Raw genomic sequence first — 44,558 nt, 5'->3', positions numbered from 1 at the left:
GTTTGACCTACTTAGTTTTCAATGATCTCAAACTCAAACTTAACCCTTCTTTTCGAAGCGTCTCATCGTTTGTGGACGGGAATTATAGGGGATTTAGACTTAGATGTCAAGAGGTTTTCGAAAGAATTTCAATAAAAATAGAAAAAGTATTTCTATTAGAATCAAACCCTTTCTATATATAAGAAGATTTCGCCTTTTTTACTCCCGAGAAACATCCACCATTACCCCTAACTGACTCGAACCGCTTCCAAGTACGACGCCCTGCATCGGAGAGATATCTCCATAATCGCGTCCGTACCCTAACACTATATGCTGATCCAGAGGCACCATGTTATTGGTCGGATCAAAATCGAACCACCCGTATCCGGGTATAAATACTGACACCCATGCATGGGATGCATCGGAACCGAATAATTTTTTTGCCCCTTCCGGAGGTTTAGTCTCAATATATCCGCTCATGTAGCGGGCACAAAGTCCGATTCCCCGTAATGCGGTCAATGCAAAATGGGCGAAATCCTGACACACCCCTTTTTTTTCGGCAAATACCGTTTCCACCGGTGTGCTTAAATCACTAAAGCCGCTTACGAATGCAAAATCATGAAATATTCTTCCCATAAACTCCAATATCCCTTCATACAAGGAGCGTTCCGGTTTAATGGAAAGCAACGCGTAATTTAAGATATCCGCCGAAGCAATCGACAATAAAGGGCTTTTTAACCCGAACTGTTTTGCTTCAATAATCTCAGGAGTCAAAAACATCATCCGCTGTTGAGTCTGAGCATACGTCAGCCCCAAAACATTTTGACGGCTTTCCCGAACTCTTTCAACGGAGTCATAATCAATCTTTACCCGTGATTGCGCAACTACATGGAGAACGGTATGCGGTTCACGAACCAAAAGATGGTGCAGATGGTTTCCGAAAAAATCATCATAGGGTTCAATCTCTGCCGCAGCCGGTTCGATCGTCAGATCAAAATTAAGAACATTCTGCATCGGCGTATTGCGTGGCTGAAGGCGAATGAGGTTGTGACTGAACCCGACCTCTTGCTGATAGATAAAGCGGGTGCTGTGGTAAATGGTATAAATCATCGGCTACTCATCATAATGGGCAAAATAGGTTTTTGAAAGCTCGCTGGATGCTAAGATCAGCAACCCTGAGAGTTTGGAAAGGAGCGTATCGAGTTCATTTCGAATGTACTCATCCTCAGGAAAAGAGGAGAGTGCATCGATTTTACTCAACCGTATCATCGAAAAAGCTTCAAAAATCGGCTCTTCGTATCGGCTCAAATAGATCGCATTTTTAAATTTCGGCAAGTGCGGAAGCGTTTTCATCAATCCATCCAGCTCGCTGATCAAGGATTTTGGAAAATTGATGTCCAGCAGCAAGAACTCGATGACATTCCGGATCTCAAACGAAGAGCGGTAACGGGCACGATAGGCATTTAGGCTCTCACAGGTACTCAAAAGTGTTTCGAGTATTTCATACTCGCTGACGACATCGTGTACGGGGATAAGCAATGCTCTGGCTTTGGAAATCAGCAACTGAGAACGTTCTATTCGTGCCCCGATCTCATACAATACCAATCCTTGTTCGGCGAACAGGCTCTCTTGGATCAACTCTTTATACGCCATCAACTGCATCAGCAATTTGTCGAGGTTGTGTATCATCAGCCGCGGAACCGGCTTTTCGACGCAACAAAATTGGTTCCATTCGCGGCTCATCTGCTCAAATATGCGAGAGGCTTCCAGAGGCAATAAGTTTTTGGCGTAGGTATTCGTATTGGAAAGGACCGTAATAATTTGGACCAGACTCCCGACTCTTGACGTATTAAAACTGACCGATGCAATCTCATCAAACGGTACGGAGGCAATTTTTTTTTCTAAAAACCCCGGATAGGTCATCGTAACATGGGTAAGCGCTTTAGTCAGCATATCCTGAGTTTGGCGGTTCGAGTCATGATCATAACGTGAAGCATTCGTCATGTATTTCAACGTTGTACGGATCATTCTGGCCGTAATAATCGAGCGCATCAAATAACGGCCCAGCCAAAAAAGATTTTCTGCCCGCAGACTCGGAATATTTTCGAGAGAATTTTCAACACCCGATTTGGGTTTAAACGTATGAATCAGCGGAGCACTTTGGGATTCTCCGAGTACCCATAAATCTTTACTGCTTCCGCCCAACTGATTCGAAACCATCAAGGAATCATTACTCATCCCGACTCGAACCAATGCTCCCGGCATTAGTGTATAGGTATCATTCTGGGCAATCGTATACGCACGGATAACCGACTTTCTGGCTTCAATCGAATCTTTTACCATCGTAGGACAGGTAGCGAATTCAACCTCTTCTTGCCCTACATAGCGATGGGGCTGATCAAGAATATCCTGCTGAAGGGTTTTGAGCTCTTCTCTGGTCAGTTTCTTCCCGACATAGGTATGTTTTTCTCCGACACGGTCAATCGTTTTGATAATAAGGCGATCAAGATTTTCCAACACGAATTCTTGCTCTTTGGCTTGACCGCACCACCAGGTAGCAATCTGAGGGAGGATTAATTCCTCATTGAGGAAATAGCGTGCCAAACGGGACATAAACGGGTTAAGTCCCAAATTTTCCAGTACACCGCTGCCTAAAGGGTTAATCATCCCTACCCCGCCGGACCGAATGGACTGAACAAGTCCGGAAACACCGAGCTGCGAATCAGAGCGCAGTTCCAGCGGATCACAATAGGTCTCATCCACACGGCGTAAAATCGTATCGATACGACGAAGCCCTTTCAGACTTTTGAGCCAGACAGCCCCGTTTTTGGCCAATAGGTCCTGTCCCTGAACCAGTGTCAGCCCTAAAAAAGAACTCAGATAAGCATGTTCGAAATAGGTCTCATTATGCGGACCCGGAGAGAGCAGTACATTCAGCGGTTCCATGTTCCGGCCTGTGCCGTCACCTTGAAAAAGCGATTTAAAGGTTTCAAAAAAGTCATACAGCCGTTGAACCGAAATCCCTTCATACAGATCTTGCATCGCTCCGTTCATCGTCAAACGGTTTTCAATGGCATATCCCAGACCTGAAGGAGCTTGGGTACGGTCATTGATCACCCATATCTTTCCGTCCGGTCCCCGTGCCATATCGGCGGCATAAAGGATCAGCGGATTTTTGATCCCGTGCATTTCACGCATAAATCCGCCGTGAGCATAGATCACTTCCATCGGAATGATCCCGTCTTGAATCGCTTTTTGTTCGCCATAGATGTCTTGCAATAACAAATTAAAAAGTTTGCACCGCTGCTTGAGCCCTTTTTCGACAATATCCCACTGCGCTTCTTCGATAATCAAAGGGATAGGATCGAGTTTCCACGGGCGGTTCAACCCTCCCGGATCATTATAGACGTTGTATGTTACACCGTTATCTTCCAATCGCCAATCAATCTCTTTTTGCTTGGCGTGCAATTGTTCTAAGCCGATCCGCTCAAGATTTGCTTTTAGCTTGACCCAATGGGGACGAACATTTTTTTTATCATCAAACATCTCATCATACGATGAACTGAGACGGTATCGTTCAAACATCGAATTCAATCCGCAAACCTTACCATGTTAAATAACCGTTTATTGCGCATTCGGGCTCCATTTACGGCGGAGATCAAGGGTATGAGGATATTCCAATGAACCCGGAAGTTCCTGATAGCTGAATACTTTTTTCTTCGGATGGGTCACCACGGCACGCGATGCAGCCTCTTCACCTGAAGGTTTTTGTTCTCGGATCATCGGTTCATGAACCTCTTCGATCTCGCCTTGGGTGTGACCGAATCCCCAGAACCTGCTGATTCGGCGGGATTGCGCTTCCAGGGTATTGATCGGGAAAGTATCATACGATCGTCCTCCCGGATGGGCGACATAATAGGTAAAGCCCCCCATAGAGCGCCGATTCCAGGTATCCACGACATCAAACACAAGCGGCGTATCGACTCCGATCGTAGGATGGAGCGCAGACCATGGCTGCCATGCCCGATAGCGGACACCGGAGACATATTCCCCCTCTACCCCGGTAGAGACGAGAGGAACGCGGACTCCGTTACAGGTAAGGACATACCGTTCGTCGACAAAATCAGTTACTTTTATCTGTACTCTCTCCAGTGATGAATCGACGTAACGGGCTGTCCCTTGAGAACTCGATTCTTCTCCCAGTACATTCCACGGTTCGATTCCTCCGCGCAGTTCACAATGGATCCCCTCAACCGTACTCATGCCGAATAACGGAAAACGGAACTCGAAAAACGGGTTAAACCAATCATTTTCAAAGGCGTACCCTTCCGAACGCAAAAATTCGACAATACCCCGGATGTCTTCACGTACATAATGTTCGAGCAGAAATTTGTCATGCAGCTGTGTTCCCCAGCGTACCAGCTTGTGTTTATACGGTTTGCGCCAGAACAGTGCGACAAGCGTACGGACCAGCAGCATCTGCATCAATGACATCTGCGCGTGCGGAGGCATTTCAAACCCGCGAAGCTCCAATATCCCCAACCGTCCCGTTGACGAATCCGGAGAGTAGAGTTTATCAATACAAAACTCGCTCCGATGGGTATTTCCCGTCAAATCGGTCAGCATATGGCGGAACAGCCGGTCGGTAAGCCAAAACGGAACCTCTTCTCCCTCAGGAATTTGATTGAACGCGATCTCCAGTTCATAGAGGTTTTCAAGCCGCCCTTCATCGACACGCGGAGCCTGCGAAGTCGGTCCGATGAACTGACCCGAGAACAGATAGGAAAGACTCGGATGATGCTGCCAAAAGGTTATAAGTGAGCGCAAAAGCTCCGGATTGCGCAGCAGCGGACTGTCACTCGGAGTTATCCCGCCGATCGTGACGTGATTTCCCCCGCCCGTTCCCGTCTGTTTTCCATCCTGCATAAATTTAAGGGTCCCCAGTCGGGATTGATGCGCTTCTTCATAGAGGGTATCGATGACATCTGTCAACTCTTCCCAGCTCGATGTCGGATGGATATTGACCTCAATGACCCCGGGATCGGGAGTAACGCGCATTTTCTCGATGCGTAAATCGTGCGGAGGCTCATACCCCTCGATCATCACCGCCATATTCAATGCCTCAGCCGTCTCTTCGATCGACGCGATCAAGTCCAAAAAGGCTTCAGTATCCAAAATCGGCGGCAGAAAAATAAAGAGTTTCGACTCGCGTATTTCGACACTGATCGCCGTACGGACAAACACATCGTAATCGGTTGTTTTTTTGGTCGTCTTGTTAACCTTTGCCGCACGTGCTTTGACGGCACTGTGGTATTCCCCCAGCGATGGAAATGCCGAAAACAGATCGGGTTCAAAGCTCTGTTCGAGCTCCACATGCGGTTTGTGCGTTAACGAGTCCAGCGGTAGCCGCAATCCTACCGGAGAAGTCCCCGGTGCGAGAAACAGCTGAGCTCGGCGGAACTCCCATCGGCAGGTGATCCATCGGGTTGTTCCCCATCCTAGGGGGAGGACAAATCCCGCAGGTTTGTCAATCCCGCTGGAGAGGCTATCCGCCAAGGCCCGACGTTCAAGCGAATCTTTCAGACTTGTCTTCATCGGATCGACATCGACCGGCAAAAGAGATTCTTGGAGCAATGCAACCAGAGGATCATTATAGGCATCGTGGATATTTTTATCGCTGATCCCTAAATTCAGACACAGTTTTGATAAAAATTTACGGGCATCTTCGGGTTTATAGTCAAACGTCTGATCCAAACTTGCCAATAAATCCGGATTATTCCAGATCGGCTGACCGTCTTTGCGCCAGATGATCGTAGACATCCATCGCGGCAGCGGCTCTCCGGGATACCATTTGCCTTGCGCATGATGGAGCATCCCACCGTGGCCAAAAGTCTTGAGCAATCGCCGAGAGAGGACATTGGCCAATTCGCGTTTGTGCGGACCGTCGGCTTCGGTATTCCATTCGGGTGATTCCATATCGTCGATGGAGACAAACGTCGGTTCTCCCCCCATCGTCAGACGGACATCATTCTCGATCAGCTCTTTATCGACCTGATAGCCCAGTTCATCAATCGCTTTCCATTGTTCTTCACGGTACGGCTTCGTGACGCGCGGCGATTCAAATACTCTCGTTACCGTATTCGAATAAGTAAATTCCACCTCGCATTTATCCATCGCCCCCTCAACCGGTGCAGCACTTTCAGGATTAGGGGTACACGCTAAGGGGATATGCCCTTCTGCGGCGAAAAGTCCGCTCGTCGCATCCAACCCGATCCACCCGGCACCCGGGATATAAACTTCCGTCCATGCGTGCAGATCGGTAAAATCTTCCGCCGGACCGCTGGGACCGTCGAGTGATTGTACATCTGCCGCAAGTTGGACAAGATAGCCCGATACGAAACGTGCGGCAAGCCCGAGATGGCGCAGTACCTGAACAAAAAGCCATGCAAAATCGCGGCACGATCCCGTTTTGCCTTTGAGGGTAACCGCACACGTCTGTACTCCCGGTTCCATTCTGAGGGTATAGCCTAGATGCTGATGGATTTTCATATTCAGTTCGACTAAGAAATCATTGATCGGACGCGGGGTCAAATCGATGGTATCGATGAATGCATCAAGCCGCTTCCCTTTTTCACTGATCTTTAGATAGGGTGAGAGCTCTTTTTTTAATGTCTTGCTGTAGCTGAAAGGGAACTTTTCGGCACTCTCTTCCACAAAAAAGTCAAACGGATTGATACTCACCAATTCGGCTAAGACCTCTACATCAATGGCAAGTTCCGTCGTTTTATCCGGAAAAACTATACGTGCAAGATAGTTGCCGAACGGATCTTGCTGCCAATTGATAAAATGGTTTTCAGGCTTAATATTGAGAGAATAGGCCTCAATCGGTGTTCGGCTGTGAGGAGCCGGTCGAAGTCGTATCACATGGGGAGAAAGATTGATCGGTTTATCAAAAGCATAATGGGTTTTATGGGAGAGAACGACTTTGAGCGACATCGGAGTCCTTTGCGCAGCAGTTAAATTATCAGTAAGGATAACACAACTTAGTCCAAAATAGCGAACGAGTGATGCTTATAAAACGTTCAAATACTTTTAAAACACAGATTCACATTATTTGTATTATAATTTAGTTTCTTATGGAAGGGTGGATTTATGGAATACATCGAATTTTTAGGAACCGGCGGCACTCGGACACCGACACAGGGGACTACATGTGTACGGGTAAGCAATCATTGTGTCATCGATGCCGGAAACCTTATCAATACATTCGGTGACGAGGTTTTTACGATAGAACATATTTTTTTAACCCATTCGCATCTTGATCATATTATCGACATCCCTTTTCTCGCCGACCTCTTCGTCACCAAAAAAAAAGTTTCCCTGAAAATTTATGGATTGAAAGCCACACTCGATGATCTGCGACAATTTATCTTTAACCACCGGGTCTGGCCCAATTTTGAAGAGATCACGCTGATCGGCAATACGGAAAAAACCATCGAACTGATCGAGCTGGAACTCGAAACCCCCTATCAAGTCGATGATGTGATCCTCACTCCCTTTAAAACAAACCATACGGAAGGAAGTTGCGGCTATATCATCGAAAAGAACGATTCTGGCGTTTTGTTTACCGCAGATACCTACAAATGTGACCGGATATGGGAACTGCTGGATGAACGCCCCCATATTCATACCCTCATCACGGAAGTATCCTTTCCTTCCAGCTTTGAAAAACTGGCCTATGACAGTAAGCACCTTACCCCTGCCATCCTTGCTGAAGAATTGAAAAAATGCCGAAGAGACGATTTTGTCCTCTCGGTGATGCACCTCAAAGCTCTTTTTATAACACCTATTCTCGAGGAACTCGAGATGTTGCAATTACTTCGTAACGGCGGAAAAGCCCTTATGGATGGGGATCGGATAAATTACGCTTTAGCCTAATACGCTATAATGCGCCTAATTAATCAAGCAAGGTGTCATTATGAGTATTGAACAAGCATTACAAGAACGAAGCGGAAATATTTGCGAATTATGCGGAGCGACAGAAGGGTTAAGCGTTTATGAAGTCGCCCCGAGTGACGCTTCTGCGGATCAATCGGTCTATATCTGCGAAACCTGCAAAAGCCAAATCAACAATCCGCAAAACCTCGATACCGATCACTGGCGTTGTTTAAGCGACAGTATGTGGAGCCAAGTTCCGGCCGTACAAGTGATGGCGTTTCGTCTCCTCTCCGCATTGGGAGACCAAGATCAGCTTGACATGATGTACCTTGAAGATGATGTCAAAGCTTGGGCACAATCAGGCATGCTCAACACTGCCGCTAATGACGACGGCGGTGCAGTGATTCAACGCGACAGCAACGGAACGATCCTCGCCGAGGGTGACACGGTAACGCTTATCAAAGATTTGGAAGTCAAAGGGGCGGGCTTTACCGCTAAACGCGGAACCATCGTCAAAAATATCCGTCTCACCGACGATGCTCGATACATCGAGGGAAAAATCAACGGCACCACGATTGTCCTCGTTGCCGCATTTATGAAAAAAGCATAATCTCTCCCGAGGCTTTGCGCCTCGAAAACTTTTCATCACGCGTCCGTAGCTCAGCTGGATAGAGCATTGGTTTCCGGTACCAAGGGTCAGGGGTTCAAATCCCTTCGGGCGTACCATCTCCTTACTGTACTTAACAATTCACACACGCGACTTGCAAACAATAATTTGTACTGCTTTATCTAATTAATCCACGGCTGTCCAAATACATAGCCCGGTACTTTAACCCGCTTGAAACGTATCGACACAGGTTGCTCCTGATCTTCATGAATGACATTCAAAATAACTTCACTTCCCGCTTCTCCGCGCAAAAGCAAGATCGCTTCTTGTGCCGTAGAGAGCGTTTTGACCTCGACGCCGTTGATGGACACTATCTTATCCTTCGCTCTAAGGCCGGCAGTGAATGCCGGAGAGTTTGGGTTGACATCGCTGACGCCCAAGTTTCCGGTCCATCCCAATTCAACGGCTGAAAATCCGCCGGGCCAATACCAGTTGATGCCCGAAAGAATGGCCATGATTCCGCCGTTTGGAAGAGGCCCTCGCAAGAGGGTTTCGCTGTTCTTTTTCTCTACAGGCTTTACTTCTTCACAATAATCATCGCCAAACAAAGAACCGCCGTTTTTGGCCATATATTTCATACGTGTATGCCGTACTATGATCGTTTTTTCCGAGTCTCTTATTTCGCCGCTAACCTCGCCGCTCTCCTCAGGAATAGTACATACGTAGGCTTTTAAAGGTGAATGTTTCCACGTCCCGGTCAAGCTGGTTCCGCTTGCTTGCAGATCGTATTTGACCTGTTCCTTACCCTTGATCCACATCTTGCCGACAAGCGGAACACTCCCCTCGGCCTCATTGTCCGTGATTGCGTGCTGATCCGTTTCCAATACGATGTGATTGCCGTCTGATGTGAGTCGATAAGGGGTTCCGTCTGCTGCAACCCATGTCCCGAGACGTGCAGTCGTTTTAGCAACGCGTTCCTGCAAAAACTCGATTTTTATGATCTCGTCTTGGATTTTTTGAGCATCCTCTGCATTCGGTGAGAGCTTAAGATAGCGCTGATAGCTTGTGATGGCTGCGCCGTACTGTCCCAGCTTTGTCTGGAGTGACCCCAGATTGAACCATGCATTCGCCAAGGAGGGATCGAGCTCGGTTGCACGACGAAATTCGTCGGCCGCTTCTTGCAATTCGCCGGGTGTTTTGGCGATCTCGATCGCGGCAATACCCCTTACCATATGTTTTCTTGCACCCTGTGCACCTTCGTCCGCCGAAACAAGAATCGAAACGCTCAAACAACCCAGCAATGCCAAAGTCAAGAAATTTTTATTCATGGAGTACTCCCTTTTGATTTGTTCTGTGCCTCTTTTTCCTGCTGTTCAAGTTTGGAAAGTTCCTGAGCCGTCCGTTCTCGGTCGGCTTTGGCTTTGGCGAGCGCTTCTTTCGCCCGTTTCATCGCATCGCTCTCGCCTTTTGGGGTTTTTACGTCAGGTTTTTTCATCTCTTTTTGGGAAATTTCTTTCTCCAATGCCTTGATTGCAGCGTCCTGTTTCGCCAGCGAATCGCGTGTGCTAGAGACACGCTGATGCAGCGATTTTATGAAGTTGCTCAGCATCTGATCATCGACGACGGTGGTCCCGGCGACTTCGACCGGCATTCCCGGTTCGGGAATATTTGATAGAATCGGAGTGCAATTCGGCGCCCGCTGTTCCCAGCTTCGGTTTGCTTCGTTGTTGCCGATGCAGTTAAGCTGCGACAGCGCGGGAGGGATCGGTTTGAGTATGATCTGATTGGAGGCAGATGAGGCACTCACCCCTTTCATACCGCCGAGCAATTTTTCTTTTTCCGCACTGAACGCTCTTTGTTCCGCAGCTTTTTTCAAAGCGGCCTGCTTGTATTGAGCCTCCTCTGCAGCCTTTTGAACTGCCGTGTCCATTATATTGTCTTTTTTTTGGGCTTTTGCCGCACCCGTTTTGGGATAAAGCCCGGGCTTGAAATAACACGATCCCGCACAGTCGTTTTTGTAGTTCGAATTCATGCAGCGCGAAAAATAATACGAGTTGCATTCGGATTCGCTGGGCCAGCAATGCCCTGACTGTCCGGTATAACTTTGAAGCCATGATTTCCAGTCGATACAATATTCGGCATGAACCGGCAAAATACTCAGCATAACCGTCAATGCAATCCGCAATGGTTTAATGGACATTGCCATCCCCTTGCTTTTCAATCATTTGTACCGGTTGTATACCGCCATCTTTTAAGACTGTACACCCCTCTCCTGAATGTATATCGACACTGCTTCCGCTTTTAGGCAGTCGAACCGAAACCGTCCCCTCAAAAACTTCGATACGGCTCCCCCCCTCAAAATTCCGAATCGAAAAATCGGTCCCGCGAACGGCACAAATCGCAGCAGGCGTTCGGACCTCAAACTTTTTTCCCATATAATATTTCAGTTTCGCTTTGACGTGTGCAAGCCCCTCACTGAGCATTGCTTCAAAACGCTCTCCCGTATCGTCGCGGGTAACCGTAAAGCTGCTGTTTTCATGAAGATCCACCTCCGCGTCTCCGCGTGCCACAAACAGCTTGGCTGAGCTGTTGGCCCCCACATCGACCTTTTCACCGACACGAAGCGGCAATACGGAATCCGAAGCGACTTCCGACCCTTTGAATGTACGGCGGACCTCTCCGTTTACGGGAATCACCATCGCTTTTTCGCCCCCGAAATCCGAAACTGCCGTTTGTATGGAGGCAAGAAGCTTTTCTTGTTTAGACAATAATTCTCTCGCCCGCTTGAGCAGCGTATCGGCTTCTTTCAGCCCCTGTTCGCTGACCGACACCGCTTCGCGAGCGACGGCCATAGCATCAGAATCTTTGGAGGTTCGGATATCCTGCTCAATACTGCGTGAAACCCTAAGATCGCTTTCCGCCGCTTCAACCCTTTTTTCGGCGGCGGCTACCGAACCTAATGCGCTGTTGCGTTCGCTCAATGCCCATTTGATAGCCTCATCTCCGGGTTTGGCTGTGCATACGGCTTGAAGAGAGAGAATAAACACACATGCAATCCATAAACGTTTCATTGTTTTTTACCTTGTGAATAGTGATACATCTTATGTATAATAGCTTAAGTAGCAGAAAAAAAGGATAGTTAATGCGCACTTTATTAAAAGCTGTTTGTCTCGCAAGTCTTCTCTCAACTCTCTCGATCGCCGATGATCGGATGGAAGAAGGACGCCGATACCTGATACGCGGGATCGCCGCGATCGAAATGGCCAAGTCGGATAAAGAGCTCTCCGGAGCCGCCGAGCAGTTTGCAAAAGCTACCCAAGTCGCCCCTGAGCTCTCAGCGGCGTGGTACAATCTGGGATCGGTGCAAACCAAACTCGGCCGATACAAAGAGGCGATGCACAGTTATCAGCGCTATCTGGAACTGAGCCCCAAAGCCGAAGACGCTCCGAAAATACGCGACGAAATTATCAAGCTCGAATACCGTATGGAACAGGCGGCTAAAGTTACCTCCCTTGCAGGAATATGGACCGGGCATAACGGGTGGACCTATACACTTGAAATGTCAGGCAATCATTTAAAACTTACTTCGGATCGCCGTCCTGACGATGATGATGTCATTTCAACCTATACACTCGTCGGAAAGGTCCCCGTCAGTGAACGACTCACCGATATATTTGATTTGGAAATGTCAGGGGTGGATTTAAGCGGAAAATGGAGCCGAAACGGCTTTCAAGCGGATAAATGCACAATTCCGCCGGACGGCGGCAGCGTAACAGGTGAAATATTCTATGATCAGAATAAAATCGTGTTACGCTACACACGCACAAAATACTCCGCAGCAACCCAAGTCAATGTCTTTGATGATTTTTGTATCAATGTCAAAGTCACCGATCGCAAAAGTGTCGAAGAAACCTTTGTCAAACAGGTCCAATAGCCCTACTTTGCTGAGGGGCTATCGATTTGCAATGCTAATTCCGAATAAATCCGTGCTTTTGCAATGTTGTAACGATGGGTTTGTCCACTCTTTTCCAACGACGCAATTTTTTGATTGAGCTGGATCATGCGGGCATTGATCGAGTTGCGGTTTTGCACTACCGTACTCTTGTCATCCCGTTCCGGTTGGGATAGCCCTGCGTATATTTTTGCCTGGTTGACATAGCCGCCGGTTGTATCCAGCGCATCGGCAATACTTTGCGTCGTTGCCGCCATCATGGCCGTAGACGAAGATATTTCTTTGAGAGCATTTTCAAGATCCTTGGCATCCGCTAATAATTTAGTATCGGCATATATCGCTAATTTGGATATATCCGCGGCACTCGCATTATTCGGGCTTAGTTTGTCAAAATTCTCCAGAAATGCATCCGAACTCTTTTTATATCGGTTCAGCGCACTTGCCGCTCCACCGAGATTCAAGACCGTTTTGGAAATCAGTTTGGTCGTATTCGATACTTCTCCCGCATAGGGAATCGGTAAAAAACGGACAACATTACTGATATAGACACTCGATTTCACCATATTGGCATAACTGTCTACCGTCCCTTTCATTGCATTGATGAATCCTTCAAACGATTCAATATTTTTTTTGTCTTCTCGCAGCAATTTGGCTACCCTGGATAGGTAATTGTATCCGTAGGTATTGAGCGATGCCGCAGTCATACACGGTTTTTGAGCCGGGAGAGGAGCTTGCGGGGAACAACCTCCCAATAGCACCAATACAGCCATCAGCACTATCGATCGCGGTACACTCGATCCCATCATATCATCCCCATCTCTTTCAGGGCTCGCCGTATTGCACCCGCAATCGATTCACCCGTACGTGCCGTATGTTCGTCCAGCTTTAATTTTTCACCCTTTGTCAGCGTCAAAAATACCTTTTCGCTTTGTTTGATATCGTCCATTTTTTTGGGCCGTCCGCCCGGATGTTTAGCGGTCTGAATCTCTTTGTGGGTTGAGAGCTCCCGTTGAGTTACCCGCGCCGCAAACTTATTCTCTTTGATCTCTTCCATTTCACCCTCCTTTTATACGGTCAAAAATACGCTAGACATTGGCATATTCCCGAATCTTGGTGTGCAGCTCACGAATCATATTCGAACTCTTCCGATAGGCATACCCTTTGATCCCTCCTTGCTGTGACAGCTCGATAATAGACCGGTTTTCATTGATCGCTGTTTGAAGCGCGACGCTCATCGGAATCGGAAACATCTCGATCTCATACCCCAGTGTCTCTTCGAATACGAACTTCGCATCATTGATGTCATTCTCTTTTTGGCTCATGTTCGGCACCATCAAGATCGGCTTATTTGCTGATGCGACCCGGACCAAAGTATCTACCGTTCCCTGAATCGTCTCGAGGGTCGGAATAAAAGGGATAATGATCAGATCCGAATAGCGGATTGCCTGATCGAGTTTGATATCATCAAACCCGCCGAAATCAAAAATCGTCTCCTCTAGGGGCTGCGCTAAATATTTTTCCTGTATCTCAATGCGGTTGACCCGCTCTGGCAATCGGTCCGACAAAGATCCATACGGATCGATTTCGCATCCCCGGAATCCAAACCCGGTAATGAGCTGATGGGCGATCATCGATTTTCCGACGCCCCCTTTAAAATTGACGATCGTAATGTTCATAATTCACCTTACTGAAAATAACTGTTAATTACAGTATTTTACCTACAAATAATAGTTTAAGTCAAGTTTTATACTGTAAATAACTACTATTTTTTTATATTTGGTATGCAGCAGTGGGGTTGTGGGATATCACTCCCGCAGAAGGATTAGACGAATAGAAACTCTTGCTTATAGAGAATATGAGCACTCGTCTCTTTAAAATCAGCCATTTTGGTAAGGACCTCTTCCATAGCGACATTCATACGGTTGCTGATTTCGAGGCATGTGAACATTTCGTGCATTGTCATTTTTCCACGGTACGCGATAATCGCCTGCTCCATCGGTCTATGATCCAGCCACGACAAAAAGTTTCCATTGTATGTCATTTGATCCCCTTTTTTTGAGGAAGATTGTTGCATGAGAGGATTACTGTCGTATTACGATTATTCAGTTTCTTCGGTGAAATATTTTTTTCCGATGGTGCATACTTCACACGGACTGCACACTTTTTTACTATACTAAAAATAAAAGGGACACTACGATGGCTATGCCAAGCGGTTCGGCATTAGTATTGGTTTTTGGAGTTGTTGTTTTATTATTCGGAGGGAAAAAAATCCGTAACTTGCAAAAGGGCTATTCAGAAATCCTGAATAGCGTTAAAATTCCTACCTCAACAAACGGATAAAAGCATCGATATAACTTTCATCCAATTGGGAGTTCATCTCTTTTTTCATTAACAATAAAGCCTCAAAGCTTGTATAGTTTGTACGAAAAGTCCGTTTGGTCGTTAATGCGTCAAATACATCGCAGATTCCCAGAATGCGCGCGAATACGGAAATCATTTTTCCGCGCAGACCCTGAGGATACCCGCTTCCGTCAAGTTTTTCATGATGGAAACGGACCCCATACAAAATTTTTTGATTGGTGATCCCATTATCCAGCAAAATTCCGTAGCCGGCATCGGAATGCCCTTTTACCAGCTCATACTCATCCTCATCCAAAGGGCCGGGTTTGAGCAGCATCTCTTTATCAATCCGAATTTTCCCGATATCATGCATTAATCCGGCAAAGGCGATTTCAACGAGCGCTTCCTTTGTCAAACCGAGTGCTTTCCCCAAAATAACCGATAAAAAAGCGACATTTGTACTATGGTTGTGCGTAGTATAGTCAGTCGGCATCCTATTCAGCATCACATGAATCGTTTTGACATCTATGCTGACATGTTCGACTAACTGCGTCGCACTCTCTTGAATAGCCTCTAAAGGAAGTTTTTCATCCTTCTTATTAAAAATGGCTTCTAACAAGTTTGATGTCACCGAATACACAACCTCAAGTTTTTCATCCAAGCCGTTTATTTGCGACAACATGTGAGACATTTTCGAAACCGTATCCACCATTTCCTCGGTATGCAGCCCATGCAATATAATTTCATTGCCGTTTTCATACGGTTCGCGATACACTTTGAGCTTTTCGGTATCATGTTTCAAAATATAGATCACGCCGTTTTTATCTATTTTGTCCAGTAAATTTTTAGAAATGATCGTACCGGCTTCAATAATAATGACATAATCGCCAAAACGTTTAATATAGCAATCAAACGGGATTGCGGCCCCTTCGATCAGACTGCTGGGATTGAGCGGCAGATATTTATAACTGATGACTCTCTGTACAACTCTTTGCACTCATTAACCTTTTCGTTTATACACAGTATTTATGACTAAATTCACTATTTTTGATCCCATCTTGTTCAGGCGTGACATTCTCTTTTATGACGGTACATTGCTTTATCCGCGGCATCGATAACCGCATTAAAATCCGATCCCAACGAAAACGGGGCAATTCCGTAGGAGAATCCGATTTTGAAACTCCCCTCTTTTGCTTTAAACAATGTATTTCCGCATTTTTGGATCATGGCTTCTATCTTTTTTTGAATAGCGGCCGCTGCTTCATGGGCATCAAAAATAACTAAAAATTCATCTCCGCCAAAACGGACCACCTTTCCTCCGCTCTCTTTCAGCTTTTGGGCTACATGCACCAACACTTTGTCGCCTACGACATGTCCATGCGTATCATTGATAGATTTAAATTTATCAAGATCAATAACAACAATCGTACCTTCCTCGGTATTGTGATCCAGATAGGTATCCTCCAGCCATTTTCGGTTATAGCTTTTGGTAAGTCCGTCTTCATATACAAGTTTTTGCAGTTCAAACATCTCATCACGCAGTACTTTTGTTTTTTCCAAAACCAGCTTCAAAAGCAATTTATCTTCATTTTTTATTGCTTCTATGGCTTGATCGGCACACAATGTTAAGGTAATAACATGGCGAACTATTTTGTCGTTCAATACTTCAGAAGAGAGAAGTTCTTCCGGCTTCAGTTCAATATTACATTTTTGAGCTGTTTCATTATAAATCTTTCCATATACTGCAGGAAAAACTACTGGCATCGATTCTATTGACTCTTTAACCAGCCTGGTAATTTTTTGATGCTCTGTATAAAGGTTTTCCAAATAATTTTCCTATTTACGATGATATTGCTCAAATAAACTTCTGACCGACATCATTATCTCCCTATTTATGAGATAAAAATGGCTTGAGTCGTTTGAAATTGTTTTAAACATATTTTATTATTTACGCGATTGAAATTCCATTAGAAAACCTAATTAGTTAAATCCCACGGGGTTCCGTCATAAAGATAAAAAGTCTTGGTAATATTGTTTTAAGAGAGGCTATTGGAAGGTTTAAAAAAAGGGGGATAAATTGTGGTGGAGGCGTCCGGGATTGAACCGGAGTCCTAAACCAAGATTGTAAAGGCGTCTACATGCTTAGTAACGTTGTTTGTTTTTCAGATACCTTCACACAACGTGCAAAGCTACAGCATCCAATTCTCTAAATTCATTCAAGTCCGAGACATTCCAAGAATATAGCTATCACAGGGGTTATACGCCAAGCCCTTCCGGTTATAGCATAGGAAGGTAGCGCAGTCCTAAATTAAATTAAACTTACGCTACAGCGTAAGCAGGACGGTAATTAGTGTTGTTTGCGTTTAAGCAATTGTGAGCCGTATAACGGAGTTGCTCAGTCCGGCAATGCAACCTAAACCTTCTTGATCCAGTCGAAGCCATGTCGCCCCCACAAAGATAACCGAAGTTATAGACGTATTATATCCAAAGCTGTGTAAATAGAAGATTGTTTATTGCTCTTGAAAAGTTATCCTGAAACCGTATTCGCGTTCCCGAAACCCCATCGAATCCTCATACGGGGCAGTAGCCCGAGACTGCGTCAGCGGATAGGTTTGTATCGTCATCGTCACGTCAGTATCAATATGAAGAGCGCTCAGTATGTTTTTCATCCCGCTGGCGATACTCCCCATCGGATCTAAAAGAAAATAGCTTATGTCGCCGATCGTCTTTGAACCGAAGACCCTACCTCCGTTCGCATCGAGTTTCCCTTCCAGAACATACATCCCTTCCCCCAGAAATGAGCCGAGCAAAGGGGTAAAAATCAAGTCCTGAATCGAAGGAACTTCGGCAACCGCTTCATAACCGTATTCCCAGAAGAAAGTCGACATCAGTGCAGAAAAGGCTGCCGACTCACCAACCGACATTCCGTCATTACGGGCCATGGTGTAATACCAGGCACCCGATACCGGATGCCCGATGTAGTTGATGACCCAGTCATCATGATCCCAAACCGGCGGAGTGGATACATGTTCATACCAGCGTTCTGAGAGTGATTTTTTCTGGAGCTCCTCAACATCCCAGCTGGTGATGCTCTGCGGAAGCAATGTTAAAAAACTGACGGAAGAGATCAGAAGAATCTGCAAGTAGACGGTATCTTCGATCACTCTCCGATACCGATAAGGAAGCTCTTCATTGACATTGATTGTTTGGGGAAGGTAGTCTTTTCCCTCATCGCTGCTCAGTCGCTGAAACTGCTCGCTGAAATTCTCCGACACAGCGTCGTGATGCGCGGATAAAGCTTCGCCACTGAGAGAAAAATCATAAACAGCCGACGCTTGAACTTCTGAAGACGGGTTTGTTTTCAACACATCATACAAAGAGTGATCGGCAGAAACGCTAATCGCTGCGAAGAGTAACAATACGGTTTTACGAAACATTAACCCTCTAATGCTCCGCGAGTGCTATTCATTGATCAGTGATTTAATCACTCGGGTAATCTCGCAGCATTTGGCAATTTTTTGCGTATTGTTCAACGTGTCATCCAGAAGGACGTTCACGATGGCCGAACCGACGATAACTCCGTCAGCCCCCTGCACTTTTTCACGGGCCGTTTGCTCATTCACACCGAATCCGACATACACCGGGGTCTTTGAATGGCGTTTGATCATTTCAAGAACCGGAAGCAAATCTTCGCTTTTTCCGCTTCCGGTAATACCGGCATAGGCAACGAGATAGATAAACTTACGCGCTTCTGCGGTAATGGTTGCGATCCGTGCCTCACCGTCGGTAGGCGCTACAAACGTGATATTTGCCAGATTGCGCGATTCAAATGCATCATGGTAGGCTTTTGCCTCTTCGTAAGGTACATCAGGGATGATGAGGCCATTGACACCGAGAGTTTGCATCGTATCGAGCAGACGCTCCACTCCGAATTGATAAAACGGGTTGAAATACCCCATCCATAAGGTGTCGATTTTAGGGGCAATCGCTTCGGAAATACTTAAAATATCAGCAAAACGAAATCCTGCCTTTAATGCTCGTTCATTGGCAGCTTCGATCACGGGACCATCGGCTACAGGATCAGAAAACGGAACCCCGAGTTCTAAGGTATCGACACCGCTTTCACCTAGCGCCAATGCCAGGTCAACGGTAAAATTTTTATCGGGATATCCCGCGGTAATGTATGCTACGAGTTGCTTCACGCTCTCTCCATATCGGGTAAAATTAAAAGGGAAAAATGGATTTTAGAGAGTTCATTGTCCATTTTGAAATCTTCTTGCCATTGCATAAACATATCAGAAACACTGATAAGCCATGTCACTGTCTCTTCATTGACGATTTTGTCTTTGCTGCGCAGCTGTTCTAGCGCATCTTCGACGAATGTGGATAAACGGGTCATCGGTTCAATTTGCAAATAGCCTGAAGCTGACTTGATATTATGGAAAATACGGAATAGCTCTTCGATTGAGCGATGGTAGCGCTCGGCATTGCTTAGATCAACCATAAGAGGCTCCATAATCTCCACCATTATGGCATAGTGATCTAAAAATTCGTCAATGATTTCAAAGTCAAAATTGGCCTCTAAATCGCTTCGTATTCCCATTCCCATGTTCTCCTATATCAAAAAATTATAGCGTTGTTTTGTTTAATATCCCCTCTTAGTTGCCACAGAATAGCAATGCATCTGAATTTTTGGGTAAACTACCATCATATTATTATAGAACGCCAACGAAGCTATGCCCGTTGGATTATGCTTGCCGCTATGGCACATGTCGTCGGCGGAAAGCTTAGCCGCAGGCGACAGTAAAACTTGCCTCTAAAAAGGCAGATATCGACATAGGATATTATAGTATGAAAAAACACACTATCGGCTCTATCCGAAAACGCAAAGGTGCTCAGCCGCTCGTTATGATTACGGCATACGATGCCCTTTTTGCCCGATTGTTTCAAGAAAGTGCCGACATTTTACTTGTCGGAGACAGTCTTAACATGAGTTTTGGCGGAAACCCGGATACTCTGAGCGCAACGATGGATCAGATGATCTACCATACCAATGCCGTCTGCAAAGGTGCATCGGATACTTTTGTCATCACCGATATGCCTTTTGGAACCTATACCGACGGGGTAACGGCTCTTGCCAATGCGATCCGCGTTTTTCGGGAAACACCCGCAGACGCCGTTAAAATCGAGGGCGGGTCCGATAAAGCACCGTTAGTACGCCATCTCACTTCCAACGGCATCGCTGTTTGCGGTCATATCGGGTTACTTCCTCAGGCCGTTCGTGCCGAGGGGGGATACAAGGTCAAAGGCAAATCCGAAGAAGAAGCCCTCTCCCTCATCGAAGATGCACAGGCCATTGAAAAAGCGGGTGCCTTTATCCTCGTCATCGAAGGGGTAAAAGCCGATGTTGCGACACGTGTCGCAAAAAGCGTTGCCATCCCCGTTATCGGAATCGGTGCAGGCAACGGTGTGGATGGGCAAGTGCTCGTTTTTTCCGATATGCTGGGTCTGTATGAGCCGTTTGTCCCTAAATTCGTCAAACAGTACATGAACGGTGCCCAGACGGTTAAAGAGGCCGTTGCCGAGTATGCCCAAGAAGTTCAGAACCGATCTTTTCCCGATGAAAACTATGTTTACTAACACCTTGAAAAAAATCTGCCTCGTTAGAGGCAAGCTTCAGTGCCATAGCGGCAAGCGTAGCAGTGGGAATTTTATTCCCGATGCGTTTTAAGGATCTAAATGGAACGTATCGTAGAGATTGAAAAATTTAACGCCGAAGAGACGACCGAAGTCTCATTGCGTCCGAGTGCCTGGAATGATTATATCGGGCAGGATCAGATCAAAAAAAATCTGGGTGTTTTTATCGAAGCAAGTTCCAAGAGGGGCGAAGCGCTCGATCACGTCCTTTTCTACGGCCCTCCGGGTCTGGGAAAAACAACATTAGCCCTCATCATCGCCAACGAGATGGGAAGCAACATCAAAGTCACAGCCGCCCCGATGATCGAAAAGAGCGGGGATTTGGCTGCCATCCTCACCAATCTCGAAGAGGGGGACATCCTCTTTATCGATGAGATTCACCGACTCTCGCCTGCGGTCGAAGAGATCCTCTACCCTTCTATGGAAGATTTTCGTCTCGACATCATCATCGGCAGCGGACCTGCGGCGCAGACAGTCAAAATCGATCTTCCCCGTTTTACCCTGATCGGTGCGACTACCCGCGCGGGGATGCTCTCCAACCCTCTGCGCGACCGTTTCGGTATGAACTTTCGACTCCAGTTTTACAGCCCCGACGAGCTCTGTTCTATCATTACCCAAGCGTCCGTTAAACTAGGGACCTCTATCGACAAAGAAGCGGCCCACGAAATCGCCAAACGTTCCCGCGGAACACCCCGTATCGCGCTGCGTCTGCTCAAGCGGGTACGTGACTTCGCCGAAGTTGCGAATGAAAGCACTATTTTGCATGAACGTTCCCGCTATGCGCTTGATCAACTCGGAATCAACGCACATGGATTCGATGAGATGGACATCCGGCTGCTGCAGCTGCTTATGGATGCCAAAGGAAGAGCCATGGGTCTCAGTACGATTGCCGCAGCCCTCAGCGAAGACGAAGGGACCATCGAAGATGTCCTCGAACCTTATCTGCTGGCAAACGGCTATTTGGAGCGGACTTCCCGCGGACGTCTGGCAACCCAAAAAACGCATGAGCTTCTCAAGTTCGGAACGCCTCAAACCGGTTTATTTGAATAATTTTCACTAAGGATAAATGACTGTGAAACGAGAACACTTTACGATCGTTTTGTTACTGGCTGTCACCTATGGAATGTATCGGCTCTATGAACCGTTCTGGATCAGTATCGTTGTCGCATCCCTCCTTGCTATCTCTACACACCATATCCAATTGGGATTTTTCAACCTGACCCGAAGCCGTTTTTGGGCATCGGCACTCTCCACATTGGTCCTTTCCGCTCTGTTTTTCGCTCCGGTGAGCTATTTTTTATTCCATTTTTCCGTTTTTCTCCAAAACCTTGATCCGGCCATGTTACAAAAAATTGACTTGCATCTACGCAGTTGGATCGCGCATCTTCCCCCGGCACTTTCCAATATCGAAGCCAAGATGGAAGTTTCTCTCAGCCGGTTTGATCCCGCAACTTTTGCCCAAAATTCCCTCGAGTATGCATCCAAGATCGGCGGTTTTGCGATGACGTTTCTCTCCCGCACCGTCTTTATTCTGGCTTTTTACTTTGTCGCACTCTATTACGGTAAAGAGATTTTCGAATTTTTCAAACGATCCGCCCATTTTCCCCAGCAGGAAAGCACCCTTATCATCTTTGAGATGCGCTCTTCCATGAGTGTCGTCTTTTATTCGATTCTTGCGACTGCCGTATTTGAGGGGGCATTGTTTGGAATCGCCGTAGAGTATATGGGATACAACGGATTGTTGTTCGGGATCATGTTCGGATTTGCTTCACTCATTCCGGTCATCGGAGGGGTTATCATGTGGCTCCCGTTTACCCTCTTTGAACTCTCCGTCGGCAATACCCAAAACGCCCTTTTTATCGCTTTGTATACAGTTATCGTCATCTCCCTCATCGCCGATACCTTTATCAAACCGGTTATTATCAAACTCATCAACAAAAAATTGATCAAACCCGAAGATAAAATCAATGAACTCATCATCTTTTTTGCCATTATTGCCGGCTTGGCGACCTTCGGATTTTGGGGGATGATTATCGGGCCCGCCATTACCGTACTCTTTCTGACATTGCTTCGGATCAGCGCTGATGCTATGCCGCAGGAAGAACAGAGCCATTAATACGGTTAATAGAGTATTGATCCACGATTATCACAATTAGCCTATGATGGTAAAGTTTAAAATCAGCAATGGAGAAAATAATGAAAAAGATTCTAAGTATCGCACTGATTCTCGGTGCAACCGCATTAATGGCATGCCCTATGGGTCAGGGTATGATGAACGGTCAGGGAATGATGGCCGGAAACTGCCAAGGGCCAATGATGGGTAAGTGCGGATGTGACACCTCAAAACTTCCCCCTTTCTTTGAGAATTTAGGCCTCAATGATCAGCAAAAAGAGGAAGTGAAAAAACTCCGTGAAGAGGGAAAAGCGTTCCATAACCGACAACACGAAAAAATGATGGCGATTCTTACTCCTGAACAGCGTACCAAACTCGATGCATTACGTCCGATGAACGGCAAAAAATGCAATATGAAAGGACCGATGTCCGGAAAAATGAGTCAGCCGATGGGACAGCCTGCTATGCCGGAAAAGATGGTAGATGAAAAAATGCCTGCGAGCGGTATGTAATCTAAAATAATGCAGGAAGCAAAGCATGATTAAAATCCTCCTGATCGAAGACGACCTGGAAATTTCCGATCTATTGGGACAATATCTCGGACGCTATCAGATGGAGGTCATTGCTTACGCTCATCCCAAAGCAGCCCTTGCTTCTTTGGGAATCGAATCGTATGATTTGGTTTTGCTCGACCTGACTCTTCCCGAAATGGATGGACTGGATGTATGTAAAGCGCTTCGAGAGCGCAGTGACATTCCGATCATCATCTCTTCGGCTCGGAGTGATTTGGGAGACAAAGTGATCGCACTCGAACTGGGTGCGGATGATTACCTCCCCAAGCCCTATGAGCCGAGAGAACTCGTTGCCCGGATACAGAGTCTCCTCCGCCGGATCAACGGCAAAACCATCCAGGCCAGCAGCGATACTTTCCGCGTCGATGAAAACGGGATTTACAAAGAGGGTGAGCTTCTCCCCCTGACCCGTGCGGAATTTGAGCTCTTGGCCCTTTTAATCAAACACCGCCGCCAAATCATCTCCCGTGACTTTATCGCCAATAACGTCGAATCGATCGGGTGGGAGAGTTCGGAGCGGAGCATCGATGTCCTCATCAGCCGAATTCGTCAAAAAGTGGAAGCCAATCCTAAACACCCTACCCTCATCCGTTCCATTCGAGGAATGGGATATCAGTTTACCCTATGATTTCACGCCGCCACTCCGTATTTTTCAAGCTCCATTTTTTCTTTTTTTTGGCGCTTGTTGTTTTAGTTTTACTGTTTCTCTCGGCATTGCATGAACAGGAACTGCAAAAATTCCGTCTTCTTACGCACCGTTCTATGGAACTTTCCCGTATCCTTGAAGAGACGCAAAGCCGAACCTGTATGGAGCAAACTACAGAGCTCAAAGAGGCCGGTTTCAAAACGATTGAAGCGGTATCCCCAAATATGGAGATGATTCCCCTCCCTCCGCCGATGCGTTCAAAACTCCATTCCCGAAATATCCGCGTCACGATCTACCGGGATGACAGCGGGTTCATCTATGCATTAGAACGCGAACACTGTATGATGTATTATCGTGATACGGCAGAAAAGACAACCTACTATTTCGTCTGGTCTTTGTTTTTTGCCCTCTTGGGCGGTCTGGTGAGTATGTATCTGCTCCTCTGGCGCAACCTCAAACCGCTCAAATCTCTTTATGAGCAGATACAGCGCTATGGAGAGGGGGAAGAGATCCTCAACACCCAAAGCAACGGCAAAGATGAAATTGCCCTTATCTCCAATGCCCTGCATGATGCCCTCATGAAGCAAAACAAGCTCAAAAAGTCCCGTGAGCTTTTTTTACGCAATATTATGCATGAGCTTAAAACCCCTATCACCAAGGGGAAACTCATCGTTGAGCTCGAAGAGCCGAGCCCTAACCGAACTATGCTGGGCAAACTCTTTAATCGTCTCGAACATCTGATCCATCAAATGGCACAGATTGAAAAGGTTCATGCATTCGCTCTGGTGAAAACTCCTCAGCAAATCGATTCTATGATTCACACCGCTATGAGTAATCTGATGATCGAAGAAGAGGTTCTCCAGATGAGCGGGTGCGATCGAACGATTACGGTAGATGTTCCCCTCTTTACCAGTGCCTTGCAGAACCTTATCGATAATGCCGTGCGTCACGCCTCGTCGTATCCGGTACATATCGACTGTGATGAGGAAAAAATCTGTGTCCGAAACAGCGGCGAACCGCTTAAACGTCCGGTCGAAGAGGCATTGCAGGCTTTTGTAACCGAACGGGGAGACGGAGAACTGGGGTTAGGACTCTATATTGCCCAATCCATCGCAGACTTGCACCAGTTTACGCTGGATTACCAATATGAAGACGGGGTTCACGCCTTTTGTATACGGTTTTGAATCCATAGCCAGCAAAGAGCTGAAACGAGCGCCATAGCTAAACTCAACGCCATCCCCAGCGTCATCCATTGACCGAGTATATACCCGATCTGCGCATCCGGCGCACGGTAAAATTCGACCGAAGCGCGGCCGATTCCATATAAAAATCCGTACAACAGGATCAATTCGCCTTCAAACGCTTTGCGCTTGCGATAGGCATAGATAATCACGAAAACGACGATTCCCTCGACAAACGCTTCGTAAAGCTGTGAAGGGTGGCGCAGAGTGTCGTACACATAGATTCCCCACGGTACATCGGTAGCACGTCCTACCAGCTCCTGATTGAGAAAATTCCCGATCCGGCCGAACACATATCCCAGAGGGACCGAAACCGCGACCAAATCCATCAAACGGCCGAAAGGAACCCCATGGCGGCGATGATACCAGTACGATCCGATTAAAAAGCCCACGATCGCCCCGTGAAAACTCATTCCCCGGATTCCGACGAACTGACCGTCGATAAAAGGGTTGAAAATCTGCCACGGCTGGGTCAGATAATACGACGTATGGGAATCGTAAAAAAGGATATACCCCAACCGCGCACCGAGAATAACACCGATTTCCGCATAGATAAAATAATCATCCAGCTGCTCTTTCGTGATGGCGATATTGTCTTTCTTTACAATCCACTTGGCGATCATCAGTGCCGAGAGAAGGGCAAGGACATACATAAGCCCGTACCAATGGACGGGAATCGAAAAGAGGTTAAAGGCTACCGGATTAAAATGCTCGTAAATATGGTTCCAAAATTCCATTATGATCACTTATTTCTGATGCTGATGCTGCGCTGAGATATGAGTCACTATTTCGAGATTCTCATTCAGACGGTATGCTTTCCCGAATCCCATGACGGCACTTCCGCTTTTCGGGGAGAGTTTAAAGAGATGGAAGTCACCCATACTGCAGAGTGATGCGACCAGTTCCGGATCAAAGTGGGCTTTAAAACGGTCAATGACTTGCGAAAAGTTCTCTTCATCCGATCCTACTTCAGAGACACCCGCTTCGATCGTCACCCTTTTGCGGGCGAAGGGCTGAATGCATTGAGACTCATCTTCGGCAAAAAGCAATGAGACTTTCTGCGCTGCCAAAAGGTTCCGCCCGTGCTGAGCTACGGTACTGATGAGAATATAGAAATTATTCTCCAGCCGAATATACGGAGCCGTACTCGCATGCGGTTCGCCATCTGGGGTAATAGAAGCCATTACCAGGGTTTGAAATGTCTCTAAAAACGATTCGACCTCGATGGTTGTCATGATTGTCCCTTCAGTGCTTCGGCGATCAGTTCGATCGGATTTTTAAAGACGACATCGACATTCGCCTCGTTCATGGAATTATTGATCTGCATTCGGCATGCGCTGCACTCAGCGGTAACCACCTGGGCCCCTGTTTTAGCGATCATGGCGGCTTTCGGTCTCCCTACGGCTTGGGCGAAATGGAAATTTTCCGTCTGCATCGTCACACCGCCGAATCCGCAGCAGGCATTCGGGTCACTCATCTCGGTAATCGTATAGTTCTGGGAAACAAGGCGGCGAGGCTCTTGATAAACACCCTGCATTTTACGGGCATGGCACGGATCATGATAGGTCACTACGGCATCACTTCGCCCTTTGCTGGCCAATAATGATTTGAGCTCCGTTTTTTGCTCCAGCCACTCGGTCGCCATAAAGATCTTGCCTTTGAGTTTTTTGGCCCGTTCCAGCCATTCGGGCTGATCGTGAAAGAAATGTTCGTAATCGATTTTGATCATCGCGCTGCAGGTCGCTTCAGGGATGATAATCGCTTCGACTTCATCGATAAAACTCTCAAAATACTCAATATTCTTTTTGGCATTATGATCGACGGTTGCAAAGTCGCCGGTGAAATAGGCCGGGGCTCCGCAGCAAAGCTGTTTTTTGGGGATAAAAGCATCCACTTCCAGCGCTTCCAATATCTCCAGCAAACCTTTCCCGATCTCCGTGTAATTGTAATTTGCCAAACACCCGATAAAAATAGCAACCCGGCGTTTGCCGCCATGAGGAATATTTTCAGGATAACTGTTCAAAAAGGACGTTTTCCCCATCGACGGCAAAAGACGGTCTTTTTTGATAATCGGCAAATTGAACCGCGGTTCCATCGAGTTCAGTTCCGCTTTGATTTTGAATCCGCAGGTTTGAAAGACGTAACCGAGTTTAAACAGGATATCCATCAGTCTGCGATGACGAAGAAGAAAGAAAAATCCCCGCTTAAACCATGCTATTCCGTATTTATCGGCGAGATCGGCACGAACCTGTTCGATCACCATATCGGTCGGAAGGTCTTTCGGACAGACATCCGTACAATTGGTACACAAAAAGCAGGTCTCAAAAATCGCCTTGGCATTTTTGTCCAATTCCAACTGTCCGCGTTGATATGCCCCGAGCAGATCGATAAATCCGCGTGGAGAGGTGACCTCATCGGGATTGACATTGTGAATCGTACACACCGGAATACATTTCCCGCATTTTATGCAGGCATCCGAGGTTTCGGTAAAATTAAAGAGTTCGCGCGGTTCCATGGTTACACCGTTTTACTAAACGCTTTGTCACTCATCGAGTGACGCTTCATATAAGCATCAAAAGGCATCGCGATATTACGGATCAGGAGGGTTCCCGTCGTCGAACATTCAATCGCTTCATTGCTCATCGTGAGCAATCCGTCCTCTTCAAACGGCTTAAGCGCTTCCAGAGCATCGGCAAAATATTCTGCAAATTTTACTCCGTACAGTCTCTCGAAACGGACGATATCGAGTTTAAAATTACTCATCAGCTCCATAATGACATATTGACGGATACGATCATCCTCATTGAGTGCTACTCCGCGTTCATGCGGCAATCTGCCCGCATCGATAGCCGCTTCATACCCTTCCATCTCTTTGAAGTTTTGCGCGTAGTAATCCGCCCCTTCCCCGATAGAGGTGAGACCGATACCGATCAGGTCTGCTCCCCCTTTGGTAGTATAGCCCTGGAAATTACGGTGCAGTTCACCTTTCTCAATCGCTTTGAAAAGCTCATCTTCAGCACGGGCAAAATGGTCCATTCCGATCATTCGGTAGCCGTTAGACTCCATATGGTCGATCGTGTAACGCATGATGGCAAGTTTTTCCGCCGGATGAGGAAGTGTCGTCTCATCAATTTTACGCATTGTTTTTTTGAGCCACGGCACATGGGCATAGTTGAAAACAGCGAAGCGGTCGGCATTCAATGTGAGCGAAAGGTCAAGGGTTTTTTTGAATGTCTCCAGACTCTGGTACGGCAAACCGTAGATCAAATCGACATTGACACTTACCATGTTGTATTTGCGCGCCAAATCCATCGCCGCTTTGGTGATATCGTACGGTTGGACGCGGTGGACGGCAACTTGTACCTTCTCATCAAAATCCTGGATCCCGAAACTCACACGGTTAAATCCCGCATCACTCATCACTTTCATCTGTTCTTCGTTGATATGGCGAGGATCGATCTCACAGCTGATCTCGGCATCAGGCGCAAAGTTTTTAAAATGGCTCTTGATCGCACTGATGATTCGGTTCAACTGATCCGCATCGAAAAACGTCGGTGTCCCTCCCCCGAAATGGAGCTGAATGACCGAACGGTTTATATCGATATGGGTACTTAAAATTTGGAGTTCACGAAGTAGATAATCGATATAACGCTCTTTTTTATCCTCTTTGGAGGTAAAGACGACGTTACAGCCGCAGAAATAGCAGGCATTCTTACAAAACGGCAAGTGGAAATAGAGCGATAACGGACGTGCAGGATCTTGAGCATGTAGCTTTGCGAGATAGCTGTCGTAATCAAAGGCCTCGCTAAATTCGAGTGCTGTCGGATAACTCGTATAGCGCGGTCCCGGTTTAGAATATTTGGTAAATTTATCAAAATCAAGCATAGTCATCCTATCGTTCCCTGTGAATGACGCGATTATGCCCCTTTTGCGTTGAATAACGGATAAAAAAGAAACATTATTCTATTATCCCGAGAAAAATTTCCTCTTCTGTACAGTTTATTTCCTTACTTTATTCTATAGTGTGATAGAATTATCACATTATATTATAGCAATTTCGAAAAGAGGGTTTATGAGCGCTATCAAAGTATTAGTCGTGGAAGATGATGAAGTAACTGCCATCAATTTAAAAATGTCTTTAGAAAAACAAGGTTACGACGTCATATCCCTTGCTGACAATGCGGTGACCGCACGTAATAAAATCAAAATCTACAACCCGGACATTGCTCTGATTGACATCGGACTCCAAAAGACCATGGACGGTATTGAACTGGCACAATATATCCGTGATAAAAAACAGCTTCCCTTCATTTATCTGACAGCTCACTCGGATAATGAGATGCTCTCCAAAGCTAAACGGACGGAACCTTACGGCTATATCGTTAAACCGTTTGATCCGATCAATCTTCACACCACCATCCAAATGGCCCTGTACCGGTTTAAAGAAGAGAAAAAACGAAATTCCAATATCGATGAACTCAAATCCGACCGGGAAGAGCTCGAGAAGCTGGTCTACGCCAAAAAGCTTTCCGATAAACCGATCGTCGAATTTGGTGAGGGGTACCGCCATGACACGGGACTGGGTGAAACTTACTACCAAGACCAAAAGATCAAACTCACCAAAAAAGAGAACGCATTCATCCGTCTCTTAGTGGCACAATTGGGAAGCGTCGTTGATTTTGAACAGGCAATCAACTACGTCTGGGAAGCCAAAGGGGCAACCGATAACAGCGTCCGAACGCTGGTCTGGAGACTCCGAAACAAGCTCCCGACCGATGTCATTAAAAATGCGTCCGGCGTCGGATACTATCTCGAAGAATAACGGTTATACAAACCGTTTTCGAAATTCTCCCAGAAGCACTTCAAACGCTTCGTTAAAATCAAACTCTTGATCGTTTTCCATTGCCGACTCTTCGATAACATGGGAGAGGCGGGAGAGTTCGTCAAAACGGAAATTGGCACTGGAACCTTTAATGGCATGGGCGATAAATGCAATATTCTCATACATTCTGTTTTCAATAGCATTGTGCAGTTCCTGAAGCGAATGCTCCATTTTTGATCGGTATATCCCGAGTAAATATTCAATCTGTTCTTCATCCAGCATCAATGCACTTTTGAGATGATCCATATTGATATTTTCCCATTTGGTCCCGACCTGTGCGCTGTTTCCGACGATGGGAACGATGGTCGATTTCAAATAATATTCAAATACCTGTTCAATCTCTTTCAGTACGATCGGTTTTCCCAAGAAAGCATCATACCCGTTTTGAATCGAACGTTCACGGGCCCCTTTAATGACATTTGCCGTCAGGGCTACGATCGGCGTGTGTGGCAAGCCTCGTTCCTGCTCAAACGCCAAGATACTTGCGGTTGCCTCATTGCCGTTCATATACGGCATCTGCTCATCCATAAGTACCATATCAAAGGCTTCGGATTGATACAACGCTAAAGCCTCTTCTCCGTTAGCCGCGATCTCATACTTCAAACCGTATCGTTCCAAGACGATTTTGATAAGCTCCTGATTGGCAAAGTTGTCTTCGGCAACCAGTATTTTCCCTTCAAATCCCCGCCGTCCGTTAAACCCTTCCGCCTCGGGAAGATGAGGCTGATTCATACCCAAAACATCGCATAAAGCACTTTGAAGTTTTGTACAATAAATCGGAAAGGTCAACGGTGCGATCGTCGATGTCGCATCATAACGGTCATCCAGAAAATCGAGAATCGCCAGAGAGGGAATTTGATCACGAATAATTATTTCACGTGCCATATCATCCATCGAACTCTCTAAAAAGATCAATAAATCGCAGGATGCCTGCACATTTTCAACGATCTGGACATCCAGCCCGAAATGATCCCAATAACGCTGCAGCGATTCAAGCTTATAGCTCTCGGAAGGATCGTAGGCAAGAAGTCCGAAACGGAACCCCTCAAACATGGATATATCGAATTTCGAAACCGCACACTCACTGTTGACAATGACCGGAATTTTCAGAGTGAAAAGGCTCCCCTCTCCCACAACGGAATTGAGTTCGATCGTCCCCCCCATGTGAATGGCTAACTGCTTACAGATCGAGAGTCCCAACCCTGTGCCCCCATTGATTTTCATCGTCCCTTCCTGCGCTTGGGAAAATGCGTCAAATACCCGTTCCTGGTCCAACAGGGCGATCCCGACACCCTGGTCTTGTACCGACAAAGAGAGTACCCCCTCCTCACAGCGTGCTTCAACATGGATTGCCCCGGCTGGATTGCTGAATTTAATGGCATTGCTCAGAAAATTTCCGACAATCTGTTTAACCCGCAGCGCGTCAGCAACAATCTCATAAGGGATTGACGGATCGATAAAGCTCGTCAGTGTGATGCTTTTGGAATTGGCACTCGGAACGAAAAGTTCCATCGTATGCGATATTTCATCATGAATATTGAACGGCTGAGGATCGACGGTAAATTCACCGCTTCGGAGTTTCGAGAAATCCAGAATATCATTCATAATATGGAGAAGGTTTTCACCGCTGTTGGAAATAATATTGAGATACTGTTGATAACGGGGGTTGGTCGTCTCATCACGCAGCAAAGAAACAAATCCCAAAATCGCATTGAGCGGTGTCCGAATCTCATGCGACATGTTTGAGAGAAAATATTCTTTGGCCTTGGAAGCGTTGATGGCCTCCTGTTCTTTTTGGTAGATCGTATCGGTATAGATCTTTAAAACACTGGCAAAATTTTGGTCAAAAAGATAACTGATCGCATTGAATATCGATTGGTCATTGATCCCCAAACGATACGTTGCATTCAAAACAGCGCGTTTAAAATGGGTGCATAAGACAAACAGTTCATCCGCCCGGAGATCTTTGTTTTTCAGATAATCGATCAAATCTGCAATGACCGGGCACTCTCCGATCGCCATACTTCCGGATACCACCCCCATAAAATAATCAAAAACGCTTCCGGCATAATGGGTACGGAAAAAATCGGGTTCAATCTCATGCCGCTCTAAAATCGATAGGCACAGTTCCGACTCGACCCATTCATGCAGAAGAGGCTCTTTTTCAGAAAAAAGTCTCTCTTTTGCATGGACTAAATTCAACATATCCGGAAGAGGCATACTGATTCCTTGAAGCAAAACTATTGAATGGCTATAATACTCAAAAAGGGTTAAAAGTATAATATTTTATTATTATGGTGCAACCCAAAAGAAAACACCTGACGCCACGATCAGAAACTGAAAGATCAAAATCGCCGTTGTACCGATGATATTTCCGGTTTGACAACTGGTGCATTGTTTGTAAATGCGTGCTTCATACTGGGCATATAAAAAATACGCAAGAATCAGCACAGGAACTGCGAGAAGCGCATATTTATCGATCGTATAAACCCATCCCCGGACGTTATCCGAGACGAAAAACGGTAAAACAAAGGTCAAAGCAATCAGCGAATTCATATATCGTGCACCCCGTTTATAATAATCACGGATAAAAATCACCGGGCACGATCCGCCCCCTTCGACAAGACCATGCTCCAAATGATCGTTAATCCGTTGTTTCATCTCTTTATCCACACGATCGACAAAGGTACTCCCGAAACAATAATCAATCTGCTGCTGAAATATTCGGGACATTTCCGCATCCAAATCACGATGATGCGAATTTCCCTTTTCATCTTCGTAAATAACGGTTACCTTCTCAAACCGGTCGACGTCAACACTGATTCCAGGGTAGTAAATACTCCGTTCGGTCTGGGTACTCATTCCGGAATGTTTAATCAATCGGGCATTAATATAAGGAATATACGCATCCCCTTCTTTCATAACGATGACACTGTACTGGATTCCGATCATAATGGCACTGAGAGCGTTAAGATCATTGGCTTTCATCGTGTCGATCATATCGGTGATCCACTGGGACAATTCGTCATTAAAGAAACGGACATTTGCAGAAATAAGCCGGATAGCAGGATCAGGATACTTGAGTAGTGGTTGAACCATAGAAGATTACTTTTCAAAAAATTCTGCCTCGCATGAGGCAAGCTTTAGCATCATGTGCTCTAAGCGTAGCCAAAGGAATAGATCCCTTGGCGTTCTAAATACAGAGAATTAGTGGCTTTTGCTCACTACAATAATCATTTTGATATTGATGATTACGAAACGGATAAACTGCCAAATCTTACACGTACGAAAAAAACGTGCCCATTTCCCGGGAATCATCGCCGTATTGAATTTATCATTTTTAGCAAAGTTAAACTCTTCTTCTTTTACTGACATTTTTTCTCCTTATTTTATCTTTTAAAAATTTTTATTCCGGAATTACTTTCCAGAACGGTTTAAGTTTTGCTTTGTACATAAACAAGTAGTGAAGGATATGTTTGATCCAGTGTCCGGCCAAACCGATTTCCCCGAATGTATAGTCCGTATCACGGCCTGTTCCAGGATATTTATCAAAATCAGGAACAACAGGATAAACCGTCATAGCTGCCGCCTGACCGTCTAACCAGCCTTTACCCGCAGATGCGACACACGCCGCACCCATTTCCGCCATTGACGCTTCATGAAGTTTCGCATCCGGCCCTTGTTTGATCAAATCGCATACACTATGCGCAACGGCTTTACCCATGATACCGCTTGGCATACCGGTACGAGGAGGAGTTGGATTGATCATTGTACCGTTTGGCGATTTCATCGGTTTGGAGATGATATGCGGAGGTGCGAATGCGATACCTGCTGCAAAAAGATTTTTGTAGGTAGGATTTTGGTATGTGCGAGGCCAGTCGGATGCTTTCCACTCTTCATACGGTTTTGGCGTATAGTTAGCATCAACTTTCATAAAGCCGTTTGGTGCGAATATCGTATCGGTAATATCTTCGCCCGCTTTATTGTAGGCTTTAAGGCCGACACCGGCGAATGGAGGAATCAACATTGAGAAGTCAAATGACTCTTCACCCATTGAACCGTCAAGAAGTTCATACGAAACTTTCCCTTTTTCTACTTTATTGACATGAGCACCGGTGATGTAGTTAACACCGCGTTCTGCGAATAATGACTCGGTAAAGATACGAGAACTGACAACGTATCCGCCCACTTTCATGTGGAGTCCGCCCATCCCGAAATCACCCATGAAAGATTCGTTAGAGATCCATTGGATATCGGCCATGTCACGAAGACCGGCTTTACGGATTTCATGCTCAACATTGAAAATATATTCGAATGCCGCACCTTGACATGTACACATACCGTGACCTGTACCGATCAAGATTTTTTGGCGTTCGCCTTTGCGCATTTTATCCATAACTTTTTTAAGCTCATGCGCCGCATGATCCGCGTGATCCGCCGTACATACTGATACTGTAAATTCTCCTAGATTTGAGCCTTCACCCAAGCCCGGAGTTGCACCGAAATTCAATTTTGGTCCGGTAGCATTGATGAGATAATCAAAAGTAAGCTCTTCGCTTTGACCCGCTTTGCCTTGACCGGTATATTCAATCGTTACAAAAGATTTATCACCATTGGCATTCCCCTCAGGGTTGATACTGACCGCTCGTGCTTGCTTGTACGTGATTCCCGCTTTCTCATAAACAGGAGCAAGATCAAACGTGACATCTTCTTTTGTCATTTCGCCGACACCGACCCAAATATTGGAAGGGATCCAGTTCCATTTTGAGTTAGGGGTGACAACAACTACTTCGTGTTCTTTTCCAAGCCAATCTGCCGCAAATGTTGCAGCCGTATGTCCGGCAACTCCGCCGCCGAGGACAATTAATCTCGCCATATCTTCTCCTTAGATGTATTCCATAAATGCTGATTATAATACCATTACATCACAATTATATCACATCCTTAAAAGAAGCATTATATTTTAGACTAAACTTTTTAGAAAAGAAGTCTATGTTACTTTTTTTCACATCGCGTTTATATATACTTTGCGATGATAGATAGAATAAAAAATACTTATGACGAACAAACATTTCCAGAAATTGACTTTAAGCGTCAATCCTATTATAATTCCTAGAAATAGCTAAAAACAATAATTATTATTTGTAGATTTAAATATATTAAAGAGGTATACGCAATGAAGAATGTTCTTATCCTCGGCGGAGGGATCGCCGGAGTCGAAGCGGCGATCTATTACCGCAAAGAGGGATTTTCCGTCGAACTTATCAGCGACCGCTCTTATCTGTTTATCTATCCTATCGCCATTTGGATTCCGGTAGGGATCAATACGTTTGAAAATGTCGCATATCCTCTTGAGAAACTGGCACGAAAACACCGTTTTACCCTTACTATCGATCGCGTCACTGCGATTAACGGAAAGGACAAAACCATCACACTTGAATCCGGAGAGGTTCGTAAAGCCGATCACCTCGTCATCGCAACAGGTTCGGGCAAGATGAAACACGTCGGACTTGAACATACCCTATCCATCTGCGGTGCACCGGAACAAACCCTCCTCCTCAAAGAAAAAATCGATGCATTGATCGCTCAGGGGAGCGGCAAAATCGCCTTTGGTTTCGGCGGCAATCCGAATGATCCGAGTACGGTTCGCGGGGGACCGGGGTTTGAACTCTTTTTCAATCTTCACCACAAACTCGAACAACTCGGCATCCGCGACCGGTATGAAATGACTTTTTTTGCCCCAATGCCTGAACCGGGAGCCAGAATGGGGGGAAAAGCCCTTTCGCTCCTAAAAATGCTCTTCCAAAAAAATAAATTTGACTCGCGCTACGGTAAAAAAATCGCCCACTTTGAAGAAAAAGGGGTCGTATTTGAAGACGGAAGCCGCCTAGAGAGTGATTTGACGATGTTCATCCCTGCAGGTGACGGTCACTCTTTCATCAAAGAGAGCGATCTGCCCCTCAATAAAGCCGGATTTATCCAAATCAACGAATTTTGCGAAATCAAAGGTATTGAGGGATGGTATGCCATCGGGGATGCGAGTGCGCTCGAAGGGCCTGATTGGAAAGCGAAACAGGGGCACTTAGCCGAAGTAATGGCACGCAACGCCGCCCATAACAGTGCAATAGCGTTTGGCCTTAAAGATGAGGATCCAAAAAGCTATTTGGAACACCTCAATATTTTATGTGTTATGGATATGGGCAATGGGGCAGGTTTTATTTACCGTAATAATAGCCGAGCGATTGTGATCCCTATGCCCATTATCGGGCACTGGCTTAAAATTGCTTGGGGCTGGTACTATAAAATGTCTAAGATGAACTATTTTCCCCGCATTCCGGGGATGTAGTTTTTAACAAACCTCTAAAATTTTGACAATGATTTCATAGACATTGTTCGAGAGATCAGGATGATTTTTAATCCGTTCCAATTCTCCTCCCATCTGTCCTTTTTGCACACTAGAAAGTTTCCCGTAATTTTTAAACGCTCCGGCGAGCCCTGACGCAATCTGCGGATTCAGCGCATCAATCTCGATCACTTTATCGGCAACAAATTTAAATCCTTCTCCGCTCTCATCATAAAAAGCTACCGGATTTCGGGCGAATGATCCGATCAATGAACGGACAAGGTTGGGAACTTTAGGATCATATGCCGGATCATTTTGTAATGCCTTGACACGTTCAAGTGTCCCGCCGCGACGGGAAGATGCGCAGACGCCAAAGTATTTGTTCATGACCAGAGTCTGGTCTTTATAACGGCTGTAAAAATGGCTTAATGCCTCTTCGGCTTCTTGGGGCGCATAGTTTTCCAGCAAATCAAGAGCACTTAAACGATCACTCATCGAATGCGATTCTTGATATTGACGTACACACAGGTTACGGATTGATGCATCACCCAGACTCATTACAAGACCCAGCAAGCGATTTTTGAGGGCCCGTTTCCCCATACTCTCCCCATCGATCAGCGTATTGGAGGGATCGAATAAAGCATCAATCATGTTTTGCAATTCGGTGATATAGCGTTTCGCGATAGTCTGTTTCAGCTCCTCTTGCACCTTTACGATTGCCGCTACATCGATAATTTCCTGGCGCTGCATCAATGTTGTGATCGTCGGAAGCTCTAAAATTTGAGATTTAAACATCGGATCGACCGCGAGATCGCGCAACATGGCACCGTAACTTTCAATATAGTGTTCATTGACCGCATTGCCCGCCATCATAGCTTCCAGTGTTTCAATCCCGAAACGGTGTGCCGCTTCAAAACGTACAAATCCGTCACTCTCCCTGGCCATCAAAAACGGATAGTCGATTTCATCACACTCAATAATGACCGGTGCACTGAATCCGCGGTTTAGAGAGAGGCGCGGAGCTTCTGTAATCCCGGTAAAACGAATTTCATGCAGTTCATTCTCAAGCCATAGCACATTCTCATGCAAAAGAGTTATATCATCGCTTTTAAGGGGATATTCGCTCCCATCGGGAGCCAAAAGTGCCATTTTGAACGGCATAGCGTACGGAAGCTGTTCTTGGTTTTTGGTATTGTTCGGAACTTTCTGAAGGATTTTCATCACCAGTTCAGCGGATTCCGGACGGTATTCCGTCGAAATTTTAAGTGTCGGAGTTCGCTCTTGGGAGTACCATCGTTTGAATTGGCTCATATCAACCGGGCTTTGTGTCTCCATTGCCCATAAAAATTCTTCCGTTCCTACCGCTTGCCCGTCAAAATTTTCAAAATATCGGTCCATTGCTTTCCGAAACCGCTCGCGGCCCAAAAGTGTATGCATCATGCGAATCACTTCCGCACCCTTCTCATAAACGGTTGCCGTATAGAAGTTATTGATCTCCATATAATGGTCCGGTTTGATCGGATGGGCGGTCGGTCCCGCATCTTCGACAAATTGGCGTTCCCGCAAGGCACGGACATCATCCAGACGCTGCGTCAGTTCTGAATTCATATCGGCACTGAAGGTTTGATCCCTGAAGACGGTCAGACCCTCTTTGAGCGTCAGTTCAAACCAGTTTCGGCAGGTGATCCGGTTCCCGGTCCAGTTGTGAAAATACTCATGGGCTATGACACTCTCGATTCCCATAAAATCGGTGTCTGTCGCCGTTTCTTCATCCGCCAGGACATAATGGGAATTAAAAATATTGAGCCCTTTGTTCTCCATTGCCCCCATGTTGAAACTGTCTACGGCAACAATATTATAGACTTCCAGATCGTATTCCCGGCCATAAGTGTACTCATCCCACTCCATCGATTTTTTCAGGCTGCGCATCGCATGATGACATTTGTTCTCATTGCCCCGGTCGCAGTAGATGGCTAAATCAATCTTTTTGCCGCTCATCGTTGTAAACGTATCCGTAATAGAGCCCAAATCTCCTGCGACCAGGGCGAACAGATAGCACGGCTTAGGGATCGGATCTTCCCAAAGAGCCAAATGCTTGCCGTTCTCCAGCGTCGCCGTGCCTCTTAGATTCCCGTTGCTCAGCAGCACCGGACATTTCTCTTTATTAGCAATGATTTTCGTGGTAAATTTTGCCATCACATCAGGCCGGTCAATAAAATAGGTGATGCGCCGAAACCCCTCGGGTTCGTTTTGGGTACACCAGATACCGCCGGAACGGTACAGCCCTTCCAGTGCCGTATTTTGGTCCGGATAGATACGGTTTATGATTCGGATACGGGCACTGTCACAATCAAGCGGCAGGGTCAAAGCGTCTTTTGTTTTGACATACATATCCTCTGTATACAGAACATCATCAACCCACAACAGCTCCAGATCAAGCATCTCGCCATCGAGTCTCAGCTCCTTCGCATTAGCGTCACAGCGTTTGATTTCCATGATGTTCTCAACCCGCGTCGAACTCTCTTCAATAATAAATTCCAAGGCACAGGTAAGTACCGTATAGGGGCTGGGAACATACTCTTTAAAATAAATTGTTTTGTGTTCTTGCATCAAATATCCGTTTATTGTTTTTGTAATAATACTCAAATTACGCTACACTTCAGCCATTAAAATATAAAGCAACAATGATGCACAATAACCTCTACATTGCTCGTCAGCCTATTTTAGACCGGGCTGAGAACATTATAGGCTACGAATTTTTTTACCGAAACAATCATGGCGAATGCGTGATCGATGACCCGCGGCACGCCACGGCATCGGTACTGGTCAATATTCTTAACCAAATCGGATCCTCTTCGGCTTTTGGAGAGACCTTAGCCTTTGTCAATACCGACGGTCCCCTTCTATTAACCGAGATTCTACGCAGTATGCCCAAAGAAAAATTTGTTTTTGAGCTCTCCGCATCCATGAAAATCACTTCCCGAATTCATGAAGCAGTCCGCTATTATCATGCACTCGGATACCGTTTTGCTTTGGATAATGCCTCCTTTAATCCGCACTATCTCGAAGCATTCATGCCACTTTTTCCGTATATCGAATTTGCGAAGTTTGATGTAACCCAAACGGACATTGAACAATTCAGCCATGCACCGAATCCGTATGGAAAAATGAAACTGATTGCCCAAAAAGTCGAATTTTACGAGATAGCCGAAGCGTATGAAGGGCTCGGATTCGAGTATTTTCAAGGGTTCTATTTTGCCCATGCCCATCTTATAACCCAACGCCGGATCGATCCGCAGTATATGGATGTCATGGAACTCTTTACCCTGCTTCAGGAAGATGCCCCTATTGAAGAGATTTGCGATTCGTTCAAATACCACAACATTCTCTCCCTGCAGCTGATACAGTTTTTACACTCGGCTTTTCCGGAACATCTGGATGGGGTTTTATCGATGCGGGAAATGATCGAACGATTCGGGAAAAATGCCCTCATGCAGTGGCTCTTGCTGATTATCTATTCCAAATCGGGAACAAAAGCCATGGATGATAAAAATCCGCATGCTGTCTTTGCCCAGCAAAGGGTAGACAGGATGCTGGCGCTGCTGAATCAAGTATCCCCTTCTGTGGATGAAAAAGTACAAGACCATGCCAGAATCATCGCACTTCTCTCCCTTTTGGAAGGGCTTATGAATGTTCCGCTTCAAAATATTATCGAAACCCTTCATCCCGACAACGAAGTTGAAGATGCTTTGATAACCCGCACCGGAATGTTGGGAAGACTTTATGCCGCCGTTCTCAAACTTGAAAGCGGAGACGTCAACGGAGCGGTCATACTTCTCAGATCCTATGGGATTACCCATGAGAATATCCCCTCATGAACGGTTATTATGCCATCAACGCCATCAGATATGATATTATGGAATCGACCTAAGCAGGAAGAGGCAGATTTATGAAAATTTTATTGATGGAAGACGATATATCCTTAGGTGAAACGCTCCAAGAACTTCTTAACTCTGCAGGATACCAAACGGACTGGGTTCAAGACGGTGAAGAGGCGGCTGAACGCACTTATGCGCAACACTACGATTTGTATATTTTCGACATCAACGTCCCTCAGATCAATGGATTCAAACTTCTTGAAGGACTTCGGGATTCAGAAGATATGACCCCTGTTATTTTTATCAGCGCCCTGGTCGATCTGGCCAGCATTACCAAAGGATTTTCCCTCGGGGCGGATGATTATCTCAAAAAACCTTTTTTCCCGGAAGAACTTCTCGTACGTATACAGGCCAAACTCGGTCGCAAAACTCCCCTCATTACCCATGAGGGGATAACCTATAATACTTCAACGCATGAAGTTCAATCTGACGGAAAGTTTTTGCATCTCGGAGAGGTTCAGCAGGCTCTTTTGGAGCTTTTTATCACCAACATCAGCCGTACTCTCGATAAAGAGATTCTCCTCGATGCGCTTGAACATCCTAGTGATGCCGCTTTGCGCGTCCATATCAATAAACTCAAAAATACGACAGGCTGGGAGATTATGAATGTACGCGGAATAGGATACCGTCTTGAAACGCGTTGAATCCGAAGCTTTTACGAAAAGTTTTTTACTTTTTTTCTTTTCATTGGGGATACTGAACACTTTTTTATTTCTTTTCGAATATCATCAAGAACGGCACGATTTTGATGAAAACATACTGACACAGATGAAAGTGTGCAGTTTTGATCTAAAATGTACCCAATTCAAAATCGATTTTGCACCGCTTGATCCGGACAACCTTTATAAACTCTCAAAAGACGATACCGGAGTATATGCTTTTTTTTCCATTCCCAAAAGCGAATCCCACTCTATGAAACTCACTTTGCCAATCAAGGATTATGAAGGTCTGATAGAACATATTTTTAATCATATGCTGCTTTACTATTCCATTGTCATGTTGTTTATCGCGCTGCTTTCGGTCTTTTTTTCCTTGTATGCTCTCTATCCGCTTAAAAAAGCGCTGGAACTCACCGAGGAATTCAGCAAAGATATTCTGCATGATTTCAATACCCCGTTGGCATCCTTGCGACTGAATGTCCGGATGCTGCAGTGTCCCGAAAGTGAACGTAAAAAAATTCAAAGGATTGAACAGAGTATTGAAACCATCCTCTCATTACAGAAAAATCTGAGAGGCTATCTCGAGGACCACTCACTCCAAAAAGAAGTCTTTGACGTCCGCCATAAAATAGAAGAACGAATCGCCTTGATGCAAAAAATCTACCCGACGATACATTTTGAAGTGCATGCCGACCGGCTTGAAATTGCAACCAATGATGACGCCTTTACCCGGATCATCGATAACCTCTTAAGCAATGCGGCCAAATACAATCAGGACGAAGGGCGGGTAAATGTCATTCTTGATGCTGCCGCCAAATCGCTGAAAATCATGGATACCGGAAAAGGAATTACCAATACAAAACGGATCTTTGAACGTTTTTATAAAGAGCAGGAGAGAGGGATCGGCATCGGTTTGCATATTGTCAAAAAGCTGTGTGATACCATGGAGATTCCCATCTCTGTTTCCAGTAAAGTCGGAGAAGGCACAAGCTTTACATTGGATCTGAGCAAGCTAACACTCCGCTAACATTGCTGCGGTAAACTGCCGCCATCCCAAAACAAAGGAGCTACCATAAAAAAAGTGCAATCCATTATTTTAGGAATGCTTTTAGCAGGAACACTGGTCCATGTCAGTGCGGAGGATTCGATTGATACGCAAATCGATGAGATTCAAAAAGCACCGGCAGAACAGCGGGTGCAATTAATGAATCAACTTAAAATGAAACTCGCCAATATGAATGAAGAGGATCAGATTAAAGCGATGACTCAAATGCGCGAACGGCTCCAGACCCGTGCACAAAAGCGTTCGTCCAATACAGCGCATGAGGCTCAGATACGTATGAACCAAATGCAGCAGATGAATCAAATGCAGCACCAAAATATGATGCAAACGCAAAATTTGAATATGAACGGCGGAGCAATGCAAGGCGGGAAACGCTAGCCTTATGCTTTTTAAAATCTTAGTTTGGCAGGATTATCATAATCCTGCCCTTTGGAGTAATGTATGAAGTTTTCACTTTTTTTGATTACCGCTTTAGCCGTCAATGTATTCGCCTACAGCGATACGGATATGGACGGAGTCGAGGATTTGCAGGATCGTTGCCCGAATACCCTTATCAACGAGTTGGTCAATGCACAAGGGTGTACCATTAAGTCTCTCGAAAACCATTATGATATTATCGTGGGCGGCGGATATTCACAATTAAACTATGCCAGTAATACAAAAGACGACACATTAACAACTACTGTGCAGGCAGATTACTATAATCAAAACTTTTCAGCCCAAATCCTTGCATCTCGCTACTCCTCCAAAAATGACAGCGGAATGAACGACACCTTGATTGCCGGATATTACCAGATACCTCTGAGCGATCCATTGAGCTTGAAATTGGGCGGAGGGGTTTTACTGCCGACCTATGAAACGGGTTATAATAATGAAGCACCCGATTATATGGGTTCAATCGGCTTTACGTTCCTCATCAATCCGCAAGCAGCGGTAGTAGGCGGCTATAGCTATACATTTGTGAATGACGATAATGTCGCCCGAGTCCTAAACTATCAAAATACGCAAGCGTATTATCTGGGAGTTGATTATCTCATTGACAGCAAACTCTCTATAGGGGGCGTATATCATAACAGTGAAAGTATTTACAGTGATGTCGAAGCAATCAAGAAGGTTTCCGGATTCGGGATGTATCGGTTTGATTCCCATTGGTTTGCAAATGCAGCCTATTCCTACGGACTGAGTGACTCAGCCAGTGATCATGCTGTCGATCTTCGAATCGGATACTCTTTTTAAATCGTTCAATACCTCTTCTCCCGGGAGAAGAGGTATCGGTCCCTAACTCATAGCATCCATAGAAACGAGCAGTTCATCCATTTTTTGATCGACCGTTCCGACGTACTGCGTCAAATCCATCATCTCGTCCATATTTTGATGAAGCGACTCGCTATTATCATTAATCGCTTGAATCAAAACATTAATCGTCGCAGAGATCTCCGCAAGACTTTTTTGAGTGCGTTCTGCAAGCTTTCGAACTTCATCGGCAACCACAGCGAATCCGCGTCCGTGTTCGCCTGCCCGCGCTGCTTCGATAGCCGCATTGAGCGCCAAAAGGTTTGTTTGATCGGCGATATCCCCGATCGTTACCAAAATAGCTTTTGTCTCCTGCGCATTCCCGACGAGCGCTTGGAGATTACCGGAAAGCTCATGTTCTTTTCCGGCAACACTTTGAATACGTTCTACCGTAGAGTTGATCATTCCGTTCAGTTCTACAAACTTTGTAGAACGGAGATTTTCGATTGTCCCCTTGAGGTTTTTCGTATTATTATCCAGTATCTCTTTGGCCTGATTATTTTGCTCTTCCAAAGATTGCAGGGCGGTTCCAAGATCATTAATTTTGAGCAATGTCTGCCCCATTTTTCCGCCGACATCGACCTTGACACGGGTGCTGAAATGTCCTTCGCTCAAGGCTTCCAAAACACTGATCGCCTGATCAAGATTCGCTTCCGTAGCATCCAGCATGGTATTCATCGTTTTGCGAAGCAAATGGACGTGAGGTGTTTTGGAATCACTGTCAACACGGCATTTGTAATGTCCCTGGCGTACCTTGTCCGCCAAAAGAACCATCTCTCCGGCAACCAGGGTGTCTTGGATCAACATCTCCTCATGCGCTTTGACTAAACGATTCAATTTCTCTTCCAGACTGCCAGGCTGCGCATCCATCAGAGACAAGCGGTTTCGTTTAAAATTTATCAGCTGCAGAAAATCATCCATCTGTTTGCTGATTGCATCATTTCCGTGAGGCTTTTGCACGATCATACCGATCGCCGATGCAACCGTAACGATCAACACACCGAGCAAGATACCGACACTTTGTGTCAATACCCCGACAAGGACACCGATTACTCCCAATACAACCAAAAGGGTTATTTTTACGCTATTTGTCATTATCGTCCCTTTATTGCATTGTTTTATAGAGACGCTCGGCCTCGGCTATCTCTTCAGAAGAGGGTTTCCGACGGCACGACAAATATCCGCACTTCCCATTTTCACAAGAAATGTTAGGATAAACTGTAGCATAGACCCAATAGTATCCGCCATTTTTGGTAGCATTCTTGACGTAACCGGTCCAAATTTTACCGCTTTTG

Annotated in this window: 42 protein-coding genes, 1 tRNA gene, 1 other RNA gene and 1 pseudogene; 18 read left to right on the top strand and 27 right to left on the bottom strand. The window is 45.8% G+C overall.

The annotated features are described in order from the left end of the window. Window positions 1-198 precede the first annotated feature (198 nt). The 3 genes from WAO38_RS07115 to WAO38_RS07105 are packed head-to-tail and all read right to left on the bottom strand — an operon-like array spanning window position 199 to window position 6,975. The gene (locus tag WAO38_RS07115) at window positions 199-1,089 is read right to left on the bottom strand and encodes a transglutaminase family protein (protein ID WP_422235698.1); all 891 of its coding nucleotides are present in this window, start codon (window positions 1,087-1,089) and stop codon (window positions 199-201) included. A 3-nt stretch (window positions 1,090-1,092) separates the two neighbouring features. Beyond that, window positions 1,093-3,564 (bottom strand): circularly permuted type 2 ATP-grasp protein, encoded by a 2,472-nt coding sequence (locus tag WAO38_RS07110; RefSeq protein WP_422235700.1) that lies wholly within the window; start codon window positions 3,562-3,564, stop codon window positions 1,093-1,095. 39 nt (window positions 3,565-3,603) lie between these two features. Continuing rightward, window positions 3,604-6,975: a DUF2126 domain-containing protein gene (locus WAO38_RS07105; RefSeq protein ID WP_422235696.1), complete on the bottom strand. Its 3,372-nt coding sequence runs from the start codon at window positions 6,973-6,975 to the stop codon at window positions 3,604-3,606. Window positions 6,976-7,131: 156 nt separating this feature from the next. On the opposite strand from WAO38_RS07105, the gene WAO38_RS07100 reads away from it, so the two are divergent. The 3 genes from WAO38_RS07100 (at window position 7,132) to WAO38_RS07090 (ending at window position 8,643) form a co-directional block, all read left to right on the top strand. After that, window positions 7,132-7,917 carry an MBL fold metallo-hydrolase gene (locus tag WAO38_RS07100; RefSeq protein WP_422235695.1) on the top strand — a complete coding sequence of 262 codons (786 nt, stop codon included), beginning with the start codon at window positions 7,132-7,134 and terminating at the stop codon, window positions 7,915-7,917. 40 nt (window positions 7,918-7,957) lie between these two features. Continuing rightward, on the top strand, window positions 7,958-8,527 hold the full coding sequence (locus WAO38_RS07095) for a PhnA domain-containing protein (RefSeq protein ID WP_422235693.1): 570 nt from the start codon (window positions 7,958-7,960) through the stop codon (window positions 8,525-8,527). 39 nt (window positions 8,528-8,566) lie between these two features. Next, window positions 8,567-8,643: transfer RNA gene (locus tag WAO38_RS07090), tRNA-Arg, on the top strand. Window positions 8,644-8,706: 63 nt separating this feature from the next. Here the strand turns inward: WAO38_RS07090 and WAO38_RS07085 are convergent. Genes WAO38_RS07085 through WAO38_RS07075 form a run of 3 tightly spaced genes read right to left on the bottom strand, consistent with a single transcriptional unit; the run spans window position 8,707 to window position 11,595 of the window. After that, on the bottom strand, window positions 8,707-9,852 hold the full coding sequence (locus WAO38_RS07085) for a PDZ domain-containing protein (RefSeq protein ID WP_422235691.1): 1,146 nt from the start codon (window positions 9,850-9,852) through the stop codon (window positions 8,707-8,709). Next, window positions 9,849-10,724 (bottom strand): hypothetical protein, encoded by an 876-nt coding sequence (locus WAO38_RS07080; RefSeq protein ID WP_422235690.1) that lies wholly within the window; start codon window positions 10,722-10,724, stop codon window positions 9,849-9,851. The genes WAO38_RS07085 and WAO38_RS07080 overlap by 4 nt, the downstream gene beginning before the upstream one ends. Continuing rightward, window positions 10,714-11,595, bottom strand: coding sequence for a FecR domain-containing protein (locus tag WAO38_RS07075; RefSeq protein ID WP_422235688.1), 882 nt, complete (start codon window positions 11,593-11,595; stop codon window positions 10,714-10,716). The genes WAO38_RS07080 and WAO38_RS07075 overlap by 11 nt, the downstream gene beginning before the upstream one ends. A gap of 71 nt (window positions 11,596-11,666) precedes the next feature. Here WAO38_RS07075 and WAO38_RS07070 point away from each other — a divergent pair, with 71 nt between their 5' ends. Next, window positions 11,667-12,458, top strand: a complete 792-nt coding sequence (locus WAO38_RS07070; protein WP_422235686.1) for a tetratricopeptide repeat protein — start codon at window positions 11,667-11,669, stop codon at window positions 12,456-12,458. Between the two features lie 2 nt (window positions 12,459-12,460). Here WAO38_RS07070 and WAO38_RS07065 read toward each other — a convergent pair whose 3' ends face one another. From WAO38_RS07065 to WAO38_RS07020, 10 genes are all read right to left on the bottom strand, one after another. Beyond that, on the bottom strand, window positions 12,461-13,282 hold the full coding sequence (locus WAO38_RS07065; RefSeq protein ID WP_422235684.1) for a hypothetical protein: 822 nt from the start codon (window positions 13,280-13,282) through the stop codon (window positions 12,461-12,463). Next, a complete protein-coding gene (locus WAO38_RS07060) occupies window positions 13,279-13,530 on the bottom strand; it encodes a hypothetical protein (protein ID WP_422235683.1) in 252 nt (83 codons plus the stop codon). The genes WAO38_RS07065 and WAO38_RS07060 overlap by 4 nt, the downstream gene beginning before the upstream one ends. 31 nt (window positions 13,531-13,561) lie before the next feature. After that, window positions 13,562-14,152, bottom strand: a complete 591-nt coding sequence (locus tag WAO38_RS07055) for a ParA family protein (protein ID WP_422235681.1) — start codon at window positions 14,150-14,152, stop codon at window positions 13,562-13,564. Window positions 14,153-14,298: 146 nt separating this feature from the next. After that, window positions 14,299-14,517, bottom strand: coding sequence for a hypothetical protein (locus WAO38_RS07050; RefSeq protein ID WP_422235679.1), 219 nt, complete (start codon window positions 14,515-14,517; stop codon window positions 14,299-14,301). Window positions 14,518-14,796: 279 nt separating this feature from the next. Beyond that, window positions 14,797-15,813 carry an HD-GYP domain-containing protein gene (locus WAO38_RS07045; protein ID WP_422235677.1) on the bottom strand — a complete coding sequence of 339 codons (1,017 nt, stop codon included), beginning with the start codon at window positions 15,811-15,813 and terminating at the stop codon, window positions 14,797-14,799. Between the two features lie 65 nt (window positions 15,814-15,878). Further along, entirely contained in the window at window positions 15,879-16,580 is a 702-nt protein-coding gene (locus WAO38_RS07040; RefSeq protein WP_422235675.1) for a GGDEF domain-containing protein, read from the bottom strand. A 316-nt stretch (window positions 16,581-16,896) separates the two neighbouring features. Further along, window positions 16,897-17,267, bottom strand: a transfer-messenger RNA (tmRNA) gene (gene ssrA, locus WAO38_RS07035). Window positions 17,268-17,326: 59 nt separating this feature from the next. After that, entirely contained in the window at window positions 17,327-18,253 is a 927-nt protein-coding gene (locus WAO38_RS07030; RefSeq protein ID WP_422235673.1) for a DUF3943 domain-containing protein, read from the bottom strand. Between the two features lie 24 nt (window positions 18,254-18,277). Further along, window positions 18,278-19,018 carry a tryptophan synthase subunit alpha gene (trpA, locus tag WAO38_RS07025; protein ID WP_422235671.1) on the bottom strand — a complete coding sequence of 247 codons (741 nt, stop codon included), beginning with the start codon at window positions 19,016-19,018 and terminating at the stop codon, window positions 18,278-18,280. Continuing rightward, entirely contained in the window at window positions 19,015-19,425 is a 411-nt protein-coding gene (locus WAO38_RS07020; protein ID WP_422235669.1) for an Hpt domain-containing protein, read from the bottom strand. The genes trpA and WAO38_RS07020 overlap by 4 nt, the downstream gene beginning before the upstream one ends. A 69-nt stretch (window positions 19,426-19,494) precedes the next feature. On the opposite strand from WAO38_RS07020, the gene WAO38_RS07015 reads away from it, so the two are divergent. The 7 genes from WAO38_RS07015 (at window position 19,495) to WAO38_RS06985 (ending at window position 25,028) form a co-directional block, all read left to right on the top strand. Beyond that, window positions 19,495-19,623, top strand: a complete 129-nt coding sequence (locus WAO38_RS07015) for a hypothetical protein (RefSeq protein WP_422235667.1) — start codon at window positions 19,495-19,497, stop codon at window positions 19,621-19,623. Window positions 19,624-19,667: 44 nt separating this feature from the next. Then, window positions 19,668-20,456, top strand: a complete 789-nt coding sequence (gene panB / locus WAO38_RS07010) for a 3-methyl-2-oxobutanoate hydroxymethyltransferase (protein ID WP_422235665.1) — start codon at window positions 19,668-19,670, stop codon at window positions 20,454-20,456. Window positions 20,457-20,555: 99 nt separating this feature from the next. Then, window positions 20,556-21,563, top strand: coding sequence for a Holliday junction branch migration DNA helicase RuvB (gene ruvB, locus WAO38_RS07005; RefSeq protein ID WP_422235663.1), 1,008 nt, complete (start codon window positions 20,556-20,558; stop codon window positions 21,561-21,563). 22 nt (window positions 21,564-21,585) lie between these two features. After that, a complete protein-coding gene (locus tag WAO38_RS07000) occupies window positions 21,586-22,629 on the top strand; it encodes an AI-2E family transporter (protein ID WP_422235661.1) in 1,044 nt (347 codons plus the stop codon). An 80-nt stretch (window positions 22,630-22,709) separates the two neighbouring features. After that, a complete protein-coding gene (locus WAO38_RS06995) occupies window positions 22,710-23,138 on the top strand; it encodes a hypothetical protein (RefSeq protein ID WP_422235659.1) in 429 nt (142 codons plus the stop codon). Between the two features lie 25 nt (window positions 23,139-23,163). Further along, entirely contained in the window at window positions 23,164-23,826 is a 663-nt protein-coding gene (locus WAO38_RS06990) for a response regulator transcription factor (RefSeq protein ID WP_422235658.1), read from the top strand. Next, entirely contained in the window at window positions 23,823-25,028 is a 1,206-nt protein-coding gene (locus WAO38_RS06985; RefSeq protein ID WP_422235656.1) for an ArsS family sensor histidine kinase, read from the top strand. The genes WAO38_RS06990 and WAO38_RS06985 overlap by 4 nt, the downstream gene beginning before the upstream one ends. Here WAO38_RS06985 and lgt read toward each other — a convergent pair. The 4 genes from lgt to hemN are packed head-to-tail and all read right to left on the bottom strand — an operon-like array spanning window position 25,004 to window position 28,970. Next, window positions 25,004-25,822 (bottom strand): prolipoprotein diacylglyceryl transferase, encoded by an 819-nt coding sequence (lgt, locus tag WAO38_RS06980; protein WP_422235654.1) that lies wholly within the window; start codon window positions 25,820-25,822, stop codon window positions 25,004-25,006. The genes WAO38_RS06985 and lgt overlap by 25 nt on opposite strands. A 9-nt stretch (window positions 25,823-25,831) precedes the next feature. After that, complete coding sequence (locus WAO38_RS06975) at window positions 25,832-26,320, bottom strand: HugZ family protein (protein ID WP_422235652.1); 489 nt, start codon at window positions 26,318-26,320, stop codon at window positions 25,832-25,834. Beyond that, window positions 26,317-27,600 (bottom strand): (Fe-S)-binding protein, encoded by a 1,284-nt coding sequence (locus WAO38_RS06970; protein WP_422235651.1) that lies wholly within the window; start codon window positions 27,598-27,600, stop codon window positions 26,317-26,319. Before WAO38_RS06970 ends, WAO38_RS06975 begins: the two co-directional genes overlap by 4 nt. A gap of 2 nt (window positions 27,601-27,602) precedes the next feature. Beyond that, on the bottom strand, window positions 27,603-28,970 hold the full coding sequence (hemN, locus tag WAO38_RS06965) for an oxygen-independent coproporphyrinogen III oxidase (protein WP_422235649.1): 1,368 nt from the start codon (window positions 28,968-28,970) through the stop codon (window positions 27,603-27,605). Window positions 28,971-29,157: 187 nt separating this feature from the next. Here hemN and WAO38_RS06960 point away from each other — a divergent pair, with 187 nt between their 5' ends. Beyond that, window positions 29,158-29,907, top strand: coding sequence for a response regulator transcription factor (locus tag WAO38_RS06960; RefSeq protein ID WP_422235647.1), 750 nt, complete (start codon window positions 29,158-29,160; stop codon window positions 29,905-29,907). Between the two features lie 3 nt (window positions 29,908-29,910). Here WAO38_RS06960 and WAO38_RS06955 read toward each other — a convergent pair whose 3' ends face one another. The 4 genes from WAO38_RS06955 to WAO38_RS06940 form a co-directional block, all read right to left on the bottom strand. Then, the gene (locus tag WAO38_RS06955; protein ID WP_422235645.1) at window positions 29,911-32,187 is read right to left on the bottom strand and encodes an ATP-binding protein; all 2,277 of its coding nucleotides are present in this window, start codon (window positions 32,185-32,187) and stop codon (window positions 29,911-29,913) included. Between the two features lie 72 nt (window positions 32,188-32,259). Next, complete coding sequence (locus tag WAO38_RS06950; RefSeq protein ID WP_422235643.1) at window positions 32,260-33,066, bottom strand: peptide deformylase; 807 nt, start codon at window positions 33,064-33,066, stop codon at window positions 32,260-32,262. A gap of 108 nt (window positions 33,067-33,174) precedes the next feature. Beyond that, a complete protein-coding gene (locus WAO38_RS06945; RefSeq protein WP_422235641.1) occupies window positions 33,175-33,342 on the bottom strand; it encodes a hypothetical protein in 168 nt (55 codons plus the stop codon). Window positions 33,343-33,373: 31 nt separating this feature from the next. Then, window positions 33,374-34,843: an NAD(P)/FAD-dependent oxidoreductase gene (locus tag WAO38_RS06940; protein ID WP_422235639.1), complete on the bottom strand. Its 1,470-nt coding sequence runs from the start codon at window positions 34,841-34,843 to the stop codon at window positions 33,374-33,376. 300 nt (window positions 34,844-35,143) lie between these two features. Here WAO38_RS06940 and WAO38_RS06935 point away from each other — a divergent pair, with 300 nt between their 5' ends. Further along, on the top strand, window positions 35,144-36,313 hold the full coding sequence (locus WAO38_RS06935) for an NAD(P)/FAD-dependent oxidoreductase (protein WP_422235637.1): 1,170 nt from the start codon (window positions 35,144-35,146) through the stop codon (window positions 36,311-36,313). Window positions 36,314-36,316: 3 nt separating this feature from the next. On the opposite strand, the gene pepN is transcribed toward WAO38_RS06935, so the two are convergent. Then, a complete protein-coding gene (gene pepN, locus WAO38_RS06930; protein WP_422235635.1) occupies window positions 36,317-38,920 on the bottom strand; it encodes an aminopeptidase N in 2,604 nt (867 codons plus the stop codon). A gap of 74 nt (window positions 38,921-38,994) precedes the next feature. Here pepN and WAO38_RS06925 point away from each other — a divergent pair, with 74 nt between their 5' ends. The 5 genes from WAO38_RS06925 to WAO38_RS06905 all read left to right on the top strand — a co-directional run bounded on the left by WAO38_RS06925 (window position 38,995) and on the right by WAO38_RS06905 (window position 43,206). Further along, a complete protein-coding gene (locus WAO38_RS06925; RefSeq protein ID WP_422235633.1) occupies window positions 38,995-40,188 on the top strand; it encodes an EAL and HDOD domain-containing protein in 1,194 nt (397 codons plus the stop codon). Between the two features lie 71 nt (window positions 40,189-40,259). Then, window positions 40,260-40,892, top strand: coding sequence for a response regulator transcription factor (locus WAO38_RS06920; protein ID WP_422235631.1), 633 nt, complete (start codon window positions 40,260-40,262; stop codon window positions 40,890-40,892). Next, a complete protein-coding gene (locus WAO38_RS06915; protein ID WP_422235630.1) occupies window positions 40,879-41,934 on the top strand; it encodes a sensor histidine kinase in 1,056 nt (351 codons plus the stop codon). Before WAO38_RS06920 ends, WAO38_RS06915 begins: the two co-directional genes overlap by 14 nt. Before the next feature lie 54 nt (window positions 41,935-41,988). Then, entirely contained in the window at window positions 41,989-42,348 is a 360-nt protein-coding gene (locus tag WAO38_RS06910) for a hypothetical protein (RefSeq protein ID WP_422235628.1), read from the top strand. Between the two features lie 63 nt (window positions 42,349-42,411). Continuing rightward, entirely contained in the window at window positions 42,412-43,206 is a 795-nt protein-coding gene (locus WAO38_RS06905) for a DUF3187 domain-containing protein (protein ID WP_422235626.1), read from the top strand. Between the two features lie 42 nt (window positions 43,207-43,248). Here the strand turns inward: WAO38_RS06905 and WAO38_RS06900 are convergent, their stop codons facing one another. Together WAO38_RS06900 and WAO38_RS06895 are read right to left on the bottom strand one after the other, a co-directional pair. Continuing rightward, window positions 43,249-43,668, bottom strand: coding sequence for a methyl-accepting chemotaxis protein (locus WAO38_RS06900; RefSeq protein ID WP_409574819.1), 420 nt, complete (start codon window positions 43,666-43,668; stop codon window positions 43,249-43,251). A gap of 700 nt (window positions 43,669-44,368) precedes the next feature. Then, window positions 44,369-44,558: pseudogene (locus WAO38_RS06895) on the bottom strand (PAS sensor domain-containing protein); the annotation flags it as partial.

Origin of the sequence: Sulfuricurvum sp., assembly GCF_049277495.1 — a bacterium.
In the GTDB taxonomy this organism is placed as follows: Bacteria; Campylobacterota; Campylobacteria; order Campylobacterales; family Sulfurimonadaceae; genus Sulfuricurvum.
Note: the sequence above shows the minus strand (reverse complement) of the source record. Positions and strands in the feature narration are given on the sequence as shown.

Excerpts from the sequence above, each read along its gene's own strand:
- WAO38_RS07115 (WP_422235698.1), bottom strand. The coding sequence starts at position 1,089 with ATGATTTATACCATTTACCACAGCACCCGCTTTATCTATCAGCAAGAG.
- WAO38_RS07110 (WP_422235700.1), bottom strand. The coding sequence starts at position 3,564 with ATGTTTGAACGATACCGTCTCAGTTCATCGTATGATGAGATGTTTGAT.
- WAO38_RS07105 (WP_422235696.1), bottom strand. The coding sequence starts at position 6,975 with ATGTCGCTCAAAGTCGTTCTCTCCCATAAAACCCATTATGCTTTTGAT.
- WAO38_RS07100 (WP_422235695.1), top strand. The coding sequence starts at position 7,132 with ATGGAATACATCGAATTTTTAGGAACCGGCGGCACTCGGACACCGACA.
- WAO38_RS07095 (WP_422235693.1), top strand. The coding sequence starts at position 7,958 with ATGAGTATTGAACAAGCATTACAAGAACGAAGCGGAAATATTTGCGAA.
- WAO38_RS07085 (WP_422235691.1), bottom strand. The coding sequence starts at position 9,852 with ATGAATAAAAATTTCTTGACTTTGGCATTGCTGGGTTGTTTGAGCGTT.
- WAO38_RS07080 (WP_422235690.1), bottom strand. The coding sequence starts at position 10,724 with ATGTCCATTAAACCATTGCGGATTGCATTGACGGTTATGCTGAGTATT.
- WAO38_RS07075 (WP_422235688.1), bottom strand. The coding sequence starts at position 11,595 with ATGAAACGTTTATGGATTGCATGTGTGTTTATTCTCTCTCTTCAAGCC.
- WAO38_RS07070 (WP_422235686.1), top strand. The coding sequence starts at position 11,667 with ATGCGCACTTTATTAAAAGCTGTTTGTCTCGCAAGTCTTCTCTCAACT.
- WAO38_RS07065 (WP_422235684.1), bottom strand. The coding sequence starts at position 13,282 with ATGATGGGATCGAGTGTACCGCGATCGATAGTGCTGATGGCTGTATTG.
- WAO38_RS07060 (WP_422235683.1), bottom strand. The coding sequence starts at position 13,530 with ATGGAAGAGATCAAAGAGAATAAGTTTGCGGCGCGGGTAACTCAACGG.
- WAO38_RS07055 (WP_422235681.1), bottom strand. The coding sequence starts at position 14,152 with ATGAACATTACGATCGTCAATTTTAAAGGGGGCGTCGGAAAATCGATG.
- WAO38_RS07050 (WP_422235679.1), bottom strand. The coding sequence starts at position 14,517 with ATGACATACAATGGAAACTTTTTGTCGTGGCTGGATCATAGACCGATG.
- WAO38_RS07040 (WP_422235675.1), bottom strand. The coding sequence starts at position 16,580 with ATGCCAGTAGTTTTTCCTGCAGTATATGGAAAGATTTATAATGAAACA.
- WAO38_RS07030 (WP_422235673.1), bottom strand. The coding sequence starts at position 18,253 with ATGTTTCGTAAAACCGTATTGTTACTCTTCGCAGCGATTAGCGTTTCT.
- WAO38_RS07020 (WP_422235669.1), bottom strand. The coding sequence starts at position 19,425 with ATGGGAATGGGAATACGAAGCGATTTAGAGGCCAATTTTGACTTTGAA.
- WAO38_RS07015 (WP_422235667.1), top strand. The coding sequence starts at position 19,495 with ATGCATCTGAATTTTTGGGTAAACTACCATCATATTATTATAGAACGC.
- panB (WP_422235665.1), top strand. The coding sequence starts at position 19,668 with ATGAAAAAACACACTATCGGCTCTATCCGAAAACGCAAAGGTGCTCAG.
- ruvB (WP_422235663.1), top strand. The coding sequence starts at position 20,556 with ATGGAACGTATCGTAGAGATTGAAAAATTTAACGCCGAAGAGACGACC.
- WAO38_RS06995 (WP_422235659.1), top strand. The coding sequence starts at position 22,710 with ATGAAAAAGATTCTAAGTATCGCACTGATTCTCGGTGCAACCGCATTA.
- WAO38_RS06990 (WP_422235658.1), top strand. The coding sequence starts at position 23,164 with ATGATTAAAATCCTCCTGATCGAAGACGACCTGGAAATTTCCGATCTA.
- WAO38_RS06985 (WP_422235656.1), top strand. The coding sequence starts at position 23,823 with ATGATTTCACGCCGCCACTCCGTATTTTTCAAGCTCCATTTTTTCTTT.
- lgt (WP_422235654.1), bottom strand. The coding sequence starts at position 25,822 with ATGGAATTTTGGAACCATATTTACGAGCATTTTAATCCGGTAGCCTTT.
- WAO38_RS06975 (WP_422235652.1), bottom strand. The coding sequence starts at position 26,320 with ATGACAACCATCGAGGTCGAATCGTTTTTAGAGACATTTCAAACCCTG.
- WAO38_RS06970 (WP_422235651.1), bottom strand. The coding sequence starts at position 27,600 with ATGGAACCGCGCGAACTCTTTAATTTTACCGAAACCTCGGATGCCTGC.
- hemN (WP_422235649.1), bottom strand. The coding sequence starts at position 28,970 with ATGCTTGATTTTGATAAATTTACCAAATATTCTAAACCGGGACCGCGC.
- WAO38_RS06960 (WP_422235647.1), top strand. The coding sequence starts at position 29,158 with ATGAGCGCTATCAAAGTATTAGTCGTGGAAGATGATGAAGTAACTGCC.
- WAO38_RS06955 (WP_422235645.1), bottom strand. The coding sequence starts at position 32,187 with ATGCCTCTTCCGGATATGTTGAATTTAGTCCATGCAAAAGAGAGACTT.
- WAO38_RS06950 (WP_422235643.1), bottom strand. The coding sequence starts at position 33,066 with ATGGTTCAACCACTACTCAAGTATCCTGATCCTGCTATCCGGCTTATT.
- WAO38_RS06945 (WP_422235641.1), bottom strand. The coding sequence starts at position 33,342 with ATGTCAGTAAAAGAAGAAGAGTTTAACTTTGCTAAAAATGATAAATTC.
- WAO38_RS06940 (WP_422235639.1), bottom strand. The coding sequence starts at position 34,843 with ATGGCGAGATTAATTGTCCTCGGCGGCGGAGTTGCCGGACATACGGCT.
- WAO38_RS06935 (WP_422235637.1), top strand. The coding sequence starts at position 35,144 with ATGAAGAATGTTCTTATCCTCGGCGGAGGGATCGCCGGAGTCGAAGCG.
- pepN (WP_422235635.1), bottom strand. The coding sequence starts at position 38,920 with ATGCAAGAACACAAAACAATTTATTTTAAAGAGTATGTTCCCAGCCCC.
- WAO38_RS06925 (WP_422235633.1), top strand. The coding sequence starts at position 38,995 with ATGATGCACAATAACCTCTACATTGCTCGTCAGCCTATTTTAGACCGG.
- WAO38_RS06920 (WP_422235631.1), top strand. The coding sequence starts at position 40,260 with ATGAAAATTTTATTGATGGAAGACGATATATCCTTAGGTGAAACGCTC.
- WAO38_RS06905 (WP_422235626.1), top strand. The coding sequence starts at position 42,412 with ATGAAGTTTTCACTTTTTTTGATTACCGCTTTAGCCGTCAATGTATTC.
- WAO38_RS06900 (WP_409574819.1), bottom strand. The coding sequence starts at position 43,668 with ATGATCAACTCTACGGTAGAACGTATTCAAAGTGTTGCCGGAAAAGAA.